We start from the raw sequence: 57,671 nt of genomic DNA, 5'->3' as shown, positions 1-57,671 counted from the left end.
CTCTTGACGGCGGCGCCGGCAATGACACTCTCAACGGCGGTGGCGGCGCTGATATCCTGATAGGCGGCAGTGGGGTAGATATTTTCCAATACATGGCGATCACCGACGGGGCGGCGGCGGGAGCGGCTACCGGCTATGACAGGATTACCGACTTTGTTTCCGGCGCCGACAAGTTCAGCTTGCTTGATACCATGGCCGCCGCCGTTAACGATATGGGGGCAACCAATACATCTCTCTCATGGGCTACCAATGCGACGGTTGATTTTAACGCCACTCACGAGGCCTTGTTCCTGACCAATGCGGCCGGGACCACCCTTGCCGATGCCGATCTGACGGTATCCGGCTTCGCTGCTCTGATTGCCAAGATCAATGCCTATATGTCCGTCGGTTCCGCTCCAACCAGCGGCGTCGACGCCCTGATCGCCGCCCAGGGCAGCAACAGTACGGCGGTTTACTACTACGCCGAAAACGGGGCTGCGGTTGACAATATCACGGCTGACGAGTTGATCCTGGTTTCCGTGGTCGAGAACCAACAACTCGTCACCACGGATTTCATTTCCATTGCTTAATCCTGATGTCCGGCTATGCCGAGGACGTCCTGAACGAGGAAATAGCCCGCGACCCCGGCATCCACTTCCTGCCCAAGCCGTTCAGCCTGAAAGACCTGGCCGGCAAGGTAAAGGAAGTGCTGGAGGGGTAGCTCAGTCGCCGCTTTTTTTCGTTTTTAACAGGTCGGACATGCGTTTTTTCAGGTCGCTGACCTTAAAGGCCGCAACCTGATAGGCCCAGGGACCGATCCTGGCGTTCAGGTCGTCCGCCCGCTTTGCCGACTCCGGTTTCCCGTCCGCCGATTTGACCGCCGGCTTGATCCAGTGCTTGCCGCCGAGTTCAAGAAGATCGATCGCCACCGTCAGGCCGTCAAAGGTGGTCAGTTCGGCTTTGACCGTAAATTCCTCGGCGAAGGTCATCGCATCCGCCTTGTTAACGTCATCCAGTTCCAGCTTGTCGAGAGCTGCCGCCATGGCGTCGGCCGCATACTCGCTTTTCAGCTTGGCGTCGGGCGGCAGATTTTCGACGGCGTAATGCGCGTCTTCGGGGGAGGATTTTGATACCGTCAGAATCGAGGCGTCCGGGTGGCGGATGACGACTTTGGCAATGTTCTTCGGCGGAATATCGATGATCGCCTTTTCCACCCAGTCCCTCGCCCTTACGCTCACATTCAGTTCACTGCCGGCCAGCCACGTCTGATCATCATCGGGCTTGCGGATATATGTGCCGCTCAACCCTTTAAGGGCGCCGGCGTTATTTCCGACAATCAGCGCCGCCATTACCTTGCCGCCCTTGTCCTTGATGGTGATGCCCGTGGAATTTGCGTTCTCATTAGCCGGGTCCAGCAAATTTAACTGAGCATGACGTTCCTTGTTGCCGGTCTTCGCCTCCGCCTGTTCGAGGCGCGCCAGATCAAGAAGGAATTTGCGAACCGCAACGCCCTGCACCGGAAAGCCGCCCTTTTCGACGACCCCCCATCGATCCGGATAACGTTCGATGGTCATCGCGCCGTTCGGATGCTTGATGGCGATTGTGTTGACGTCATTAATAGTATTCAAAAGCCGGGGAAACGCCTTCTGCCCGGTTCCCTCGACAGCCTGACGGCTGTCCCTGGCGCCGGTTGACAACGCCGCCGCGATTACCGCGATGACGGTGACGGCGGTCAAGGCGGTCAAGGCGCCTGACTTCATGATCCGCTTCCCGTCGTCATCGCCTTGACCGAACGCCGCGAACGCTTCAAAACCATCAGCACAACGAATACCCCGCCCAGCAACAGCGGTATCGCCGCGATGTTCAGGAACTTGAGCCACGCATCAAGATTGTCGATATCTTTGCGGAGCGCAAGCTGCACATTCCTGAGTTCCTTGCGGGTGGACACCAACTCGGCGCGCAGGGTAGCCAGGGACTCCTTGTCATCAGCGGAAAGAATGGCGTTGCCGCTCTCGTCGCTTTTCCCCTGAAGCTGGGCAAGCTTCGACTGCACGTCATTAAGCTTGCCCATCAGCACTTCCTCCTTGGCGCGGAAGTTTTGCTCGGCATCGCGGCGGATTTCATCGACCATGTGGAAAGGACGCGCTATGCGAATGCGCCCGCGCAAGCCGATCAGGGCGTCGCTGCCGCTCAGGTTGTCCAGCGCGTTGATGACGAAGTCGGCATTATTGGCGAACGGTATGTATACCTTCTGACCGAGAAATTCGCTTTCCTGGACCCAGAATCTTTCGTGGAGCATATCGGCGTCGGCGACGACGATGATGTTAACGGGCGCGACGGACTCGTTTAAGTGCTTGCCGCCGCCGTCGGCCTTAGTCGTCTGATCGCCGTTCCCGCCTGATTTTGGTTTCGGCGGCCCGTCAGGGAAAGCGCTCCTGGTCGCGCCCTTTATTCGGGCGGCGAGAGTCAAAGGCTTCCCTTCGGAGCGGAAGTTGCGGAACAAGGAAACCACGTCGGGAGAAACACGCACGGCCTCGGCGTTGATCTTCATTGAATTCACGCCGGTGGTAATGATCGGGGTAAACTCCGTCGTCGCCCCTTCCGCTTTCTCCAGGATGCCGGATGACGCCATATTAATGGATTTTATGTCACCGGTGGCTACGTCGTTTTCGGCAAAATTGGCGGAGGTAAGGCCCAGCCACGCCACATAGTCGGCAACAACTATCTTTCCGCCGGCGCCGCCGGCGTTGACCCGTCTGGCCGCATCCAGGTCTCCGGCTATCTTGTCTTTATTCATGACGACGCCCCAGGCCTTGATGAGGCGATCCAGATCGGACGGACCGGCGTTGACCGCCGCTTGAGCGCTGCTCAGGAAGTCAATCTCGGCGTTGGGATCAAGGAAAACCAGCGCCTTGCCGCCGCCGAGCACGAACTGGTCGATGGCGTAAAGCGTCTTTTCGGCCAATCCCCTGGGATGAACGACCATCAGGGCGCTGAGATTGCCCGGAATCGCCTCGGCGTCGGGGTCAATCGGGATTACATAAAAGAATTCCCTGATCTGGTTGGCGATGATCCACGCCCCCGAGCGTTGCCGGCCTTCTTCGTCCCTGGCGCCTTCAATCGGCAGCGAGCTGATAAGCCCGACTGATTTTTTATCCGGGCTGGCCAGGGAATAAATGATTTTGGTCAGGTCGTATTCAATGAACTGTTCGCGTTCTCTGTTGAAAAAAGCGATAACTTCCTTGCCGTCGGTGCTGTTGACGGCGGCCAAGCCGAAATAGCCGAGATCGCCGACGCTGTTCACCGGCATTCCCTTGAGGCCGAAGGCGACGGCTTGATCCTCGGCGTCGCTGAACGGCTCAGGGTTGGCCAACTCCAATTGCAGCTTGCCGCCGGAGATGCTCCGATATTGCTCCAGCAATTCGCGTATGCGCGAATGATAGGCGGCGTGGGCCGGACTACGCTCGCCCAGCACCTTGGAAAAATAGAGCCGCACCAAAATCGGCTCGTTCAGTTTGCCGAGGACATTCCGCGTGCCGTCCGAGATCGTGTAAAGCTTGTCCTCGGTGAGGTCCATGCGCAGGGAATTAAGGGTGATGTTGGCGAAAATATTCACCGCCAGAAACAGGACGGCGGCCATGCCCAGCCCGGCCATGGTGGTTTTTGAGCGATCCATCTTTCCCGGGAAATTCATGCGACCTTCCTGAGATCGACGACGACGACGTTGGCGAACAGCCAGAAGGCGATCATCGATCCGTAATAAATGACATCCCTGATGTCGATCACGCCGCCGGTTACCGACATAAAATGGGTGAGGAAACTGAGAGAGGCGATAACCTCGATAAACACCTCCGGCGTCCAGCCGCGAAAGAAGTTCAACACCAGTTCGATGCCGCTCATGGTGAACAAAAAGCACACCGTCGCGGCGACAATAAAGGCGATAACCTGATTTCTGGTCAACGCCGAGACGCAACTGCCGATAGCGAGAAAAGCGCCGGCCATGAAAAAGCTGCCGAGATAGCTTGCTACGATAACGCCGTTATCGGGATCGCCCAGCACGTTGACGGTGATCCATATGGGAGCGGTCAGCCCGAGCGCGATGCCGATGAATGCCCAGGCCGCCAGGAACTTGCCCGCGACCGCTTCGGTGGTGGTGATCGGCAAGGTCATGAGCAGCTCGATGGTTCCCGACTTGCGCTCCTCTGCCCACAGCCGCATGGCGACCGCCGGAACCAGAAGGAGATAAAGCCACGGGTGATAGGTGAAGAAAGATAACAAATCAGCCTGCCCGCGTTCAAAGAACCCGCCGATAAAGAAAGCGAACGCTCCGGTAAGAGCCAGAAAGATAACGATAAACACATAGGCCAGCGGAGTGGCGAAATAACCGGCGAACTCGCGCCTGGTGATAATAAGAACGTTACGCATCCCTGTCGCCTCCATCCCTTGCGCCTGCGGTAATCTCACGGAACACTTCGTCCAGCGATCCCCTTTCGATGGACATTTCCTGAAGCTCCAGCCCCTTGTCCCTGACCATGGCGCCTATTTCTACGGCGATGTTGCCGCCGTCCCTGGCGAAGATGCGCAGTCCGGCGGCGCCGTCAATATCATCCAGCGTTTCAACGCGCCCGGCGGCGGGCAGCTTGCCGATCTCGGCGCAAACTTTTTTGGCCTTGTCGGCGGCGACCCTGATGACGACGGCGTTATGGTTAGGCGCCTTGGCCAGCAACTCCTCGGGCGTGCCGTCGGCAAGCAGGCGGCCTTTGGCGATGATTACGGCGCGGGTGCATACGGCCTCGACTTCTTCCAGAATGTGCGTGGAGATGATGATTGCCTTGTCGGCGGCCATATTGCGGATCAAGGCGCGGACATGGTGCTTCTGATTGGGGTCCAGGCCGTCGGTCGGTTCGTCCATGATCAGCACTTCCGGGTCATGGAGAATCGCCTGGGCGAGGCCGACCCGGCGCTTGAAGCCCTTTGAAAGAGTGTCGATCTGCTGGTTAAGGACGTCTTGCAGCTCCACCTTGTCGACGGCCTCGGCGATGCGCCTGCGGCTTTCGGCGCCGCTGAAGCCACGGATTTCCGAGATGAAGGACAAGAATGCCGCCGGCGTCATGTCGCCGTAGGTGGGCGCGCCCTCGGGCAGATAGCCGATGCGCCGCTTTACCTCAAGCGGGTTCTCGATGACGTCAAAGCCGGCGACGACGGCGGTTCCCGATGTCGGCGGCAGGAAGCCTGTGATCATCTTCATGGTGGTGGACTTGCCGGCGCCGTTGGGGCCGAGAAAACCTAAAACCTCTCCCCGCGCTACCGACATGGAAACGTCATCGACGGCGAGAAGCGTCCCGAAGCGCTTGGTCAGGGACTTAAGGGCGATCATCTCCGCCATATATCACGGCTCCTAAAATCTTTTAACATCAGGCTCTCTAATAGTTATCAGGCCCCGGCATTGCGGCAAAAAAATGACATGCTGATTCGATTTACGGGGTGGGATATATTTTTGAGGGGGCGGGTTGTCAAGACACGGTCGCTTAAAAATACGCGGAGGTCAATAATAACCATGGGACACGATGATGAATAAAATTTTAGCGATTATGCTGGCAGGGGCGGCGTGTCTCGCCGGCTTGCCGGCCGGAGCCGCCGAAGTCGGGCGGTTTCAGGCGGTCGTCGCCGACAGCGTGGTCCTGATTGATACGCTTACCGGGCGTTCATGGATGCTGTCGAAAGAGGGCGGTTGGCACGTTATTCCCTTCGTTCATGACGCCGGGCAGGAGCCGGCCGTCGGCTCAAACACTCCGGAAGGCCCGGCGACGCCGATGGAGCGCTGGCGTAAGGATGCCGGCGCACGGCGTCTCGACCAAATGAAGCCCTCGATGGATCAAAACAAACCGCCCGCCGATAAAGACACGGTAAGAAAGGTTCTCGAAGGGCTTGGGAAAACCACGCCTTAACGCATTTCACGCGAAGACGCGAAGACAAAAGGAGGGGTAAGCCGCCATGCAGATTGAGAAAACAGATGGCGTCCGGCGGATCGTCAATGGTCATGATGACTTTGCGTCTTCGCGCCTTCGCGTGAACAAACAAGAATCATGGAATCCAATCAGGGGAACTACTTCGACTTTTTGATGTCGCGCAGGGCGACCGTGCGATTGAAGATGATGTTGTCCCCGGTGGAATCCTTGTCCGGGCAGAAATAGCCTTGGCGTTCAAACTGCACCGTTTCGCCATGAGGAGCATCAGCCAGGGCCGGCTCCAGTTTGCAGCCTTTGAGCACGGTCAGCGAGTTCGGGTTGATGTCGTCGAGGAAATCGCCGTTCCTGCCCGGATCAGGTTCGGTGAACAGATAGTCATAAAGACACACCTTGGCGGTCGCGGCATGGGCGGCGGACACCCAGTGGATGGTGGCCTTTACCTTGCGTCCGTCAGGAGCGTTGCCGCCCCTGGTATTCGGATCATAGACGCAGCGCAGTTCGACCACCTCCCCCGCCCCGTCCTTAACGGCCTCAACGCAGGTGAGGAAGTAGGCATAGCGCAAGCGCACCTCGCGGCCGGGAGCGAGACGGAAAAACTCCTTTGTCGGAGTCTCCATAAAATCGTCACGCTCGATATAAAGTTCGCGGGCAAAAGGCAACAAACGGCATCCGGCGGCTTCGTCTTCCGGGTTATTGACGGCAGGCAGGTCCTCAACGCGGCCTTCCGGGAAATTGGCAATGACCACCTTGAGAGGCCTGAGCACCGCCATGAAGCGCGGGGCCGTCTTGTTCAGCAGTTCGCGGACGCAATGCTCCAGCAGGGCCGCTTCGACCGTGCTGTTGGCCTTGGCGACGCCGATGCGGCCGGCGAAGTCGCGGATGGCGGCGGCGGGGAAGCCGCGCCGTCTGAGGCCGGAGATGGTCGGCAGACGGGGATCGTCCCAGCCTCCGACATGCCCGTCGGCGACCAGTTGAAGCAGCTTGCGCTTTGACAACACGGTATAGGTGATGTTGAGGCGCGCAAATTCGTACTGCCGGGGACGCGACGGCGTCGGCAAATTGTCGATAAACCAGTCGTAAAGAGGCCGATGGTCCTCGAACTCCATGGTGCAGATGGAATGAGTGACGCCTTCGATGGCGTCCGACTGGCCATGGGTGAAATCATAGGTGGGGTAGATGCGCCATTTGTCGCCGGTGCGAGGATGATCGGCATGGAGAATGCGGTAGATCACCGGGTCGCGCATATTGATGTTGCCCGAACTCATGTCGATTTTAGCGCGCAGCACCCGCTCGCCGTCCTTGAACTCGCCGGCGCGCATACGCCTGAACAGGTCCAGGTTTTCCTCTGCGGAGCGGTTGCGATGCGGGCTATCCTTTCCGGGCGCGGTCAGGGTGCCTCGATATCGGCGCATCTCATCGGGCGATAGATCGTCAACATAAGCCTTGCCCTTGCCGATCAGAAGAACGGCCCACTCATACAGCGTCTCGAAATAGTCGGAGGAAAAGTAAAGGTGCTCGCCCCAATCAAAGCCGAGCCAGCGCACATCCTCCTGAATGGATTCGATGTATTCCATCTCCTCCCTGAGCGGGTTGGTGTCGTCAAAGCGCAGGTGGCAGCGTCCGCCGAACTCCTCGGCGACGGAGAAATTAAGACAGATCGACTTGGCGTGGCCGATATGCAGATAACCGTTAGGCTCCGGCGGAAAGCGGGTGACCACAAAAGCCGTGCGCCCCGCCTCAATATCGCCGCGTATGATGTCGCGGATAAAGTCTCTGGCCGCTTCGCTCATCCCAAAGCCTGTATGTCATTGAAAAAATGGCTGGGGTGGTAGGAATCGAACCCACAACTTTCCGGATCAGAACCGGACGTTCTACCAATTGAACTACACCCCAGACTATTTTCTAACACAGCATTTTCGTCTTGGGTAGACGGTACGCGACAGGGCAATCAACTGAATGTCAAGAGTCGTTCACAACGGCCCGTCTTGTTCGTCATGCGCGGGCTTGACCCGCGCATCCACGTCTTTTCGTTCGTCGCCAAGGCAAAGAAGGCGTGGATGGCCGGGTCTTCGCCCGGCCATGACGGTAAAATAAGATCAAGTTCTTTCAGTAAATTGCCCTGCGGTATGCGGGGTGTTTATCGTCCCTAGAGAAGCTTGTTCAGCATATCCTTGGTGACCATGGTGACGCCGCCCTCGGTGATGTGAAAGCGCGAAGCGTCGAGTTTCTTGTCTACGCCGATTTTCATCCCTATCGGGATTTTACAGTCGCTGTCGATAAGGGCCTTTTTGATGATCGCGTTGCGACCGATATCGGCGCCGGGCAGGACAACCGTGTCCTCGACCAGACAATAGGAATTAACCCGGACATTGTTGAAGAGGACCGAGCGCCTGACCGTTCCGCCGGAAATGATGCACCCCGCCGACACCAGCGAGTCAACGGCCATGCCCCGGCGTTCTTCGTCGTCAAAGATGAATTTGGCCGAAGGCCGCTGTTCCTGGTAGGTCCAGATCGGCCAATCCGTGCCGTAAAGGTCCAGCGCCGGAGTTATGGTCGCCAAATCCATGTTGGCTTTCCAATAGGCGTCAATGGCGCCGACATCGCGCCAATAAGGCTCTTCACCGGCTTTGTTCATGACGCAACTGTCGGCGAAGCGGTGAGCATACAGCTTGCAGTCCGACACCAGATAGGGCAGCAAATCCTTGCCGAAGTCATGGGAAGACCCTTCAGCCTTGGCGTCGCGGTGCAAGTGGCTGAACAGAAAGCCGGCGTTGAAGATATATATGCCCATAGAGGCAAAGGCCCGATCCGGCCGGCCGGGAATACAGGGAGGATTGTCCGGCTTTTCCAGAAAATTAACGATGTTATCGTGATCGCCGACGCCGACTACGCCGAACCCCTTGGCGTCCTCGATGGGGACATCGACGCAGGCCACCGTCACCTCGGCGCCGCGCTTGATATGCTGGGCCAGCATCTTGGCGTAGTTCTGCTTGTAGACGTGGTCGCCGGCCAGCACCAGGATATACTCGGCGCCGTAGGACTTTATGGTTTCAATATTCTGGTAGACGGCGTCCGCCGTGCCTCTGTACCAGCTTTCGTCTTCGGTTTGTTGCTGGGCCGGCCATACCTCGATGAATTCCCGAAGCTCGGCCTTCAGGAAGCCCCAGCCGCGCTGGACATGCTGAATCAGAACATGCGCCTTGTACTGGGTAAGCACGGCTATCCGGCGAACGCCGGAATTGATGCAGTTGGACAGGGGGAAGTCGATGATCCGGTACTTGCCGGCAAACGGCAGCGCCGGCTTGGCGACGATGTCGGTAAGGCTCAACAGCCTGCTCCCCCTGCCGCCGGCCAGCACCAAGGCCAGGGTGCTCTTCAGTGCGGCGTTAACGTCGATTTCTTTTCTGTGAGGCATAGGCGGTTATCTCACATTTTTACGCAACAAGCCACACATATAGATTGCGCATATGGACTCTACAGGAAACCTGTTCCAATGGCGGCATGATTTGGATACTGTCGCCGTGCATTCAAATATTATCCGGGAAATGTAGGTTCGGAAATGACGGCTCAATGTTTCTCTCCCGTGAAAGCCTGCCGTATTTGCCGCAGCGGCGGACTGGTCGAGCTTTTCTCCCTCGGCAACCAGTCATTGTCCGGGCGGTTTCCCGGACCTGATGAACCCGACCCGCCTTCGGCTCCGCTGACAATTGTGAAGTGCGGAGAATGTGGACTTGTCCAGCTCAGGGACACGGTCGATTTCAGCCAGCTTTACACCTCCGGATACGGATACCGTTCCGGTACAAACATGAGCATGCGCAACCATTTAGCCGGAATTGCAAATTGGATTAAGCAACGTTGCGACCTGCAAAGCGGGGACATTGTCGTTGATATCGGAAGCAATGACGAAACACTCTTGAAGAATTTTGATAACGCCGGCTTACGGCGTTTCGGCATAGACCCCCTTATAGGAAAGTTTTCTGATTTATATTCATCGGATGTAAAAACTTATGAGGGGTTTTTCTCAAGATCAGCCTTCGAAAAATTGGCCCCATCGGGTAAAGCCAAGGTCATAACGTCCATATCAATGTTTTATGACCTTGAAAACCCGAAAGAATTTGTAACCGATATCTCTGATATATTGGATAAAAACGGGATATGGGTGCTTGAGCAAAGCTATCTTCCCGCCATGATGGAGAATAATTCTTTTGATACGATTTGCCATGAACACCTGGAATATTACTGCTTAAAGCAGATTGAATATTTAATGGAAAGGTGCGGGCTTCGGGTTTTTGACGCCGAACGAAACGATTGCAACGGCGGCAGCCTGAGAATCGCCGCATGTCACAAGAACGGCCCTTATTCCGACAATCTTGCCTCCCTCAATTCCCTGCGTGAATTTGAAGACGATCTCGGTCTTGATGACATAAAACTGTTTGATGATTTCTTCACGCGCATCTCGTTGATTCGAAATCGCCTTGTCGAACTTGTGAAAAGAGAAACCGCCGCCGGAAAAAAAATCTATCTTTACGGCGCCTCAACGAAAGGGAACATACTTCTTCAATACTGCGGCATAGACCATAACATGATCATTGCCGCTGCGGAAAGGAACCCGGAAAAATGGGGATGCCGAACTCCGGGAACCGCCATACCGATCATATCCGAAGAGGAGGCCAGACGCGCAAATCCTGACTATTTCCTTGTTCTGCCGTGGCATTTTCGTAGGGAATTCATCCACCGCGAATCTGAATTTCTTAAACAGGGCGGAAAGCTGATTTTTCCCCTGCCTGAGGTTGAAATCGTCGATAAGACCATCTTCTCCGCCGATGACGCATAAGAATGACACAGCCCTGATCGTCGGATGCAAAGGTCAGGACGGAACTTTGCTGAGTCGGCAATTATCGGAAATCAATGTCAAGGCGTACGGCATCAGCCGCTCCGGCCTCCATGGTCCCGACGGTAAATTGTGCGGCAAGGTTTCAATCGGCAACGCAACGGCGGTTAAAGAGACAATTTTAACAATACGCCCGGAGAAAATTTTCTATCTGGCGGCGTATCATCATTCCTCGCAAGAAGCTGCGGCATCCGACCCGATGATCATGCGGCGGAGTTTTTCCGTTCATGTCTTCGGCTTGCTGAACATCCTTCAGGCCATGCTTGTTCATGCCCCATCCGCACGATTGTTCTATGCCGCCTCCAGCCATATATTCGGCATTCCGCGAGAGACACCTCAAGACGAGACCACGCCCATGGAGCCGATCTCGCCCTACGGAATATCAAAGGCCGCCGGAGTAAATATCTGTCGAATGTACCGTCAACATAACAATCTTTATTGCAGCGTCGGGATTCTATACAATCACGAATCGCCGCACCGCTCCGCTCGTTTTGTTACCGTCAAGATTGTACGATCCGCTGTCGCCATTGAACGAGGCGCAAGGGACAGGCTTGTTCTTGGTAATTTGGACAGCAAGGTTAATTGGGGCTATGCGCCTGAATACACCGATGCAATGATGCGAATTCTTGAGCTGGACCATGCAGATGATTTTATAATCTCCAGCGGGCGGGTAAACACCATCAGGGACTTTGTCGAGGCCGTTTTCGATTATATCGGCCTGAACTGGCGCGATCATGTCATTCAAGATTCATCTCTGCTGGAAAAGGCGGAAATGGAAAGCTTTTTCGTCGGTGACAGCGCCCGGTTGCGGGAGGCGACGGCATGGCGACCGCATGCCGGCATCGGCCAGATAGCAAAGATCATGGTTGACGCCGAAAGGCAAAGGGTCTGAGCGGTATGTATGAATAATAATATGGGCCTGCTTATCATGATTCCGACCTATAACGAGGTCGAGAATGTGCCGTTGATCGTTTCCAAAATTAGAAGCACCGGCCTTGAAACGGAAATCCTGTTTGTTGATGACAATTCTCCTGACGGCACGGGAAAAATTCTGGATCAGTTCGTCAGGGATGATAACCGCATCCACGTTCTGCATCGGGCAGGCAAACTCGGCATCGGGTCCGCTCACATAGAAGGAATTAAATGGGCTTGTGAGCACGGCTTTAGAACTCTGGTCACCATGGACGCCGATCATACCCACGACCCGGAGGATATCCCCGATTTTCTGCGCCTCTCCCGACAAGACACCGTTGTTGTGGGATCAAGATTTATCAATCCCGACAGTCTGGACGGGTGGGTGTTAATGAGAAAATTATTGACTCATTTCGGCCATTTAATGACCAGGAATATTCTTGGCCTTCCCTATGATGCGACGGGAGCTTTTCGCGCATACCCTCTGAACCGGACTATCCTCGGCATTATTGAAATGGTGGAAAACCGGGGCTATGCGTTTTTCTACGAGAGCCTTTCACGGCTTCACGCCAACGGCATTCCCATCGCTGAAGTTCCTATCAAGCTTCCGCCCCGGACCTACGGGCATTCAAAAATGCGCTTCGCCGATATTGCGAACAGCGGTCTTTCCCTGATTTCCCTGGGTATGCGCCTGAAGTTTTCGCTACGGAAAATGATTTATGCGACCCCCTGCCCGAATTCGCCCGAGGCTGAAAAGGACGCGGCAAGAGATCATTGGGACGCCTATTGGAGCCGAGAAAATTACGAAGGAAAACGGTTGTATGATTTAATCGCCGGCCTGTATCGCCGCTTCCTCTTCCGCCCGGCGCTTAACCATTTCCTTAAAAGATATTTTGTCGACGGCTCCCGGCTTCTGCACGCCGGATGCGGAAGCGGCGAGGTTGACGTTGACGCGGCGAAGATATTTCATGTGGACGCGCTTGATTTCTCTCCGGTAGCGCTGAACGAATATGCCCGCCGGCATCCGATACGCCGGAACCTCATCCTGGGGAATATTTTTGAGATACCTTCCGAAAAGGCGGCTTATGACGGCATATTTAATCTTGGAGTGATGGAGCATTTCACCGAAAAGGAAATTCCATCAATACTTGATGAATTCAATCGTGTTATTAAACCCGGCGGACGTCTGGTTCTTTTCTGGCCCCCATCATGGGGGCTTACGGTAAATGCATTCAAGATGATACACTTTGTGCTGAGCCGGTTATTCGGAAATGATCGGCAATTGCATCCATCCGAGCACACCTACATAACATCGCGAAACCAGACCGAACAATGGCTTGCCGGATCGGGTTTTGAGTTAGTGGAGTTCTATTTCGGAGTTCGAGACTTTTTCTCTCATCAGGTCATCGTGGCCGAAAAGAGAAAAGAACAGATATGACCCTAAATAAACCCGTGGTCTCGAAAAGTAACATTAGCTGTAACCTGTGCGGCGGCGATGATCATGAATTATTGCACCATGATGAAATCGGCGACCGCCCGCCCACGGTAGATTATGATTTCAGCCCTGAAACCAGACTGACATACGCAATTGTAAAATGCCGGGGATGCGGTCTGGTCTTTACCAATCCCATGCCCGATCTGAGTTCCGCATACAAAGACACCGTTGATGAGACGTATCTGTCATCGGAAAGCCAGCGCCGCCTGACTTCCCGCAGAGTGTTGAAGCATATTCGAGAGATTGTCCCCGGCGGGCGTCTCCTGGATGTAGGGTGTTCGACAGGGATATTCCTTGATGAAGCAAAGGAATTCTATGAGGTGGAGGGCATAGAGCTTTCAAAATGGGCGGCGCTTATCGCCTCGCAACGCCATGCGATTCACCATGAACCGCTGAGCGACACCGGCTTCAATCAACATTTCGACGTCCTGACTATGCTCGGCGTCATTGAGCATCTGGACAATCCTCAAAAGGAAATTGATTGCGCCGCAAAGGCCCTTAAGCCCGGCGGAATCATCGTTGTCTATACCGGCGATATAGACGCATGGTTGCCGCGATTGCTTGGAAAACGCTGGTGGTGGTTTCAGGGGATGCACCTGCATTACTTCTCCCGGCGAACCTTGGGCGCTATGATGGAAAAAGCCGGATTCGAGGTTATCGACCACAGGACGCATGTGGTTCATTTCCAGCTTTTTTCTCTGGCGGTAAGCCTCAAGCGTTATTGGATCGGCAACCTTATATATCCGTTTCTTACCATGGCGCCGTTTCGTAATCTCATGTTGCCGTTAAAGCTGAACGGCGAGATGCTGTTGATCGCTCGTCGCCGATCATAGGGTCATCATGAGCATTGTTGAAAAATTATCTGAGGCCGGCGGCAAGAGACGGCATTTTTTGTCATTTATTATGCCGTTTCTGTCGGTACTCGCCGTTGAATATTTCATTACCGGACGCGGATATCTCATCGGAAAATTCGATGCCTTGGCATTTATGTTCTGCGCCGGAACCAAGGGAACGGCAATAACCACATACCACCATCCCGGATATCTGACGCAGGAGATCGGTTCGTTCCTGGTATTTCTTTCCGGCGCCGACGGAAGCGGAGAGGCCGTTGATCGTTTTTTTGTCCTCGGCATTTTATTTATTATCCTGATGGTGTTTTTGTGCGGATGGATAAGCGCCGCACTGGCCGAACGCGGGCGAATTCCATGGTTCGTGACGCTGTGCTTGAGCGTTATCATGGCGACAATGCCGGCCATGGCGGCGTTCTCGACTATTTTTAACAACTACATTATATATGGTTTATTATTAGTACCGCTCTCTATAGGTTTGTATGCTGTACTTGCAAAGAAAGAAAATGATCTTCTTGTAACTTTATCGACGTTTTTTCTTTTTGGCCTGGCAACGTCGTTATTATATATCTCCATTGTTTTTGCCATTCCTGTCGCGCTTGTTCTTGCCGCCGACTTTATTTTTACGCGACGAGATATTTTATCAAAGAGATTCGCCGGCGAATGCCCCCCGCCGACGGAACGGGCTTTGCTGATAGTTGCCGTTATCGCCGTTTTCCTTTTAACCTTTGAGTTTTCGATTACGGCATATGGATACTTTCAAAGCCTGGAGCCGGATTATCTGTTTGCAAATATGATCGCCTTCAAAGGGCTGATCTGGAAGTCCTGGGTCATCATACTTATTCCCGGAGCATTCACCGCCTGGGGAATGTTTTGGTCGGCTAAAATTTCAGAACCGTCGCGCCTGTTCGTAACCAGGGCGTTCGGGCCGTCCCTGCTGGGCTTCCTCGTCGGCGCGAATGTCTACAGCCATTCGTGGATTTCTACCGGCCTGATCGCGTACAAAAACCAGGGTGGACTAAAAAACGCCGGCTGGGAGACGTATTTGCAGGCGCTGCCCGTGAATGGGCTGACCCTGCAATTGGGTCTTTGCCTGATCGTTGCGCTGACGGTCGGCGTCCACGGGCTGATTCGCCGCAATGACAGGGCTTTTATATTTGCCGCTTTAGCCGTCATGGGAATTTCCATCAACATAATCATCGGCGCCCCGAAAGTCGCCGGTGAGGCTTTTTCTTCGATAAATACCTTTGGACTTAAAGAGCGGCTTTTCATCTCATCCATGGTCTGTCTGATGACCTTTCTTGTTTGGATGTCCAAAACCACCCGGCGTTGGTTGAATTTCACGCTCCTCATCGCAATAAGCGGGATCGGGATAGTTTCGTATTTTCTGGAGTACATCCAAGGCAATAAGGAATTTATCCGGGAGGCAACCGCCGTAAACCGCGAGGTGGAGGAAACCATCGCCACATATCTGGGGAACAATCCGGACGGGGCGGTCTTTTGCATCCGTGACGAGATTGCCGAGACTTGTTACCGGTCATATGCCTACAACCGCTGTTACCTGGGCGCCTCCGCCCAAGGCAGGAAAGAGGCCGACTGGTGGACCCATGGCGGAAAGGTCCGGTTTGCGGCGACGGTGGATGAGGCTTTCGAGGCTGTTCGGACGGGCGGCTACAAACAACAATGGCCGGACCATGGCCTTTTTATCGGCGCCGAACAGAAGCTTCATGAATATGCGCGCAAGAAAATCGTATCGAGAAACGGCATCGAAGCGTCTTTGGTCGCCTTGCCGAAGTAAAAAAGCGGTCAACTGACTGGGCGTAATCCGGCAACTATGATAGTTACCCTCCATGAGAATTTTATTCGCCGTTGCCGAAGCCTATCCGCTGGTCAAGACCGGCGGCTTGGCCGATGTCGCTTCCGGGTTGCCGGCGGCATTGGCCGCCCTCGGCAATGACGTGCGAATTATCCTGCCCGCCTACCCGGAAGCCCTGGCCAAGGCGGATGCGAAAGGCGCAAGCGCGCCGCTTGGAGACCCGCTGGGCGCCGGAGAGACCGGGTTGCTGCCCTGCCGCATGCCCGATAGCGGTGTGCCGGCGTTGCTGGTTGATTGTCCGGCCCTGTTTGACCGTCCGGGAAGCCTTTACCAGGATGCGAAAGGCCATGTCTGGCCCGACAACCATCTGCGCTTTGCCCTGCTGTCCAAGGCGGCGGCCATGGTCGCAAGCGGCGGCGCCGTAGACGGTTGGCGACCGGATGTGCTGCACGCCAATGATTGGCATACAGGCCTGATTCCGCTTTATCTGAAGCGGTGGGACGGGGCGCGCACCCCGTCCGTCTTTACTATCCACAATCTTCACTACCAGGGCCTTTTTGAGCGTGCGGTGCTGCAAAGCATCGGTCTGAGCAGCGACCTGTTTTCCATCGACGGCGTCGAGTATCACGGCAAGGTCTCGTTCATGAAGGCGGGGCTACAGTTTTCGGATCGCATCACCACGGTAAGCCCCGCTTATGCCCGCGAAATTCAAGGCGAAGAGATGGGAGAAGGCCTGCAAGGGCTGATTCGGGCCAAGTCTCATCTGCTGCGCGGCATTCTCAACGGCGTTGATTACGGATTATGGGATTCATCCGACGACAAGGCGCTTGCCGGCGGCTACTCGGCCGCCCGGCTTGGCGGCAAAGCCGAATGCAAGCGCGCGCTGCAACGCGAGATGGGACTGAACGAAGCGGGCGATACGCCGCTTCTCGGCGTCGTCGGACGCTTTACCAGACAAAAGGGCATGGACCTGCTGCTGAAAGCGTTGGACGGCATCTTCGGCCTCGGCGCCCAGGTGACGGTTCTCGGTTCGGGCGAAGCAAAACTGGAACACGCCATGACAAAGGCGGCGAACGCTTCCCAAGGACGCATGGCGGTCAAGATCGGTTACGACGAAGAGCTGGCGCATCGCATCATAGCCGGTTCCGATATGGTCGTTATGCCTTCGCGCTTTGAACCTTGCGGCCTTACCCAGTTATACGCCTTAAGATACGGCGCCCTGCCGATAGTCCGCCGAACCGGCGGTCTCGCCGACAGCGTGATTGATATTTCCCAAGGCAAGGAGGGGACCGGTTTCGTCTTCGACGGGGCGACGGCCGGGGAACTGCTCGGCGCGGTAAAACGCGGCGTTGACCTGTATCGCCGGCCCAAGGATTGGCGGGTCGTTCAAAAAACCGCGATGACGCAGGATTTCAGTTGGAAGAAAGTAGCGAATGAATATCTGTCGCTCTATAATGAACTTCTGCCATAGGAGTTTGGAACCCGGATGCCCAAAAAACAATTGAACGAAGCGGCCTATATGGAAAGCGATCTGGTCGATCTCGATGACGAGGCGTCGATTCGGGCCGGTCTGCTCAATTTTATGATCCAGCATGTGGGCAAGGACCCGGCGTTCGCCACTTCCCGCGACTGGTTCTATGCCATAGCCTATCTGGTTCGCGGCATCCTGTCCGAGCGTTACATCAGGACGGGACGGACTCTGTATGACAAGGACGTCAAGCGGGTCTACTACCTTTCCATGGAATACCTGATCGGACGGAGCCTGACCAAGCAACTCCTCGATCTCGGCCTCTATAATAAAGTCACCAAAATTATCGGCGAGTTCGGGTGTAACTACGGCGAAATCCAGGACAGCGAATGCGACGCGGCGCTGGGCAACGGCGGGTTGGGCAGGCTGGCCGCCTGTTTCATGGATTCGCTGGCCACTCATAGCTATCCGGGACTCGGCTACGGCATCCGTTACGAATACGGCATCTTTACCCAGCGCATCGAAAACGGCCAGCAGGTGGAACACCCGGAGAACTGGCTGCGCTACGGGAATCCCTGGGAGTTCGAGCGTTCCAGCATCATCTATCCGGTGCGTTTCAACGGCGCCATCGTTTGTTTCAAGAACGCCGCCGGCGACAAAGTATGCCAGTGGGTGGATACGAACGAAGTGATGGCCATGGCCTTTGACGTGCCGTTCTCCGGCTTTGACTCGGAAATGGTGACCAACCTGCGCCTGTGGTCGGCCCGCTCTTCCCGTGATTTTAACCTCAACTATTTCAACGAGGGCGACTACATCAAGGCGGTCGAAGACAAAACGGCGTCGGAAAACCTGTCCAAGGTTCTCTATCCCAACGACAAGACGGCAACCGGGCAGGAACTGCGACTCAAGCAGGAGTATTTTTTCGTCAGCGCCTCCATCCAGGACATCCTTTCCCGTTTCCAGAGGAGCAAGGATTCTCTTGACGATTTACCCAACAAGGTAGCCTTGCAGCTCAACGACACCCATCCGGCGATGGCGGTTCCCGAACTCCTGCGGTTGCTCATCGACGTCTACGGCTATGATTTCGACAAGGCATGGGATATTGTCACGCGCACCTTCTCCTACACCAACCACACCCTGTTGCCGGAGGCTCTGGAAACCTGGCCTATCGACATGATAAGACGGGTGCTGCCCCGCCATCTGGAGCTGATCTTCCAGATCAACGATCACTTTCTTAGGCAGGTCCGTTACATTTTCCCCGGCGACGGCGCCGTGCTTCGCCGCATGTCGCTGGTCGATGAGGAGCGCCACTGTATCCGCATGGCTCATCTGGCCATTGTCGCCAGCCACAAGGTGAACGGCGTCGCCGAACTGCATACCAAGCTGTTGCGCTCTACGCTGTTCGCCGACTTCGACAAGATATACCCGGACAAGTTCACCAACATGACCAACGGCATCACGCCGAGACGCTGGCTGTTGCAGGCGAACCCGGAACTGGCGGCGCTGATAAGCGAGCATGTGGGCAACGGCTGGACCAAGGACCTGTCCCTGCTGAAGGGGCTGGAGCCGTTAAGCGAAGACGCCGCTTTCCGCGACAAGTTCATCGCCATCAAAAGACGCAATAAAGAACGGCTGGCCCGACTCATTGCCGCGAGACGTCACATAAATGTGGACCCATCCTCCATGTTTGATGTCCAGGTCAAGCGCATCCATGAGTACAAGCGCCAGCTTCTCAATATCCTTCACGTCATCACCCGTTACAACCGCCTTCGCGATAACCAGGACGGTGATGCGGTGAAACGGACGGTAATCATCGGGGGCAAGGCGGCGCCCGGCTACACCATGGCCAAATTGATCATAAGGCTGGTCAACGACGTCGCCGAAATCGTCAATAACGATCCGGCGGTAAATGGCCGCCTCAAGATGGTGTTCATCCCCAACTACGACGTCACCACCGCCGAGGACGTGATCCCCGGCAGCGACCTGTCTGAACAAATATCCACCGCCGGCACCGAGGCTTCCGGCACCGGCAACATGAAATTCGCCCTGAACGGAGCGCTGACCATCGGCACGCTTGACGGCGCCAATATCGAGATTTTAGAAGAGGTGGGAGAAGACAACATCTTCATCTTCGGCCTGGACACCGGCGAAGCCCACAACCTGCGCGCCGCCGGCTACGACCCATGGCGGTACTACAACGACAATGTCGAACTCAAACGCGCCATCGACATGATCGGCGAAGGCTTTTTCTCTTCACATGACCATAGCCGCTACCAGCCTATCGTCGATACCCTGCTCAGGGGCGGCGACCACTACCTGCTGCTGGCCGACTACGCCGCTTATGTAAAATGCCAGGAGCGCGTTGACGAGGCCTTCCGCGACCCGCAGGAATGGGGGCGCAAAGCCATTATGAACGTCGCCAACATGGGTAAATTCTCCTCCGACCGGACTATCCACGCCTATGCCAAGGAAATCTGGGGGATCAAGCCGCTGGAGTTTTAGGGGGCAATGCCAAGCGCCCTCTTGGCGTTACTCCGTTTCCAGATCATCAGCGTCCACCCCAAGCGCTTGCGCAAAGATCGCCCGAGTCTTCCTGGAGAGATGGCGAGCGCCACGTTCGATCTGGCTGACGTACCCGGAGGAAACTTTGGTTCTTAAAGCCAGTTCTTCCTGGGTCATGGCGCGCCATTCCCGATAGACCTTAACCGGGTTTTCTCCGTCAATCAGGCGCTTTACCACGTCATGCGGGGTGCGTTCGCCTCCATCGTTTTGCGCTTGGGCCAAATCAAAAAGGGCTTCATCGGAAAGAGTGGATTCCGGGAAGCGGGCCAAGTATTCGGCAATAGGCAGCACAACGAAAGCCGGGCCATTGTCGCCATAGATGATTTGAGGCTTTGCCATCTTTACAGTCTCCTTATACCAGCGGCTTTAAAGAGTGACTCATCGTCAGTAGGTAGAGAAAAGTTCCTCCCCCTTGCTTCAAGGGGGAGGTCAGGAGGGGGTAGTGAGCAACCTCCCTCTGCCCCTCCTTGGTAAGGAGGGGGAAAAAATTTCTCTCCTACCGTTCCTTCTTCACCGCCCCGATAACTTCGTTAACGAAGGGATTATCGGCGAGAGTTTCCAGGCCGGTCGCGTTCTTGCGCCGCCAGTTGGGATATTCGGCGACGGTGCCGGGCAGGTTGATCTGATCGGTCTCCTCCAGCAGATCATCCAGATTTATTTTCAGCAACAAGGAAGGACTCCTCGCCAGGAAACGCTCCATGGCGACGATAAGTTGACGGGCGGCATCCTGCTCAGAGATATCCTCGCCGGGAAAGTCGGAAGGCAGCAGGTCGTGGTCATTAAGCGCCGCCGCCAGCAGGATTCGATCCTTGGCGCGGGCTTCAAAATCGCCTTCCTGTGATTCTTGCGAACTATAAAGATTCAGTCGCCGCTTCTGTTCCAGGTCGCGGCCCAGCCAATAGCCTTTGATGGTCGGCAAATCATGAGTGGCGGAAGTGGTAACCGATAAAGCGGGGTAAACTTCGGAACGCTTGAACAAACCGTCAGGATAACGCTCGAAGCGCAGAACCCGGTACGACAACGCGCCTTCCTTGGCCATGCGCTCACGAAAGCCGTCAGGCACCGTTCCCAGGTCCTCGCCTATGACCAGGCATTTGTTACGCACGCTTTCCAGAGCCAGAATAGCGAGCAGGTCGTCAAAGGGGTAACGCACATAGGCGCCGCTGTCGGCCTTCTCGCCCGGCGGAATCCAGTAGAGACGCATCAGCCCCATGACATGATCGACGCGCAGCGCCCCGGCGTGGCGCATGTTGGCGCGCAGTATTTGAATGAACGGTTCGTAAGCCTCCTCCCGTAAGTTATGAGGATGGAACGGCGGCATTCCCCAGTCCTGCCCTTGGGCGTTGAAAGCGTCGGGCGGCGCTCCGAAGCGGGCGCCGTGGACTATGGAGCCGGAGTCGCTCCAGGCGTCGGCGCCGTTTTGATCGGTGCCGATGGCAAGGTCCGCGTACAGCCCCACCTCCATGCCTTCCCCGGCGCACGCCGCCGCCGCCAACTGCTCATCGGCCAGCCATTGCAGGTAGGCGTGAAATTCGAGGCGATGGGCATTGGCTACGGCAAAAGCCTGAGCGCCGTCGGCGTCGGGACTGCTGTAGGCATGAGGCCACTCGCTCCATGGCCGCCCATGAAAATGTTCATGCAGAGCCTGAAACAAAACGAAGTGATGGAGCGCCGTTCCGCCTTCATTAACGAAATCGTCGAAGGCGGAGCGCACCGGCGGATTACGCTCGGCAAATAATTCATACATGCGTTCCAGCATCATCAGCTTGCCGGCGCTGACGGCGGAATAGTCCACATAATCTGCGGCTCTGACCTTGCCCAGATGCTCGGCGAATCCGGGCGTTGCGACCAGCGCCCGCACCTCGGGACAGTCCTGGAATTCCGACGCGGCGATAGCGTCGATATAAAGAGGATTAAGAAAGCGGCGGCTGGACGGCGAGTAAGGACTGGCATGGTCCGGATGCATGGAAAACAAGGCGTGCAGCGGATTGACGCCTACCGACGTTCCGCCGAGCACGGCGGTGATCCTGCTCAATTCAGCCAAGTCCGTAAAGTCGCCGATGCCCCAGTTACTTTCCGAGCGCAGCGAATATAGATGACAGGCGATGCCCCACAGCCGTCGGCCCTCTTCCAGCCACGACGGCGCATAAGCCTTGGGCGGAGCGATAATCAGGACGGTTTCGGCTTTTGAATCGCCGGCGCTGATAAACAGGCGGTGATACCCTTGTCCAAGGTCCGCCGGCAAAGGAAGGCTGAACCGCGCCATCGTTCCGCCGTTCACATCGCGCATATCCGAAGGCGTTTGATCGACGGGATGGAACCTGCCCTCGACAACGCTTCCGTCCTCCGCCGCCACCCGCCAGCGCACTTCCCCTTGCCATAAATCCTGAGGCAAGGTCAGCGGCGCCGCAAATACGGAACCGCTCCGCATTATTACGACCGGCTCCAGCAGACGCCGCCAGGGGCGCTCGTTAAATTCCCTGAGACTTTCATCGACGGCCTCGGGGGAGCCAACGGAAAATCCCATCGCCGACAGGATGGACATCTTGGCGTGATCGTTAATTTGATGAAAGACGCCGAAAATATCCCAATAGGATTCCTCGATGCCGGCAAGCGTTGCCAAGCGGTCCAGATTCCTCATCCGCCGACTTTCTCGCCGAGGCTGTTAAAGTTAAGTATTTGCTGGCCGTTCGCTCCGTCGGCCGCCAAATGGCCTGTTACCTGAATCAACAAGACCAGAGAACGGCTTTGCAGAGGAAATGCCTGCCGGGCGTGAAAGATCGGTCCTTCGGCTTCGATCTTCGGGTTGGCGGTATTAATAAGAACCTTCCATTCCTGACCGAGTTCGGGCGGCGGCAACTTAAAGCCGATATGTTCCTTGTCGGCGTTAAGCAGAACGATGAAGCGGTCGTCCACCTGCTTCTCGCCGCCGCGTGAAAAATGCTCGCCGGTGTCGCCGCCCAGATGAAAGCCGAAACAGCGGGCAAAGGACAGCCGCCATTCATCATGGGTAAGTTCGCGTCCGTCCGGGGACAACCAGGTGATGTCCTTAACTGCGGAATCCCCGATATACCCGCCGTGGAAGAACAGCGGACGACGAAATACCGGGTGCTTCCGGCGAAGGTGAATCAGCGCCTTGACGAATTCAAAAAATTCCCGGTCCTCGCCGTGCAAAGGCTCCCAATTGATCGAGGTTATTTCGTTATCCTGGCAATAAGCATTGTTGTTGCCTTGCTGAGAATGGCCCAGTTCGTCGCCGGCCAGCAACATGGGGATGCCTTGTGACAGCAACAGCGTCGCCATGAAATTGCGCTTCTGCCTGAAGCGCAGGGCGCGGACGGCCTCGTCGTCGGTGGGGCCTTCGACGCCGCAGTTCCAACTGATGTTGTCGTCGGTTCCGTCGCGGTTGTCTTCAAGATTGGCCTGATTATGTTTTCTCTCGTAGGTGACCAAATCCTCCAGGGTAAAACCGTCGTGAGCGGTGACGAAGTTAAGCGAGGAACGGGGACGGCGCCCCTTGTGCTCGAACCTGTTGCTGGAGCCGGTGAGGCTGAAAGCCAGATCGCCGATGATGCCGCCATCGCCCTTCCAGAAACCGCGCACGGTATTGCGGTACTTGTCGTTCCATTCCGACCAGCCGGGAGGAAAGCTTCCCAGCTTGTAGCCGCCCAGACCCAAATCCCAAGGCTCGGCGATAAGCTTGGCGCCGTACAGCGCCGTCGCATGCCGCACCGCGTTGAGGAAGGGGGCATTGGGGTTGAAGCCTCTGTCGTCACGCCCCAGCGTCGAGGCAAGGTCAAAGCGAAAGCCGTCTACATGCATCTCCTTGACCCAGTAGGTCAACGAATCCATGACCATTTGCAGGACGCGGGGATGGATAAGATTCAGCGTGTTGCCGCAGCCTGTCTGGTCGATATAGTGGCGCTCATCGCCGGGCATCAGGCAATAATAGGACTTGTTGTCGATGCCGCGCATGCTCAGCGTCGGCCCGGTGTGACCGCCCTCGCCCGAATGGTTGAACACCACGTCGAGGATGACTTCGATGCCGGCGTCATGGAAGTTGCGGACCATGGTGCGAAATTCGTTGGGATGGCCGCCGGCCAGGAAACGGGGGTCAGGCGTGAAGAAGGCGAAGGGGTTATAGCCCCAATGGTTTTTAAGGCCCAAGGCTTCCATATTGCGTTCATCGGCGCACGGGAAAATGGGCAGCAACTCGACGGCATTAACCCCCAGGTCCTTGATATGTTCGATGACATCGGAGACAGTCACCCCGGCGAAGGTGCCGCGCATGGCGTCCAGCACATCAGGGTGGCGGGCGGTCATGGAGGCGACCTGCATTTCATAGATGATGGTCTCATGCCATGGCAAATCCAGCGGCTGATCGATTCCCCAATTGTAAGCGGTGTCGATGATCATGCACTTCGGCACATAGCGGGCATTGTCCCGCCTGTCGAATGACAGGTCTCCCTTGGGGCTGTCCATGGTGTAACCGAAATTGGCCGCGTGCCAGGTCAGCTTGCCGTAAAGTCCCTTGGCGTAGGGATCGACCAGCAGCTTGTGATGATTGAAGCGGTGCCCGCGATGAGGGTCGTAAGGTCCGTACACCCTGTAGCCGTACAACTTCCCCGGATTGATGTTGGGCAAATAGCCGTGCCAAACCTGGTCGGTGTACTCAGGAAGCGGGATGCGCTCCAGCTCCTTTTTACCCTGGGGGTCAAACAGGCACAGCTCCACCTTTTCGGCATTCTCCGAAAACAGGGCGAAGTTGACTCCCTTGCCGTCCCATGTGGCGCCCAGCGGCCATGATTTTCCGGGCCACATCAGCGGTTTTGATTTGAAGGTCATTCACTACCCCTGTCTACGGGGCGGATCATCAGGGTGGCCAACGGCGGCAGGGTCAGAGACAGGGAATAGGGGTATCCGTGCATAGGCTCCTCGTCCGCCTTGACGGCGGACGAATTGCCGACATTTGAGCCGCCATAATAAGACGAGTCGGTATTCAGGCATTCTTCATAGGACCCGGCGTAAGGAACGCCGATGCGATAGCCTTCGCGCACTACCGGCGTAAAATTACTGACGACGACCATGATGTCATCGGGATCATCGCCCCGGCGCAGGAAAGACAAGACGCTTTGCGCATGGTCGTGGCAATCGATCCAGGAGAAGCCATGATGATCGAAGTCACGTTCATGCAGCGCCGGCGCTCCTCTGTAAAGGCGATTGAGGTCGCGCACTAAATCCTGAACTCCTTTATTGAGCGGGTCCTCCAACAGATGCCAGTCCAGGCTTGCGGCGTGGTTCCACTCGTTCTCCTGGCCGAACTCGGCCCCCATGAACAGCAGTTTCTTGCCGGGGTGAGCGTACATGAAGGCGTAGTAGGCGCGCAGGTTGGCGTAGCGTTGCCATTTGTCGCCCGGCATCCGCCCGAGGATCGATCCCTTGCCGTGAACCACCTCGTCATGGGACAGCGGCAGAATGAAGTTTTCGTGGAAAGCGTAAAGAAGGCCGAAAGTGATTTCGTTCTGGTGATGCTGGCGATGAATCGGGTCTTTGGCGATGTAGCCCAGGGTGTCGTGCATCCAGCCCATATTCCATTTGAAGCCGAAACCCAGACCGCCGAGATAGGTAGGCCGCGAGACCATCGGCCACGCCGTTGATTCCTCGGCGACGGTAAAGGCGCCGGGGTGACGCGCATAGACCAGCTCGTTCACGCGCTTGATGAAAGAGACGGCCTCCAGGTTTTCATTGCCGCCGTAGACGTTGGGAATCCACCCTCCTTTATTGCGGCTGTAATCCAGGTAAAGCATAGAGGCGACGGCGTCCATTCTAAGGCCGTCAATGTGATAATGTTCCAGCCAGAACAGGGCGTTGGACAGAAGGAAATTAGCGACTTCGGTGCGTCCGTAATTATATATCAACGTACCCCAGTCCATATGCCGCCCCTGGCGCGGGTCCGAATGTTCATAAAGGTGGGTGCCGTCAAACAGGCCGAGACCGTGCGCGTCCTCGGGGAAATGGCCCGACACCCAGTCGAGGATAACGCCGATGCCGGCCTGGTGGCAGGCGTCGATCAGGGCGCGGAATTCATCCGGCGATCCGAAGCGGCCGGTCGGCGCGAACAGGCCGATGGGCTGATAGCCCCATGAGCCGTCGAAGGGAAACTCGCTGATCGGCATCATCTCGATATGGGTAAAGCCCATGTCTTTCACATAGGAAACCAGTTGATCGGCCATCTCCCGGTAAGTGAGGAAGCGACAGCCCTCATCAGGCGCCCGCCGCCATGAACCGAGATGGACCTCATAGATGCTCATCGGGGCGCCGTGGGCGTTGGCCCGGTGACGGGAAGCCATCCACGAAGCGTCCTTCCACTTATATGAGCCTAGGCCCTCGACGACACAGGCGGTTTTGGGCGGGACCTCGCAACGGAAAGCGTAAGGGTCGCTCTTCAACGGCAGCAAATGTCCGCCGCCGTCCGTGATCTCGAATTTGTAAAGAGCGCCTTTGGTTATGCCGGGAATAAAGATTTCCCACACGCCGCAGCTTGGGTGCCGGCGCATGGGATGGCGCCGCCCGTCCCAGTTATTAAAGTCGCCGACGACGCTGGCTCGTCCGGCGCCGGGCGCCCAAACGCTGAAGCATACTCCATCGACGCCTTCCAGGGTTATGCGATGCGCTCCCAGCTTGCGGTAGCTTTCGAGATGACTGCCCTCGGCGATCAGGTGGGCGTCCAGTTCGCCGAACGCCGGGGGGAAGCGGAAGGGATCATCTATTTCCCGCCCGCCGTCGCCGTAATCAACCCGCAACCGGTAGGCAAAGCGCTCGTTTCGCCCGCTAAGACGGGATATGAAAAAACCTTCCTTATGAGCGCGGCGCATCCTGGACAAAGCCTTGCCGGTGGCCGCGTCGATGACATCAACCGTATCGGCGCCGGGGAGAAAGACGCGCACCGCCAGCCCATCCCCATCCTCGACGTGCATGCCGAGGAAAGAGAAAGGGTCGGAATGGCCGGCGCCGACAATGGCGCTGACGGCGTCGTGATTCTTGCTGATCATCGCTTAAAACACCCCTGATGCCTGGAAATAAGGTATTGGAATCAGATTACCAGTCCGGGGGAAACGAGTACACAAAATTGCCCCGGCGCCGATTACACGCCGGGGCCTGCAAAAAACAGCAAAATCCTCCCCCTTGCTTCAAGGGGGAGTTAGAGGGGGTCGTTGCAGCAACCTCCCCCTGCCCCCTCCTTGGTAAGGAGGGGAAAGCGCGGGAGCTGTCAACGGTCAATATCAATGACCGTCGGTATTACCCCTTCCTGGTGCGGGACGTTTTCTTGGCGGAATTGGCGATAGCCTTTTTGCTGATATCAGCCGCCGAGGAGAAACTGCTCCCGGTCAGCACTTCCTGCTCCGCCCTGAGCCAATAGTCCAAATCCCGTCCCTCGGGACCGCCCTCTGCTTCCCAAAGGAAAAAAGCGCGCTCCTGTATATACTTGGCCTGCTGCTCGTTCATAGTCGTAACCCTTTCATTTATGATTAAATCCCCCTCAACTAAAGCATAAATATCTATGCCGTGTCCCCCGCAATGGTGCATTGTACATCAATCGCAGCAAAAACGCACTCGGAAAAAATCTACGCCCGGGGCAATCAACTGAATGTCTCCATAATAGCCAAAGAGTCGCCATTCTTGTTCGTCATGCGCGGGCTTGACCCGCGCATCCACGTCTTTTTGTTCGTCGCCATGGTAAAGAAGACGTGGATGGCCGGGACAAGCCCGGCCATGACGGTGAAATAGAACCGGGTTGTTTCATTCGATTGTCCTGCAACAACACCCGATCTGGCGCAGATCAGCACTTAGGCAAATTACGCTTCAAAAGGCTCCCCCATCGCTCCGTCCATCCATCGATATGCGAAACGCCGGGAACCGGAACAATGGCGATGCAATCCTTTCGGCGCGCATGCGCCTTGTAGCTTTCGGCGATATAGGATGGCGTGATATTGTCCTCCCCTCCGATAAAATGAATCTGGGGAACGGCGGAGAGCTTGTCCGCCACATCGGCGGCATTGAGCGAACCGATCAAGGGACTGACCTCGGCCCTCTGATTCATTACCACATGGTCCAGATTACCGGCCACGGTGCGTAGGCTCGCCACGTCCGTTCGCCGCGCCGCCGTCAATGCCGCAACGGCCCCGCCGCCCGAGAAGCCGAACAAGTCGATGAGGCCGCCCCCTCCCCTCTCCTTCAGCTTTCCGATCACTTCATCGACGCTTTCCACGACCTCGGAAGCAAAACGCCGCTCGGTCCAGTAATCCTCCTCGCAGCGCCGACTCCCGCCGCTTCGCACATACTGGCAGGGTCTGGCCACATAGACCACGTTCGGGCTTGGGTCCGCCGCCGCCAGACGAAGCGCCGTCGGGTCGGTGGGCGTCGGGTCGGGGGACGGCTGAGACCGGTTGATCCAGGCAAAGCCGTCTCCCTCCACATAAACGTGAATCGGCGCTCCCGGTTTCCCAAGTCGCATGAAGGTCTGAAGCACAAAGGCGCCGCCGTTCACCTGCAACGCCGTCATTCCCGCCCGCGTCGCGATCTCCCCGGCCACCTCCGGTCGATCAACGGAGAAGCACCCGGCAACCAGCAGTCCCGCAGCGGCAACAACCGCCGTATTTTGCTTCACGCGCATTACCCGCTCCGCATAGGCTTTACAATAAAAGAAATGGCCCTGACTCGCGGCAGGGCCATTCTTGTTTTCCCAAAGCAGCCGTCGCCTAGAAGTTCCACCGGCCTTCAAGCCGCCCGCTGTGACCGACGAAATCTTCTTTGGCCTCGGCGTCATAGTCGGCGCGTATGGAAATTACGCCGCTGGGAGCGGTGTAGGTAAGTCCGGCCCCTCCCGTTCCCGAAAAGTCGGCATTATCCGCCCCGGTGGTGGCGAAGGCCGCGCCGCCTCCGGTGAATGTGGACGACGACTGCCCGGATTCCCCGAAGGTGTCATACATCATTCCGGCCCGCAACTCCGGCTTGAAACTGCCGATGCCGGTCGAGAAAGTGGCGTTATAGCGCAGCCCCGCCATCGCGAGGCCGATGTTGGTGTCGTCGGGGTTCACTCTGAGATTCAACGCGCCCGCCCCGGTCTCCGTATAGGATTCGCCGTTCAGACGGGTGTACTGATAGCCGATGTTGGGCGTAAACACATGCCCGCTCGCGATGGTGATGGGTATGCCGGCGCCGATGCGGCCCATGTACTGATCGGCCTGATAGTCGCCTTGAGCGGTGCGCCTTAACCCGCCGAAGGTAACGCTGCGTTCGGTATTCACCTCATTGTAGGCGTAACCGGCCATGCCTTCAAAATAAAAGCGCGAAGCGGTATAATCGCCGTAAACCATGCCCTGGTAACTGTCGATGTCGGACTGGTTATTCGCCACGCCGTCGCCATCGACCCATGACCGTCCATAACTGACGCCGACGCCGATGCGGGAGTTATCGCCGACCTTGGCGTCAAAGCCGCCGGCAAGGCCGCCGGTGATGGAATTATAGCCCTCGAAGCCGTCGCGCTTGTCCTGGTCGCCGACGTTGGCGAACGGACGCATCCAGACTCCCTTGTTCAGGCCGGAATTGCCGGTGGCGAAGCCGGTGCGCTCGCGTCCGGCGTATTCGCCGCCTTCGCGAATGGAGGCAAGACGCATATTGACGGTGTTGAACGCCGTACTGCCGGTCTGCGCCATGGCCGCAGTCCCGGCCCCGACCTTTATCGGTTCGGACTGTTCGGCGGCCTTCTTGGCCTCCGCGCCGCCGGCCGTCAGGGCAGTATTATAAGCGGCGGTAACCGTCGCATCATTCGCCGTAGCATCGACGCCGGCGCCGAGGGCATTGCCCGCCGAAGCGGTCGTTCCGAGACTCGCCGCAATCGCCGAAGAAGCTTTCCTGGTGGCGGTGATGGTAAGGTCGGTAGCGCCCCCGCCCCCGGTCACCGCGTAACTCGTCAGGGCGTTGCCGGTCACCGTGTATTGGGTGCTGGCGGCATTGGTGCCGGTGGTGACATCAACCAGCGTCAACGTGCCTGAGGTAAATAACGTATGTGGAGTAACCGTGACGGCGTTGGCGGCGGTTACGTTGGTGTCCGTCGCATTGATCACCACGCCGCCGGCATAGACCGAGACCTGACCGAGAACGATGGCGGAGGTCGCGGAGGCGCCGAGGGCGAGAGCGCCGCCGCCGGAAGTCGCCGTCAACGTGCCGCCCAGATCAAGCGTGCCGCTGTTGGCGATAATGCCTTCGTAGGTTCGCGCCGCCGTGGTCTTCAGGGTGGACGAGGCGGCGACCGTGGTGGTGGCGGCCGCGAAGTTGCCGCCCATGGTCACGGTGCCGGCGTTGACGTTGAAGGCCAAAAATTCGTTCCCGCCGATCACGCCGATGTTCCCCGTGACCGTGTTGGTCCCGGCGAAGTTCAGGGTGCCGATATTGGCCGTGCCCGTGGTGACGGCCGCAGTCACATTCTTGCCCGCCGCGATATTGACAACGCCGTTGGTGACCAAGGCAAGCGTGGTGCCCGATATATCGCCGCCGACGGCGAATACCGACGTCGCATTGCCGCCGGTGAAGGTCGTGGTGGTGGCGTATATGTCGCCGCCGAAAGTGTTGGTGATTCCGTTGCCGGCCGTGCTGTTAACCGCCTTCAACAACGCGCCGGAGGCGCCGACGTTGCCGCTGACCAGCGTCGTGGCGGCAGTCGTGGTGGCGAAGGTCAATGTGCCGGTATTGGTGGTTCCGGTGGTCACTGCGCCGACGATCTTCTTGTCCGCCGCAACCGTGGACGTATTATCGGCGGCGAAGTTCACGGCGGTCGCGTAGACGTCGCCGTTGACCGCCACCGCGCCGTTGCCGACGGTAACCAGCTTCAGCACCGCGCCATTGGCGCCGACTTGACTCGATATGGCGCCGGCGCCGTCCATGGTGAGGGTGCCGGTGTTGGTGGTGCCGGTGGTGATCGCGCCTTCCACCGTATTGCCGGTAGCGATCTTCAGGTTGCCGTCGCCGGTGAAGTTGATCGAGGTGGCGGCCACATTGGCGGTGGTGGTCACTACGCCGCCGCCGGCAAGGGTGATCAGCTTCAACTCGTTGCCGCCGGCGATGACGCCGATGGCGCCGGTGATGGTGTGGGTGCCGGCGAGGGTCAACGTGCCGTTGTTGGCGGTGGTGGCGGTGATGGCGGCGGTGATGTTCTTGCCGGTGGCGAGCGTCACCGTGCCGTCGGCGTCGAAGTCGAGCGTAGTGCCGGTAAGGTCGCCCTGGAGGGCGATGGTGCCGGCGGCGCCGCCCGTCACATTGGTGGTGACGGCGAAGATGTTGCCGGTGAAGGTCGCCGTCGTGCCGGTCGCGCCGGCGTTGAGAATACCGAGCCGGTTGCCGGTGGCGCCGATGGTGCCGGTCGCCGTCGATGCGCCGGCGAACGTCAGGGCGCCTACGCCGTTAGCGGTGGTGGCGGACACGACTATGCCGCCTTCGCCGACGGTCACGCCGGCGCCGATCGTGAAAATTTCATCCGTGCCGGCGGCGGGAGCGGTAAACTTGGCGGAGTTCCCCACCGTCAACGCGGTGGACGAACTGTCGTCTACTGCGTCATCCTGCTCGGCGGCGACAACCGGCGAAGAGGCAAGCATGGCAATGCCGGCGACAAGGGCCAATGCCGAAATCGGCATGCGGAGAAATTTTCCGAACGCCCCCCCCCCTTGCCGGTATCCGACAACGAAACTACCGAATCGCTTTTCATCCAACGCTTCCCTTCGTCTTTGAACTTCCGGCATTAAAATAATGATTCACAGAAAACCCCGATATTACCAATAACGAACGCCGCATAATTTTGCAACCGGCATTTTCTGAAAGGCGCCATGTATGTTGCCGATTTGCCACGCGCCTGCCGCTAACCACTTTCCCATCCTTAACCAAGGAGGAGGCAGGAGAGGAATAATTGTCTCTACTTCAGGCCGGCGATTCCCTCGGCCAGCCCCGCCAGCGGAAGCGTCACCCCCACGGCGTTGCCGCCCACAGGCGCGAACCCGATCCGGGCAGTCTTGGCCTGCTTTAACGCCGCAACGGTATTGTCATCCAGCAAGAAGGCGGCCCGGCAACCGGCCTGGAGGCAGGTATCCATCTTGCCCTTGAGCTGCGGCCCGTTCTCGATATCCACCCCGACCTCCTGCTGGATGGCGACGCCGAAAGGCAGAAACAGGATCAGCAACGGCTTTCTTTCCTTATCCTGACCGGCCATGCTGATATTGGCGGTGAGCAGACGCCCCTGCCTGGCCTGCTCCCCCTCCCCCACCTGGGAAGCAAGGGTCTGGTTCAAAAAACATTCCTGGGTCGGGACGGCGGCTTTTTTGTCCTTGGCCTTGGGGTCGGGGGCGGCGGCGGGGACGTTCTCGCAGATCAATGTCCAATCCCCGAACTTCTTGTTGGACGCCGGTTGTTGGGCGGACGGCGCGGCCCCCGCCTTCGGAGATTCTTTTTTGACCTGCGCCATCGCCGGTGCGTGATGCAACACAGTAACCATGAGCAGCATCGCCGTTGTGAGAACGCAGAAAGCAACTTTCTCGATTTTCATTTTTCTGTCCCTTTCATTCGGTCAAAGCATCTCGGCCATTTTCAGGAATTCCCGAATTTTGCCCGCGCTTTTTACGCCACGGGAGACCTCAACGCCGGATGAGACATCGACCGCCGTGGCGTCACAGGCGAGAACCGCTTTCTGAAGGTTGCCGACATTCAACCCGCCGGCCAGTATCCACGGCTTTTTCCACACATAGCCATGAATCAGTTGCCAGTCAAAGGCCAGGGCATTGCCGCCGGGCGTGGTTGAATGTTCCGGCGCCAGGGCGTCAAACAACAAAATATCGGCGACGGCCTCATAGGACTTCGCCGCCTCCACATCATCAGGGCAGGAAATGGCGATGGCCTTGATCACCGGCAGGCCGAATTTCTTCTTGACCTCAGCCACTCTTTCGGGAATCTCGCGTCCGTGAAGTTGCAACAAGTCGATAAACCCGCCTTTGACGATAGACCGCAACGTCTTATCGTCCGGGTTTACCACTAGACCGACCCTTTTGACATGCTTGGGCACGGCGGCGGCCAGTTCCTTGGCCTGTTCCAATGTCACAGCACGAAGCGACGGCGGATAGAAAACGAAGCCGACGTACTTGGCCCCGCCCTCGACGGCGGCGGCCACGGTTTCCGGCGTACTCAGCCCGCAAATTTTAACGTCGATAGCCATTAGGCAGAAGCCAATTCGGCGGCGATTTTTTCAGCCGCCTTTACAGGATCGACCGCCCCGGTTATCGGCCTCCCCACCACCAGATAATCGGCGCCGGCGTTTACCGCCTCAGCCGGCGTCATTATCCGCTTCTGATCGTCAGCGGACGCCCAAACCGGGCGGACGCCGGGGACCACCAGTTTGAAATCGGGGCCAAGGCGTTGCCTGAGCATTCCGGCCTCGAAAGCCGAGCACACTACCCCGTCCATGCCGCAGTCTTCGGCCAGCGACGCCAACCGCGCCGCCTGTTCGGATACGGCGCCGGCAACGCCCGTCGCCTTGAGGTCGTCGGCATCCAGCGATGTCAGCACGGTCACGGCCAGCATCAGGGGGCGGTCGTCTCCGGCCTCGGCGGCGGCATCGACCGCAGCCCTCATCATCGCCGCGCCGCCGGAGGCATGCACATTGAGCATAAAAGGTTTCAGCGCCAGCGCCGCCCGCACCGCGCCGGCTACCGTATTGGGGATGTCGTGAAACTTGAGATCGAGAAACACCGGGAGGCCGGCGGCGGAAACCCGTTCCACTCCCTGGGGACCGTTGGCGGTGAAGAACTCCTTGCCCAGCTTGACGCCGCCGACGACGCCCTTAAGACGACCGGCAAGCGCTGCGGCGCGCCCAACGTCCACGGTGTCGAGGGCGACAAAAACACGTCCGCCGGAACTGGTGACGGTCATGGGACCGCTAAGCCGCTTCGGCCTTGATGGGAGCGGAAAGAGCTTGATGATGAAAAACGTGGGTCTCGGCCTCAAGCCTCGCCAACTTGTCGCGAAGCTCCGCCGCCTCGCGTTCCGCCGCCTCGGCCCGATAAGACAGGGAGCGCGCCCGCGAGCGCACGGCGGCGCCGGAAATCCAGGCAATGAAGCCGCTCGCCAGAAAGCCGGCGACGGCGCCGCCCAGCACGGCGACGAACAGGGGCATCTCCACGACGAACGGAAGCGGCCACAACTCCAACGTCACGGTCGAGCGATTGGATACGGAAAAGGCGATGACGATAATCGCCAGCGGCGCCGTGACGATCCAGGAAAGCAGTCTTGTCATTGTTCCTTCCGGTGTTGACGGCAGGTTCAGGAGCCGGCGTTCAGCCTCTCGCGGAGCTTCTTCCCGGTTTTGAAGTAAGGAATGTTCTTGGCGATGACGCTCACCATAGCGCCGGTCCTGGGATTGCGTCCCGTGCGGGACCCGCGCTCCTTGACCAGGAACGCTCCAAAGCCGCGAAGTTCAACACGATTGCCGTCGGCAAGAGCGGTGATAATCTCCTCGAAAACAGTGGTGACTATGCGCTCTACATCCCGCCGATAGAGGTGAGGATTGGCCTCGGCGAGACGCACAATCAATTCCGACTTGGTCATGTCCGCATTCCGTCCGTTGAAATATTAGATCAACTGTCAGGGTGCCAAATAGATATCGGGCCGTCAAGGCCAAGTCGTTCAGAAAAAAGTATTTTTCCTATATTCGCGCCGAGAAGATCGCGCCAGACCTGCCCTTTGCGCACGATGTCTACATTCCTGAGCGGCAGGGAATCGGAGATTTTATGAGTTTCATTCAGCCAGCGTCGCGCTTCAAACTCACCGCCGATGGCGTCGATAAGGCCGTTTTCCTTTGCCTGACGACCGGTGAAAACACGCCCGTCGGCCATCTTCATCACTTGGTCATGGTTCATTTTGCGGCGGTCAACAACCATATCAACGAACATATTGAAAAGGTCCATGACCACGTTTCTGGCGGCTTCGCGGGCCTCTTCGCTGAAAGGCTCCAGAGGATTGGGTTGAGCCTTTAACGGGTGGCTCTTGACGTTTTCAGGCTTGATGCCGAGCTTGTCCAAAAGTCCGGTCATGTCCGCCGACTGCATGAGGACGCCGATAGAGCCGGTGACGGTCCCTTCCCGCGCAATGATGTGATCGGCGGCCAGCGCCGTCATGTAACCGGCGGAGGTGGCGGTGCTTCCCATCAGGGCGACCACAGGCTTCCTGCCGGCGATTTTCCGGATATTGTGAAAGAGGTCCTCGCCGCCGACAACGGTGCCGCCGGGACTGTTGATGTAGACAACCAGGGCCTTGGCATTGCCGTCATCGGCAAGTTTATCAAGCGCCCTGTCCCGGTCATAGTCTTCGAGAATAATGCCGCTGACATCAAGGCGGGCGACATGATCGTCGCCGCCTATTTTGCCGCCGATATCGCCGATATCGCCGATGCGTCCCGCCGCGACGACCGCCGCAATGACCGCCGCGACCACGGCGGATAACCGCCAGAAAGTCAACTTGCGCTTGAGACGGCGCCTGTCGACAATGTTATCGGCATCCAACAGCATATTTCCTCAGTATATAAAGATCAGGCCCCCCAGGGCAACCGACTGAATATCTCCTTAGTAAGGGAGGGTCCGTTCACAACGGACTTTCCTATCTGTCATGCGCGGGCTTGACCCGCGTATCCACGTCTACTCTATCCTGAAAACAAGACGTGGATGGCCGTGACAAGCACGGCCATGACGGCAAAATAGGATCAAGCCCCTTCATTAGATTACCCTGTCAGGCCTCCTCACCGGCTTCGGCGGCGGCTTTTTTCGTCGATGCCTTCTTGGCGGCGGTTTTTTTCGCCGCCGGCTTCTTGGCCGGTTTAGCATCGTCCTTATCGGCGGCTTTCTTTTCCTTAAGGGCGGCGCCCAGGATATCGCCCAGGCTGGCGCCGGAATCCGACGACCCGTAGTCGGCCATCGCCTTCTTTTCCTCTTCGGTCTCACGGGCCTTAATGGACAGGGTCAGGCGGCGGGTATTGTGATCCACCTGAGTTATCTTGGCGTCGATCTTTTCGCCGGCGGCGAAACGTTCCGGCCTTTGCTCGCTGCGCTCACGCGCCAGATCGCCCTTGCGTATAAATCCGGCAACCGAGTCATTGACCAGCACCTCGATGCCGCCGTCAGTGACGGCGGTGACGGTGCAGGTGACGACGGCGCCCTTCTTGAGATTGACGCCGTCATTCGCAAAGGGATCATCGGCAAGCTGTTTGATGCCGAGGCTGATCCGTTCTTTGGCGACGTCAATATCAAGCACCTTGGCCTTGACCATGTCGCCCTTCTTGTAATCGGCCAGGGCTTCCTCGCCGGGCTTGGACCATGACAGGTCGGAAAGATGAGCCATGCCGTCGATATCGCCGGTAAGCCCGATGAACAGGCCGAATTCGGTGATGTTCTTGACCTCGCCTTCGACTTCGGAGCCGACGACGCAGGATTGGGCGTACGCCTCCCAGGGATTAGAGGAGCACTGTTTCAGGCCGAGGCTGATGCGTCGCTTCTCCGGATCGGTGTCGAGCACCATGACCTCGACTTCCTGACTGGTCGAAACGATTTTACCGGGGTGAATGTTTTTCTTGGTCCAGCTCATTTCCGAGACATGCACCAGCCCCTCAACGCCCGGCTCCAACTCGACGAAGGCGCCGTAATCGGTGATGTTGGTGACTCGCCCGGTAAACTTGGAAGACGCCGGGTACTTGGTCTTGATTCCCTCCCAGGGGTCGACTTCGAGCTGTTTCATGCCCAGTGAAATGCGCTGAGTCTCGGCATTGAAGCGGATCACCTGCACCTTGACGGTCTCGCCGATCTGCAACGCTTCAGAGGGGTGATTGATGCGACGCCACGCCATGTCGGTTACATGCAGCAAGCCGTCAACGCCGCCGAGATCGATAAAGGCGCCGTAGTCGGTGATGTTCTTGACCACGCCTTCCAGGACTTGGCCTTCCTTGAGGTTGGCGATCAATTCGGAGCGTTCCTCGGCGCGGGTTTCTTCCAGCACGGCGCGCCTGGAAACAACGATGTTGTTGCGGGCGCGATCCATCTTGAGAATCTGGAACGGCTGGGGCGTCCCCATCAAAGGTCCGATGTCGCGCACCGGCCGGATATCCACCTGACTGCCGGGCAGGAAGGCGACGGCGCCGGCGAGATCGACGATAAAACCGCCCTTGACCCGGCCGAAAATGACGCCGTTGACGCGCACGGCTCCGGTGAAAGCTTTTTCCATCTCCGTCCACGCTTCCTCGCGGCGCGCCTTCTCGCGGCTGAGGCGGACCATGCCGTCCTTGTCTTCATAACGCTCGACAAAAACATCGATTGTATCGCCGGGTTCGATCACGGTTTCTTTTCCGGGGGTGGCGAATTCCTTCAGGGATATGCGCCCTTCGGACTTCAAGCCGACATCAATCAACACCGCGTCGCCGTCGATCTTGATCACGCGGCCGGTGACAACGCGGCCCTCAAAGCCCTTGGCGCCCATTGATTCTTCGAGGAGTTCGGCAAAATTCTCGCCGGTCGGGGGAACGTTGGTATCGGCGGCATCGGTAGCATGTGTCATGTTTGCAGGAGCCATCTCTTCAGGTTTCCTTATTTCTATCAAAATATACAGGCCGACCGGTTGATTCCGGCGGTCTTGGCTTAGGTTTCAATCCGCCCCGGACGGCGCGTGGCCGTTACCCGGACAGGTTCAGCGATTCGACGTACTCAAGAGCCGCAGCATACGCCGCGTCGGCGTCAAGTTTGCTGGTATCAAGCACGAAAGCATCCTCGGCCGGCTCCAGCGGAGAGGCCGCACGCCCCGAATCCTGAGCATCCCTCTCCTTCATATCGTGCAGAACGCGGGCATATATAGCTTCTAGTCCGCGTCCTAGCAACTCTTTAAGACGACGTTCTGCGCGCACCTCAACGGAAGCGGTGACGAACAGTTTGACTTCGGCGCTTGGACAAACGGTAGTGCCGATGTCGCGTCCGTCAAGCACCGCGCCTTTTGCGCCGCCCGGCGGACGTTCGGCAAAGGAACGCTGAAAGTCCAAAAGAGCCGCCCTGACTTCGGGGATGGTGGCGACGGCGGAAGCGGCGACGGCGGCGACGTCGCTTCTTAAATCGGGGCTGTTCAGATCGGCGGGCGCCAACGCCCTGGCGGCTTCCTCCGCTGTTTTTACGCAGCGGGGGTCGCCGCCGGCGCGCACCACCTTGAGGCCGCAGGCGCGGTACAACAGGCCGGTCTCAAGTTGAGCCAGTCCGAAATGCTCGGCCAAACGCTTGGCCAGTGTCCCTTTGCCGGCCGCCGCCGGCCCGTCGATAGCGATGATCATGATTATCCTACCTGATGTCCGCGCCGAGGCCGTTCATTATATCGGCGAATCCCGGAAAGCTGGTTTCTATCGCCGAAGCGTCATCAACGGCGACAGGCCTTTCACTTACCATGCCCAGCACCAGAAAAGCCATGGCGATGCGATGGTCCAGGTTGGCCGCAATCATGGCCCCGCCTTGCGGGGGCTTTCCTGAGCCTTGAACCGCCAGCCAATCTTCGCCGGTTTTCACTTCTACGCCGCAAGCGCCGAGGCCTTGCGCCATGGCTTCGATCCGGTCGCTTTCCTTTACCCGAAGCTCGCCGATGCCGAGCATGCGCGTTTCGCCTTCAGCGCAGGCCGCTATCGCCGCCAAAATCGGATATTCGTCGATCATCCAGGGAGCGCGATGCGCCGGGACCACGACGCCGTTCAACTGCCTGCTGTATCTTGCCTCAATATCCGCCACGTCTTCGCCGGCTTGTTTTCTAAAGTTGGCGACTACGATATCCGCCCCCATTTCAAGCAGGGTATCAACCAGCGCCTTGCGCCGGGGGTTGAAGCCGACGTTGCGAATGATGATTTTAGAACCCTCGACCAATATCGCCGCCGCCAAAGGAAAAGCCGCCGACGAAATATCGCCGGGAACCGTCACTTCACGGCCTGTCAGTTCTGATTCGCCTTTAACCGTAACGGCGCGTGCGCCGCCGGGCAGGTCTTGAACCGTAACCTCGGCGCCGAAGTGATGAAGCATTAACTCCGTATGGTCGCGGGTGGGACGCCGTTCAATCACCGTCGTTTGCCCCGGAGTGTTAAGTCCGGCCAGCAATATCGCCGACTTCACCTGGGCGGACGCCACCGGCAGTTCGTACTCGATGGGAAGCGGGCTGTCACAGCCCTTGACGGTCAGCGGCAACCGTCCGCCGGGGCCGGCCTCGAAGGCGGCGCCCATAAGCCTGAGCGGCGCCATCACCCTCTCCATGGGGCGCTTGCTCAACGAGGCGTCGCCGTGAAGAGAGGCGGCAAAAGGGTGGGCCGCCAGAATTCCCATCAACAGTCTGGCCGAGGTGCCGGAGTTGCCCATATCCAGCGCCGACGCCGGCGCCGTCAGTCCGCCGACGCCGCGCCCGAGTATGCGCCACGAGCCGTCCGCCTCGCGATTGACGGCGGCGCCGAGGGAACTCACGGCCCGGGCGGTGCGCAACACGTCTTCGCTTTCAAGCAGCCCCTTAACGATGGTTTCTCCGATCGCCATTGAGCCGATCATCAGGGCGCGGTGCGATATTGACTTGTCGCCGGGAACAATTATGTTCCCGGTCAACGCTCGACAGCGGTGAGAAACCAACGGCGTCATTTCTTGTCCCTTTTGTTTTGACCGGGAGTCTCTACCACGAATATCCGGCGCGGCGGTAGGGTTGACTTGATCAATATAATGAAGGTTTTTTCGCCTCCCCGTTTATTTGCTTTTGACAGAACCCTTCAGCGTTGCTATTGGCAACGTAATCGCTAAAACAGAAACAACAACAGTCGGAGTTTTTCGGGTGGTAAAACCGGAGTGGGGAAAAAAACGGGTTTGCGCGCACTGCGCCACGCGCTTCTATGATTTGAAACGTAATCCTGCCGAGTGTCCGAAATGCGGCACGCCGGCAAAAGAAGAAAAAACACCAAAGCCACGGCGAATCGCCCGCCCCGCAGAAACCGTCATTCCACCGGAATTGGCGGCGATTCCCATCAAAAAGATATTTGACGACGTCGATGATGTCTTGGACATAAGCGTTGACCCGGAAGATGAAGATTCACCCGAGCTGGAAGCCGTGGAAGGCGGTGAGGAGGACGACGGCGTGATCGAGGACGCTTCCGATATCGGCAATCACGACGACGATATGTCCGAAGTCAAAGAACACGTTGACGAAGGCACTGTGGACGAAAGCCGATAACCATCACACTGTTTTCCGCTTGCCTTTAGGGTCAGTTCGTCAGTATTCCTTCCGCCGGCGCCGAAAGCATCGGCGGTCGGAACATTCGGAAATGGGGCCGTAGCTCAGTTGGGAGAGCGCTTGAATGGCATTCAAGAGGTCAGGGGTTCGATTCCCCTCGGCTCCACCATCACAAAAAAAGACAAGTTGGAACGGTAGAGCGCCTTCTATATGCTCTCGTTGCAAATGAGCGATCTCACTGTTTTCCCCCATATCCTGGCCGGTTTGAACATGACCACGGCGATCCTGTTGGCGACCGGCTATGTGTTCATTCGCCGAGGCGACAGGCTTTCCCACAAAAAATGCATGCTGGCCGCAATCAGCGTCGCCGTGGTTTTCATGGCCGTCTATATCTACTACCACGCCAATGCCGGGTTGGCGAAGTTCGGCGGCGAAGGAGCAATCCGCACCGTTTATTTCTCCATCCTCGTCGCCCATGTATCCATCGCCGTCGCCATTCCGGTTCTGGCCCCGTGGACGGCCTTCAGGGCGCTCAAAGGCCGGTTTGACAAGCACCGCAAAATGGCCCGCTGGACCTTGCCGTTGTGGCTTTATGTTTCGGCTTCCGGCGTTATCGTTTATGTAATGTCGGTTCACCTGTTTCCCGCTCCGGGCATAGCGATGTGATGACAAATAACTCTGATTTTTATTCCGGGTTCGCCGATGTCGCCGCCGGCGATGCCGCCGGGAGCCAACTCAGAGGGTGGGCGGCGCTGGCGACAGCCTCCCTGGCGACAGCAGGCATCTTCGCGCTGCTGCTGGCGCTGTCGAGGATTCCCGGCGTTGAAGGCGTGTTTCCGTGGCCGCTGGACTTCTTCCACAAGGGGCTGGTGATCCATGTGGTGTTTTCATTCGTGGTGTGGTTCCTGTCGGTCTTCGGCGGACTGCTTCATCTGGCCGCTCTCAAGATATCCGGCGGCGCCCCGCGATCGGATAATCTCGGTAAGGCGGCGGTCGCCGGAACCGCGCTGTCATGCGTCCTGTTGTTCGTTCCCGCTTTCCTTGATCGCGGCGAGGCTTCGCTCAATAACTATGTGCCTGTGATCATTAATCCCCTCTACTACGCCGGCGTTGCGGCGCTGGCGATAAGCATCGGGCTGGCGGCGCTGCGGCTGCTGGTCAACCTTGCCGGACGGGCCGGTCCCCTGGAGCCGGTTTGTTTCGGCATCGTTTGCGCCGCCGTGATTTATCTTGCGGCATTGGCCTGCGGAGCTTTTGCTCTGGGGAGTCTGTGGGGGACCGAAGCCTCTCACGCCTTTAACGAGGACCTGTTCTGGGGCGGCGGCCATCTGTTGCAGTTCGTCAATGTGTCGTTGTTGCTGACAGCGTGGTACATGCTCGGACGCCTGAGCATCGGCAATGTTATCGGCGACGGAGCGTACCGGGCGTCGTTGATGTTGCTGGCGCCGGCGGCGCCGGCGGCGATAATGCTCTATTTTATCTTTGAGGCCTTCTCGGCGGAGCAGACGATAGCCTTCACCAATCTTCAGTACGCGCTGGCACCGCCGACGCTGCTGGCCGCCGTCGCCGGGCTTTTCGGGACGCTCGGCATACGCAGGAAAGGCCGGGCGTTCCCATGGAAAGAGCCGGCCTTTCTGGCGCTGGTTCTGTCGCCCCTGGTATTCGGCGCCGGCGGCATGCTCGGCCTGTTCGTTGACGGCGCCGACACCCGCACTCCGGCCCACTACCACGGCGTCATCGCCGGCATTAATCTGGCCTTCATGGGGCTGTTTTACGCCTTGTTCCTGCCCCTGCTGGGGCGAACGGTGAAGCGGGGCAAGGCGCTGTCGGCCCAATTCTATCTGTTCGGCGGCGGACAGTTTTTCGCCTGTATCGGCTTGTTCCTGGCCGGAGGCTACGGCGCGCCGCGCAAGACCGCCGGCGCCGCGCAGGGACTTGAAGCCTTCTGGGCCGTCGTCGGCATGTATATGAACGGCGTCGGAGCGTTGGTCGCGGTGATCGGCGGCGTCATGTTTATCTGGACGGTGGCAGCCGCCCTTCTACGAAAACCCGCGCCATAAAAGTTTCGGCATGATATGTGTAAAATCGACGAGGCAAATGGGGGGATGAAATGCGGCAAGACGAAGAACAACCGGTAACCGCCGGGGACGTCGTCTTATTGAAGTCTCCCGAGGATGTGGCCGCCTTCGCCCGCGTCAGGGACTACGCCGTCCTGCTCAAGCCCAGAGTAATGTCGCTGGTGGTGTTCAGCGGAGTCGCCGGCCTGTACATGGCGCCGGGCAAACTGGATTTATGGACCGCGCTCAATGCGATCCTCTACATCGCCATCGGCGCCGGTGGTTCCGGGGCCGTTAACATGTGGTATGACCGCGACATTGATCTGGAAATGTCGCGCACCAAGAACCGCCCTGTTCCCGCCGGGCGCATGGCGCCGAGTCATGCGCTGTGGGTGGGGACGGTTTTGTCGGTGCTGTCGGTGGCGGCGATGACGATGCTGGTAAACAAGGCGGCGGCGGCGCTGCTGGCGTTGACCATCGTCTATTACGTCTTCATCTACACCATGTGGCTGAAACGGCGCACCCCCCAGAACATCGTTATCGGCGGCGCTTCCGGAGCCTTTCCGCCGATGATCGGCTGGGCGGCGGTGACCGGAAGCGTAGACATCGGCTCAATAGCCTTGTTCGCCATTATATTCATTTGGACGCCGCCCCATTTTTGGGCGCTGGCGCTGTACCGGTGCAGCGACTACGCCAAGGCCGGAGTGCCGATGCTGCCGGTAGTGTCCGGGGTGCGGGCCACCAAAAAGCAAATCCTGGCTTATAGCGTGTTGCTGGTTCCGGTGACGCTGATGCCCGTGTATCTAGGCATGGCGGGAATTTTTTATGGCGCGGCGGCGCTGGCGCTCGACGGATGGCTGCTGCGTCACGCGCTGCGCGTCTGGGGCGATGAGTCCGAAATCCAGGAAGCGACCGCCAAGCCGATGTTCCTGTATTCCATCCTTTACCTGTTTCTGATCTTTGTTTTCATGATGGCCGACAAGGCGTTTTTCCAATCAATATGAACTCTAATTCCCACTACCGACAGCTTGTCGCCCGTTTCCAACGCCTGATGACGCTCGGCGACGCAGAGGCGATGCTGCAATGGGACTGGGCGGCGATGATGCCGAGCGGCTCGGCGGAAGCCAGAAGCGAACAACTTGCGGTGATGAAGGCCATCGGTCACGGCCTCCTGGTCTCCCCGGAGATTGAGGAACTGCTGGAGGCCGCAGAGAGCGACGGCGGACTCGACATTCGGCAGACTGCCAACCTGCGTAGAATGAAGCACATGTGGCTTCATGAGTCTGCTCTGACCGAGGATATGGTGACGGCGCTGTCAAAGGCGTCCTCGAAATGCGAGACGGCATGGCGCACGGCCCGGCCCGAAAGCAATTTCGCCGCCGTCAGGCCCGGCCTGGAAGCCCTGCTGGATCTGGTGCGCGAGGCCGCCGCCGCCAAGGCCGAAAGACTCGGTCTCAGTCCTTATGACGCGCTGCTCGACAAATACGATCCGTCGGCCGGATCGGATGATATCGACGCCGAGTTTTCCGATCTGGAGGCCTTCCTGCCCGATTTTCTGAAAGAAGTTCTTCTGCGGCAGGCGCAGAGGCCCGCCGCGATTGTTCCTCGGGGGCCGTTCCCGGTGAACCGGCAGCGGCGCTTGAGCATGCGCCTGATGACGGCGCTGGGGTTCGACTTCACCCATGGTCGCCTGGATGTCAGCCTGCATCCCTTTTGCGGCGGCTCCCCCGATGACGTGCGCATCACCACCCGTTACGACAAGAATGATTTTACCTCTTCAATCATGGGCGTTCTGCACGAGACCGGCCATGCCCTTTACGAGATGGGCCTGCCGAAAGAATGGCGCGGTCAGCCGGCGGGACGGGCGTCGGGCATGTCCATTCATGAGAGCCAGTCGCTGTTGATCGAGATGCAGGTTTGCCGCAGCCGCGACTTCCTGTCCTTCGCCGCGCCGTTGTTCGCCGAGGCATTCGACGGCGAAGGCCCGGCCTGGGAAGCGGATAACCTGTTCAATCTCTATACCAAAGTCGAGCCGGGGTTCATCCGCGTCGTTGCCGACGAAGTCACCTATCCGTCCCACGTCATTCTTCGCTATCGACTCGAAAAGGCGATGATCGCCGGCGATCTCCGGGTCGCCGATCTGCCGGCGGCATGGAACGACGGCATGAAGCGTATGTTGGGTTTGACCCCGCCCAACGACCGGGAAGGCTGTCTTCAGGATATCCACTGGTTCGGCGGCGACTGGGGCTATTTCCCCACTTACACCCTGGGGGCGATGGCGGCGGCGCAACTCTTTGAAGCGGCCAGGAATTCAAACGAGGGAATCGTCGAAGGCATTCGCCGGGGCGACTTTGTCCCCCTGCTGGCGTGGCTGCGCGAAAACGTCCACGGCAAAGGCTCGCTGCTTACGTCCCATGACCTGATGACCGAGGCGACAGGCCGACCGCTCAACCCGGACGCCTTCAAGAGGCACTTGCGGCAGCGATACTTGGCGTGAGACAAAACAACTTACATGAAAAAAATGCCCGTGAAATACGTCTCTACCCGCAGCAAGGCGCCGGCCCTTCCCTTTGACGACGTGTTGCTGGCCGGTCTGGCCCGTGACGGCGGTCTTTATGTCCCCGATGCCTGGCCTCAATTTTCCGCCGACGACATCCGCGCCCTTAAAGGTTTGCCCTACGCCGAGCAGGCGACGCGGGTGATGGAGCCGTTCCTCGGCGGCTGCATCGACAGCGATGATTTCGCCGCCATGACCGCCGACGCTTACCGGGGCTTTTCCCATCCCGATGTGGCTCCCCTCAAACAACTGGATGAAACCGGCGACTTGTGGCTGATGGAATTGTTCCATGGACCGACGTTGGCCTTCAAGGATTACGCCCTGCAATTGGTCGGACGCCTGTTCGATCATGTGCTGAAAAATCGCGGCGAGCGTCTGACCATTATCGGCGCCACCTCGGGCGACACCGGCTCGGCGGCCATTGAGGCCTGCCGGGACCGTGACGCCCTTGAGGTCTTCATCCTTCATCCCAGGGGCCGGGTGTCCGAGGTGCAGCGTCGCCAGATGACCACGGTGGCCTCTCCCAACATTCACAACATCGCCGTCGAAGGCTCCTTCGATAACTGTCAGAACATGGTGAAAGCCATGTTCAACGATCAGGCCTTCCGCGACCGCTGCCGCCTCGGCGCCGTCAATTCGATCAACTGGGCGAGAATCATGGCCCAGATATCCTATTACTTCATTGCCGGGGTAAAGCTGGGCGCTCCCGACAGGCCGGTTTCCTTTGCTGTTCCCACCGGCAATTTCGGCAATGTCTTCGCCGGGTACGCCGCAAGCAGGATGGGGCTTTCGGTGAAGCGTCTTGTGATCGGCTCCAACCGTAACGATATCCTGTACAGGTTTCTGAAAACCGGCATCATGGAAACCGGCGCCGTGCATTCGACCATCAGTCCCAGCATGGATATCCAGATATCCAGCAATTTCGAGCGCCTGCTGTTCGACCTGTTGGGGCGGGACGGAAGCCGGGTAACGGAAGTCATGGATAAATTCAGCAAAACCGGCTCTTTCGGATTGGAGCGGGCGACCCTCGATGAAGCCCTTTCGCTGTTTGACGGCGAGCGTTTCGATGACGAGGAGACCAAGGCGATGATTAGAACTATTTACCGGGAAACCGGGGAATTGCTTGATCCTCACACGGCGGTCGGCGTCGCCGCCGGTCGCGCCGCCATAGGCAAAGGCGCCGGGGGGCCGATGATTGCTCTGGCCACCGCCCATCCCGCCAAATTTCCCGACGCCGTGGAGGAAGCCACGAGGGTCCGCCCCAAGCTGCCGCCTCATCTGGCCGACCTGCTGGAACGCACGGAGCGCCTGCATACTTTACCCAACGACCTGAACGCGGTGCGGGACTATATCTCGGACAGCCTGCGATGACCGTCCGCGTTTCAACCCTTGCCAACGGCCTCCGCGTAGTCAGCGATCCCATGGACTCCGTCGAGACAACGTCTGTCGGCATCTGGATCGAAGGCGGCTCCCGCTACGAGACCCTTGAAAACAACGGCGTTTCCCATCTGCTTGAACATATGGCCTTCAAGGGCACCAAAAGGCGCAACGCCAGGGAAATCGCCGAGGAAATCGAGTCCGTCGGCGGCCATATCAATGCCTACACCTCACGCGAGAACACTTCTTTTTACGCAAAAGTCCTCAAGGAAGATATGGCGTTGGCGGTCGATATCATCGCCGACATCATCCGGAATCCTCTCATGGACGAGGAAGAACTGACCAATGAGCGCGCCGTTATCATCCAGGAAATCAATCAGGCCGACGACACCCCTGATGACATCATCTTTGACCACTTTCAGAAGACCGCCTTTCCTGACCAGCCCGTAGGCCGGCCGGTCCTGGGGTCGTTGGAAGTGGTGAGCAACATACCGCGCCAAGACATCATCGACTATTTGAACGTCCACTACACGGCGCCGGGGATGGTCCTGGCGGCCTCGGGACGGGTCGATCATGATCGGCTGGTTGAACTGGCGGAAACCCACTTGTCGGAACTGCCGGACGGCGTCCCCTGCCCTCCCGGCAAACTCAGCTACGCAGGCGGCGACTACCGCGAGGAGCGTGATCTGGAACAGGCGCATGTGGTTATCGGCTTTAACGGCGTGGGGTTCAAAGACCCCGACTTCTACCCTGCTTCGGTGCTGTCAACGCTGTTCGGCGGCGGCATGTCGTCGCGTCTGTTCCAGGAAATCCGCGAGAAGCGCGGTCTGGTCTACAGCATCTACTCATTCCTGTCGTGCTATGCCGACGGCGGCGTCCTCGGCGTCTACGCCGGCGCCGGCGAGAAAGAGATGATCCGGGTAGTCCCCCTGATCTGCGAGGAAGCCCGGAAAATCTGTTGCGACGTCACCGACAAGGAAGTGGTCCGCGCCCGCGCCCAGATCAAGTCCGGCATCCTTATGTCCCTGGAAAGCACATCATCGCGCTGCGAACAGCTTGCCCGTCAGATGATGGTTTTCAAACGACCTCTTGCCATTGATGAAATTATCGCCGGCGTCGAAGCGGTGCAGGCGTCCGACATCAAACGGGTGGCGGAACGCCTGATCTCGTCCACGCCGACGCTCACCGCGCTCGGCCGGATCGCGCACATCGAAAGCTACGCCGGCGTAGCGGAGCGATTAAAGTAGGGAATTATGGGGAGGTCTTGATGGACAAAAAAGAAGACGAAGCGCCCAAGGGCGGCAAGAAGAAAATGATCATCATCATCGTCGCCGCCCTGATCGTTCTGGCAGCCGGCGGCGGCGGGGCTTATTTCTTTATGTTCGCCGGCCACGGCGATGAAAAAGATCAGGGATCGACGCTGGCGGTCATTGATTTGCCGGAACCGCCTGTTCTCCACGAAATGGGACAAATAATCGTCGATCTGAAGACCGACAAGTGTACTTCGCCGTTCATCAAGCTGAAACCGATGATCGAGATATCAGCTTCCTACATACCGCAGTTCAAGGAGAAAGAGGCGAAAATCATCGACGCCCTTCAGGTCTTCCTGCGTTCATTGACGCGCTCCGAAGTGGTCGGCAAGGAAGGAGTCGACAGGCTGCGCGGCGGATTTGCCGAAGTCATCGACCGCGAGCTGGCCCCGGCCAAGATACGAGCCGTCATGTTCAAGGAATTTATTTTACAATAGGGCCGACTCCGCCCTTGATGCGGGAGGCCAGGGAGGCGGCCATGAAGGGGTCCAGATCGCCGTCGAGCACTCCTTGCGTATTGGAAGTCTCGACATTGGTGCGCAAATCCTTGACCATCTGGTAGGGTTGCAGGACGTAGGAGCGTATCTGATGGCCCCAGCCGATATCGGTCTTGGCGTCATGCTGGGCCTGGGCCTCGTCCTCGCGTATCTTCAACTCGCGTTCATAGAGGCGCGCCCTCAGCATGGCCATGGCGGCGGCCCGGTTCTTGTGCTGGGAGCGGTCGGTCTGGCACTGGACGACGATGCCGGTGGGCAGGTGGGTCATGCGCACGGCGCTGTCGGTCTTGTTGACATGCTGGCCGCCGGCGCCGGATGACCGGTAGGTATCGATCCGCAAATCTTTGTCGTTCACCTCGATCTCGATATTGTCGTCGATCACCGGATAGACCCATATCGAGGAGAAGCTGGTATGGCGCCGGGCGCTTGAATCATAGGGCGATATCCGCACCAGCCGATGGACGCCGCTTTCGGTCTTGAGCCAACCGTAGGCGTTGTTTCCCTTGATCTTGAGGGTGGTCGATTTGATGCCGGCGCTCTCGCCGGCGCTTTCCTCGATCCACTCCACCTTGTAGCCGCGCCGCTCGGCCCAGCGCACATACATGCGCTGCAACATCTCGGCCCAGTCCTGGGCCTCGGTGCCGCCGGCGCCGGCATGGACCTCCAGATAACAGTCGTTGGCGTCGGCCTCTCCCGACAACAAGGATTCCAGCTCCGCCTCGGCGGCGGCGGCATGCGCCGCCGTCAGCGCCGTCTCGGCCTCGGCGATTACGCCGGCGTCGCCTTCCGCTTCGCCCATCTCCAGCAGTTCGATATTATCGGCGAGTTCGCGCTCAAGGGAGCGGATGGAGCTGATGCCGCTGATGAGCATGGTGCGTTCGCGCATAATCTCCTGCGCTTTGGCCGGACTGTTCCACAAGTCGGGATTTTCGGCCTCGGCGTTTAATTCATCCAGGCGCCGCACCGCGTTGTCGTAGTCAAAGATGCCTCCTCAACAGTTCCAGCGACTGTTTGATGTCTTGAACCAATGATTCTATCTCGGCGCGCATGGGCGGAAGACTCCCTGAAAGTAAGCAACAATGATCTTTTATCCGGGATGCGGGACCGGGGCAATGATCATAATACCAATGGCCGTAAAGAATGACTCTGAAAAATTCTCCCCCTTTTTAAGGGGGAGTTAGAGGGGGTATGAAGAGGGAATTATCAGCCTGTGTGTTTTGACACAGAGGCACAGAGGCACAAAGAAGATCAAGTAAAGTTTATTCTTGCTTTCTCTTTTTCTCTCTACCCTCCTCTGTGTCTCTGAGCCTCTGTATTTCATAAAACAGTGCTTATTCCGATCAACGCGCCGGGTGTTAGGGGATATCGGCAGCAACCTCCCCCCCCCCCCTAATCAACCGCATGTTCCGCGTTCAGTAACAAATCGCCGAACAATTTTACCAGATTCTGGTCCAATCCATCCTTCATTTCCGACATGATCTCCAGGGCTTTTTCCGGAGGAAACGGCGGCTTGTAGGCGCGGCGGTCGTTAAGCGCTCCGTAGATATCGACGATGGAGGCCATACGCGCCAGATCGTTCAATTCCTTGCCCTTCAGGCCATAGGGATAGCCGCTGCCGTCCAGTTTTTCATGGTGTTGAAGGGCGATGATGGTGATCCCCTTGCCGATGTCGGGCGACCTGTCAAAGACGGCCTTGGAATGGAGAACATGATCCCGCATCAACGGCCACTCCTCGGCGGTCAGCTTGGCCGGTTTGTTGAGAATCTCAATCGGCACCAGGGACTTGCCGATGTCGTGGGCCAGCCCTCCGACGGCCAATGTCTTGAGGTCGTCTCCCCGGATGCCCATGGCGTGGCCGAGCATGGAAAGGTGGATGGAAACGCGCATGCTGTGGACATAGGTGTAATCGTCATGATCGCGCAAACCGTTCAGGATGCCGCCGAACCGGTTGGAGCTGACGGCCTCGATCAACGGCCCGCTGCTTTCCTCGATTTGCGAAAGGGGCAAGGGCTGGCCGTTGCGGACGACGTGAAAACTGTTCCTGAAGACGCTGACGGTTTCCCGGAGAACGGCGGCTTGAATCGGCGGAAGACTGTCCCAGCCTTTCTCAACCGAGCTGTTGGCCATGCGCGAAACGGTTTCAAGAAATATGCTCTTGCGCAGCGGCCATGTGTGGAAAGCGTCAGGCTTCGCCTGTTTTGCTTCCTCGTGATCTTCCGGGCGCTGGGAATGGGTGACGATAAGGGCCGGGATATGATTTAATTTTTCAGTTTCATGTATTTTCTTGAGAAAAGCGACTCCTCCCACAGGCTGCAATTTTGTGTCGATGATGATGGCGGACGGGGGACTTGACAGCATCCTCTCCAACGCTCCGTCGGCGGTATCGAAGGCCGAAACCAGATAAAACGGAGAGAGCGCCCCGAAAGCGTCATTCCTGAAGATGTCGTTGCCGCTGAAAACGGAAACCTTGATAACCCGGCCTGAGGCCGGGTCGGTTTGCGGCGTACTGTTTTGCATAATGAACCCCGGACGTCGGAGGACTATAGCACGATACATTCAACATAGTATTATTATAATATGCTCCGGCCGGTGACCGCTCCAAGCCAACTTGCATGGCGTAAAATGGTATGCTAGACAACAGTCGCCTTTCGGGCGGGGGCGTTCAGTTTCTTCGGAAGCTTGTCGGTTCCTGTAGTTTTTTTGGAAATCGGAGTTTTTTCAGGTGTCATCCGGGATTTCAGGCGCGACCGGACTCGCTGGCCGCTATGTCACGGCTCTGTTCGAGTTGGCGCAAGAGCACAAGCAACTCGACCGGATAGCCGAAGACCTTAAAAATCTGGGAAAGATGATTCGCGAAAGCGATGACCTTTACCGCGTAATCCGTTCACCGATGTTGACTAGAACCGAGCAGGGGAAAGCCATGGAAGGCCTCCTGAAAAAGGCCGGCATGTGCGATCTGACCGAACGCTTCGTCGGCGCGGTTGTTCATAATCGTCGCCTGTTCGCCTTGCCGTCGATGATTCACGTTTTCATGAATATGCTGGCGAAACATCGCGGCGAGACCACCGTCGAGGTGACCTCAGCCGTCAAATTGAGCGCCGAACAATTAAACGATATAACCGCTTCCCTGCAAAAAGCGGTGGGCGGCAAGGTAGTCGTTGAAGCCGACGTCGATTCCGGTCTGCTCGGCGGCTTGATCGTCAAGGTCGGCTCGCGCATGGTCGATAGTTCGCTCAACACCAAACTGCAACAGTTACGGCTTGCTATGATAGGGGTTAGGTAATGGAAATACGGGCCGCCGAAATCTCCGCAATTCTAAAAGAACAGATCGAAAATTTTGGAACCGAGACCGATGTCGCCGAGGTAGGCAAGGTATTGTCGGTCGGCGACGGCATCGCCCGCGCCTTCGGGCTGGATAATATCCAGGCCGGCGAAATGGTTGTGTTTCCCGGCGGCATCAAAGGAATGGCGCTGAACCTGGAAGCCGACAACGTCGGCATCGTCATCTTCGGCAATGACCGCACCATCAAGGAAGGCGATACCGTCAAACGCACCGGCGACATCGTTGACGTGCCGATAGGCAAAGAGCTGCTGGGCCGCGTCGTTGACGGCCTGGGCGAGCCGATTGACGGCAAAGGTCCGATCAAGGCCGCAGCGCGGGCGCGCGTCGAGATCAAGGCGCCGGGCATCATTCAGCGCAAGTCGGTGCATGAGCCTGTGCAGACCGGCATCAAGGCCATCGACAGCCTGATCCCCATCGGACGCGGTCAACGCGAGTTGATCATCGGCGACCGCCAGACCGGCAAGACGGCAGTCATCATCGACACCATCATCAATCAGAAAAAAATCAACGAGACCGGCGACGAATCCCAGAAATTATATTGCATCTACGTCGCCATCGGACAAAAACGCTCGACGGTGGCGCAACTGGTCAAGACCCTGGAAGATAACGGCGCGATGGAGTATTCAATCGTCGTCGCCTCCACCGCTTCCGAGCCGGCGCCGTTGCAGTTCCTGGCGCCGTACACCGGCTGCACCATGGGCGAGTACTTCCGCGACAACGGCATGCACGCGGTGATCTTCTACGACGATCTTTCCAAACATGCCGTAGCCTATCGCCAAATGTCGTTGTTGCTGCGCCGCCCGCCCGGACGCGAAGCCTATCCCGGCGATGTCTTCTACCTGCATTCACGCCTCCTTGAACGCGCCGCCAAAATGAGCGATGCCGCCGGCGCCGGCTCGCTGACGGCGCTGCCCGTCATTGAGACCCAGGCCGGGGACGTTTCGGCTTATATCCCGACCAACGTCATCTCGATCACCGACGGCCAGATATTCCTGGAGACCGAGTTGTTCTACAAGGGCATCCGCCCGGCGGTGAACGTCGGCCTGTCGGTGAGCCGCGTCGGCTCCGCCGCCCAGGTCAAGGCGATGAAGCAGGTGGCCGGCAAGATCAAGCTGGAACTGGCTCAGTACCGCGAGATGGCGGCTTTTGCCCAGTTTTCATCGGACCTCGATCAGTCAACGCAGAAACTGCTTGCCCGTGGCGAGCGGCTGACCGAACTCCTCAAGCAACCGCAGTATTCTCCGCTGTCCATAGAGGAACAGGTAGTCAGCATTTTCTCCGGCGTCAGAGGGTATCTCGACGGCATCGCCATCAAGGACGTAACCCGTTTTGAAGACGCCCTGCTTGATGAAGTGCGTGTCAACGGCGCCGACATCCTTGCCTCCATCCGCACGGAGAAGGCGTTGTCGAAAGAGACCGAAGCCAAGCTCGCCAAGTTGATTGAAAACTTCCTCAAGACGTTCAGCTAAAGTCAGGGGCCGACCGGAATAACGCCTAATGCCGAATCTCAAAAATCTCAAGATACGGATTAAAAGCGTCAAATCGACGCAGAAAATTACGGCGGCCATGAAGATGGTGGCCGCCGCCAAGCTGCGCCGCGCCCACGAGAACGCCGAGGCGTCGCGCCCCTATGCCTCGCGCATGGAACGCATGATCGGCTCGCTGGCGAAAGCGTCAGCCGGCAACGAAGGGGCGCCGCCGATGTTGGCCGGAACCGGCTATGATCAAACCCATTTGATTGTGCCGTTCACCGCTGATCGCGGCCTTTGCGGCAGTTTCAACGGCTCGATCATCCGCGAAACGCGGAAAATGGCCAACGAACTCAGGGGGCAGGGCAAAACGGTCAAGCTGTTTTGCGTCGGCCGCAAAGGGCGCGAGGCGCTGAAACGCGAGTTCGGGGACAACATCATCGAACATGTCCAGGGCATCGGTCGCCGATCAGTGACCTATGGAGAGGCCGCCGAATTAGGCGAAAAGATCGCCATCTTGTTCGAGTCCTGCCAGTTTGATGTATGCACTTTTATCTTCAATCGTTTTAAGTCGGCGATGACCCAGGTGCTTACCCGCCAGCAGATTATTCCGTTTATCGCTTCCCCCGGCCAGGATGACGAGGAAGATGACGACGACAGATTCAGGGCGTCCTTTATCTTCGAGCCTGAGGAAGCTGACATTTTGGCCGAGTTGCTGCCGCGCAACATCGGCGTCCAGATGTTCCAGGCGCTGGTGGAGAGCGCCGCCTCGGAACACGGCGCCAGGATGACCGCTATGGACAGCGCGACACGCAACGCCGGCGAAATGATCGACAGCCTGACGCTTATCTACAACCGGACCCGTCAGGCATTTATTACCAAGGAGTTGATCGAGATCATCTCCGGCGCGGAAGCACTTTGAATTAATTATGTTTTTAACGCTGAAAGGCGACAGGAGCGTCAGCGATGACTAAAAAGAACACAGGCATAGTTACCCAGGTCATGGGCGCCGTCGTCGACGTCGCCTTCCATGATGACCTGCCGGAAATCCTCAATGCGCTGCATTGCAAAAACCAGGGCAAACTTTTGGTCCTGGAGGTGGCGCAGCACCTCGGCGAGAAGTCGGTCAGGACCATCGCCATGGACTCGACCGAGGGACTTCAGCGCGGCGAAGAAGTCACCGACACCGGCGGACCGATCACCGTGCCGGTCGGCCCCGAGACCTTGGGGCGCATCATGAATGTTATCGGCGACCCCATTGATGAACGCGGCCCGATCAAGACCAAGACAAGAGCGCCGATTCACGCCGAGGCTCCTAATTTTGTCGATCAATCCACCGAATCGGAAATTCTGGTCACCGGCATCAAGGTCGTCGATCTGGTCTCTCCTTACGCCAAGGGCGGCAAGATCGGACTGTTCGGCGGCGCCGGCGTCGGCAAAACCGTCATCATCATGGAACTGATCAATAATATCGCCAAGGCTCACGGCGGTTACTCGGTGTTCGCCGGCGTCGGCGAACGCACCCGCGAGGGCAACGATCTCTACCACGAGATGATCGAGTCCGGCGTTATCGACCTGAAAGGCGACAAATCCAAGGCGGCGCTGGTCTACGGCCAGATGAACGAGCCGCCGGGAGCGCGCGCCCGCGTCGGCCTGACCGGCCTCACCCTGGCTGAATACTTCCGCGACCAGGAAGGACAGGACGTGCTGCTGTTCATCGACAACATATTCCGCTTCACCCAGGCCGGCTCCGAGGTTTCGGCGCTGTTGGGCCGCATCCCCTCGGCGGTAGGCTACCAGCCGACGCTGGCCACCGACATGGGCAATCTTCAGGAACGCATCACCTCGACCAAGAAAGGGTCGATCACCTCGGTGCAGGCTATCTATGTGCCTGCCGACGATCTTACCGACCCGGCGCCCGCCACATCGTTCGCCCACCTGGACGCCACTACCGTGCTGTCGCGCCAGATCGCCGAGTTGGGCATCTATCCGGCCGTCGATCCCCTTGATTCGACCTCGCGCATGCTGGACCCCAGAGTCATCGGCGAAGAGCATTACAATGTGGCGACAAAAGTCCAGATGATCCTGCAAACGTACAAATCCCTACAGGACATCATCGCCATTCTCGGCATGGACGAACTTTCCGAAGACGACAAGCTGACCGTCTCCCGCGCCCGCAAGATTCAGCGCTTCATGTCCCAGCCCTTCTTCGTCGCCGAAGTGTTCACCGGCAGTCCGGGCGTGCTGGTGTCTCTCGAAGACAATATCAAGGGCTTCAAGAGCATCATCGACGGCGAATACGATCACCTGCCCGAGGCCGCTTTCTACATGGTGGGCACCATCAGCGATGTCGTGGAAAAGGCCAAGAAAATGGCGGCGGAGGCGGCGTAAATGGGCGAAACGGTGGAATTCGAACTGGTGACGCCGGAAAGGCTCATGCTTGCCGAGGATGTCGATATGGTCGTCATCCCCGGCAGCGAGGGCGACTTCGGCGTCCTGCCCGAACATTCGCCGATGATTTCCACCGTCCGCCCCGGCGTCGTCAATATTTACAGGAAAGGCGCAATAATCCGGCGCGTCTTCGTCTCCGGCGGCTTCACCGAGGTCGGCCCGGAGCGTTGCACCCTGCTTGCCGAAAAGGCGATGGATATCGGCGACATTAACCGCGACAGCGTCAATGCCGATCTGGCGGACGCCCAGGCTCGCCTGCGATCCGCCCAGCCGGGAGGCGCTACGGCCAAATCCATAGAAAGAAAAATCCGCATCGCCGAAGCCATGCTGGCGGCGGCGGCAAGCGTAAACAAGACCGGGCATTAGGGGTAATTGCAATTATCGGCCTATGTGTTTTGACCACAGAGGCGCAGAGGCGCAGAGAAGATCAAGCGAAGTTTTCTTCCTGCTTTTTCTTTTTCTCTACCCTCCTCTGTGTCTCTGAGCCTCTGTGGTCCATAAAACAGTGCTTATTTCAGTCAACGCGCCGGGTGTTAACAGGCTGATTTTATTTCACGCACTTTGAGGATGAGGGTCACTACCGATTTTTAAGGCTCTTGACCCCGACGAGAGATTGACCCGACGGGAGATAACCCGTGGGTTGCCGTGGGTTATCCGCGCCGGCCTTGCGTCGCAGGTCATGGAAACCCTTACTATCGGGCCGTTCCTCGTCGCCTATGCTTTGACCCTTGACGCCGGCAATGTCGTCATCGGGTTTTTGGCCGCCATTCCGTTCCTGACCCAGTTTTTACAGCTACCCGCCGTGATCCTTATCGAGAAGGTTCGCAAGAGACGGCTGATTTCTTTTGTTTTTGCCGCGTTAAGCCGGCCGATGGTGCTGGTAATGGCGCTTGCCGCGTTCATGCCGGAACCGTTCTGGGCGCTGACGTTTCTGATCATCGGGCTGACATTCCGCTATAGCCTGGGCGCCGTGGTCGCCTGCGGATGGAACTCGTGGATGCGCGACATCATTCCCGAAAAACGCATGGGCCGCTTTTTCGCCCAACGGCAAAAGCTGATGACCATATTGGGGGTGGTTATCAGCTTACTGGGCGCATTGCTGATCGATAATTGGGGCGAATGGCAGCCGGAAGGACGCCTGATCGCCTATCCCGTCCTTCTGGTGATTGCTTTTTTCGCAGGCGTCTACAGCACCTACTGCCTGCGGAAAATTCCCGAACCGCCGATGTCGGAGGCGGCGGCCATTAACCTTTATGATCGCCTGACCCTGCCGTTCAGAGACCGCAACTTCCGGCGGCTGATCATGTTTCTGGCGCCGTGGAACTTCGCGGTCAATCTGGCGGCGCCGTTCTTCACCGTCTACTTGTTCGAGCGTCTTGACTTAAGCCTTACGACCGTCACCCTGCTGATGATAATCAGTCAGACCGCCAATGTGCTGATGATTCGGCGTTGGGGGGTGATTGCCGACCTGTTTTCCAACAAATCCGTACTCCGGGTGTGCGCGCCGCTGTTTATCATTTGTATCTTCGCCTGGACGTTTACGGCGTTTCCCGAGAAGCACGCTTTGACCATCCCGTTACTGGTCGTCGTTCACATCTTCACCGGCATCGCCACGGCGGGAGTGACGCTGTCCACCTCCACCATTTCGCTGAAGCTGGCGCCGGCGGGCGAGGCCGCGTCCTATATGGCGGTGACGAGCCTTATCAATTCGTCGGCGGCCGGCATCGCGCCCATTATCGGCGGCCTGACCATCGACTTCTTCAACAATCAGGCGCTTTTCATGCTTCTCCAATGGTCGGGCGGAGAGGCGGGACCGGTCGCCGAAATCCTGAACCTCAGGCAATGGGATTTCTTTTTCATGTTTGCGACGTTGATCGGCGTCTATTCAATCCGCCGCCTTGCCTTGGTTGAAGAGGCCGGCGAGGTCGAGAAACGCATCGTCATCGACGAGCTTATTATTTCGATGCGCCAGAGCGTGAAAAACCTTTCCAGCATCGCCGGATTAAGGATGTTGACGGAATTTCCTCTAATCATGTTAAGGCGTCGGCGGCGCAGGCGCCTGAAATAATCCGGTGTTTTGATTCATTCGGGCGCATCATGATTGATTAAACCTTATCCTAAATTTTTTAATGTCATGCGCGGACTTGGTCCGGATAAACTGGAAACATTCTAATATACCAAATTTTAATCTACATGTGATGCAGGTCACTTTACTTTTGATGATTCCATCGTACAATAACCCTACAATTAATGTGTCTAAACGCAAGCGTGTGAAAGGCAGGTCGCCGTGACTTCATTCGAGTTCAGAGATGCTTCGGTCATGACCGGCGGCGCAGTCGTCGTGCGTTTCCTTTTTGTCCCCCCCC

General features: G+C 57.8%; 45 protein-coding genes, 2 tRNA genes and 3 pseudogenes (1 of these 50 only partly in view). 25 read left to right on the top strand and 25 right to left on the bottom strand.

Annotated features, from left to right (window positions below; genetic code table 11):
• Positions 1 to 569: pseudogene (locus tag A3H92_05540) on the top strand (hypothetical protein) (it extends 738 nt beyond the left edge of the window).
• A gap of 132 nt (positions 570 to 701) precedes the next feature.
• Here the strand turns inward: A3H92_05540 and A3H92_05535 are convergent.
• From A3H92_05535 to A3H92_05520, 4 genes are read right to left on the bottom strand one after another with little or no spacing between them, the layout of a single operon-like run.
• Positions 702 to 1,739 (bottom strand): hypothetical protein, encoded by a 1,038-nt coding sequence (locus A3H92_05535; protein ID OHC73814.1) that lies wholly within the window; start codon positions 1,737 to 1,739, stop codon positions 702 to 704.
• Positions 1,736 to 3,655 (bottom strand): hypothetical protein, encoded by a 1,920-nt coding sequence (locus A3H92_05530; protein ID OHC73822.1) that lies wholly within the window; start codon positions 3,653 to 3,655, stop codon positions 1,736 to 1,738. Before A3H92_05530 ends, A3H92_05535 begins: the two co-directional genes overlap by 4 nt.
• Before the next feature lie 14 nt (positions 3,656 to 3,669).
• Positions 3,670 to 4,404 carry an ABC transporter permease gene (locus tag A3H92_05525; protein ID OHC73813.1) on the bottom strand — a complete coding sequence of 245 codons (735 nt, stop codon included), beginning with the start codon at positions 4,402 to 4,404 and terminating at the stop codon, positions 3,670 to 3,672.
• Positions 4,397 to 5,356 (bottom strand): ABC transporter ATP-binding protein, encoded by a 960-nt coding sequence (locus tag A3H92_05520; GenBank protein ID OHC73821.1) that lies wholly within the window; start codon positions 5,354 to 5,356, stop codon positions 4,397 to 4,399. The genes A3H92_05525 and A3H92_05520 overlap by 8 nt, the downstream gene beginning before the upstream one ends.
• A 190-nt stretch (positions 5,357 to 5,546) precedes the next feature.
• Between A3H92_05520 and A3H92_05515 the strand changes: the two genes are divergently transcribed.
• Positions 5,547 to 5,927, top strand: a complete 381-nt coding sequence (locus A3H92_05515) for a hypothetical protein (protein OHC73812.1) — start codon at positions 5,547 to 5,549, stop codon at positions 5,925 to 5,927.
• Between the two features lie 158 nt (positions 5,928 to 6,085).
• On the opposite strand, the gene A3H92_05510 is transcribed toward A3H92_05515, so the two are convergent.
• The 3 genes from A3H92_05510 to A3H92_05500 form a co-directional block, all read right to left on the bottom strand.
• Positions 6,086 to 7,738 (bottom strand): glutamine--tRNA ligase, encoded by a 1,653-nt coding sequence (locus tag A3H92_05510; protein OHC73811.1) that lies wholly within the window; start codon positions 7,736 to 7,738, stop codon positions 6,086 to 6,088.
• Between the two features lie 27 nt (positions 7,739 to 7,765).
• Positions 7,766 to 7,841 (bottom strand) — tRNA-Gln (locus tag A3H92_05505).
• A 253-nt stretch (positions 7,842 to 8,094) separates the two neighbouring features.
• Complete coding sequence (locus A3H92_05500) at positions 8,095 to 9,363, bottom strand: glucose-1-phosphate adenylyltransferase (protein ID OHC73810.1); 1,269 nt, start codon at positions 9,361 to 9,363, stop codon at positions 8,095 to 8,097.
• A 144-nt stretch (positions 9,364 to 9,507) separates the two neighbouring features.
• On the opposite strand from A3H92_05500, the gene A3H92_05495 reads away from it, so the two are divergent.
• The 7 genes from A3H92_05495 to A3H92_05465 all read left to right on the top strand — a co-directional run bounded on the left by A3H92_05495 (position 9,508) and on the right by A3H92_05465 (position 19,880).
• The gene (locus A3H92_05495; protein OHC73809.1) at positions 9,508 to 10,782 is read left to right on the top strand and encodes a hypothetical protein; all 1,275 of its coding nucleotides are present in this window, start codon (positions 9,508 to 9,510) and stop codon (positions 10,780 to 10,782) included.
• Positions 10,772 to 11,731, top strand: a complete 960-nt coding sequence (locus A3H92_05490; GenBank protein ID OHC73808.1) for a hypothetical protein — start codon at positions 10,772 to 10,774, stop codon at positions 11,729 to 11,731. Before A3H92_05495 ends, A3H92_05490 begins: the two co-directional genes overlap by 11 nt.
• A gap of 9 nt (positions 11,732 to 11,740) precedes the next feature.
• Positions 11,741 to 13,189 (top strand): hypothetical protein, encoded by a 1,449-nt coding sequence (locus A3H92_05485; protein ID OHC73807.1) that lies wholly within the window; start codon positions 11,741 to 11,743, stop codon positions 13,187 to 13,189.
• Between the two features lie 71 nt (positions 13,190 to 13,260).
• Entirely contained in the window at positions 13,261 to 14,079 is an 819-nt protein-coding gene (locus tag A3H92_05480; GenBank protein OHC73806.1) for a hypothetical protein, read from the top strand.
• Positions 14,080 to 14,086: 7 nt separating this feature from the next.
• A complete protein-coding gene (locus A3H92_05475) occupies positions 14,087 to 15,892 on the top strand; it encodes a hypothetical protein (protein ID OHC73805.1) in 1,806 nt (601 codons plus the stop codon).
• Between the two features lie 52 nt (positions 15,893 to 15,944).
• A complete protein-coding gene (locus A3H92_05470; protein OHC73804.1) occupies positions 15,945 to 17,381 on the top strand; it encodes a starch synthase in 1,437 nt (478 codons plus the stop codon).
• A 48-nt stretch (positions 17,382 to 17,429) separates the two neighbouring features.
• A complete protein-coding gene (locus tag A3H92_05465) occupies positions 17,430 to 19,880 on the top strand; it encodes a glycogen phosphorylase (protein ID OHC73820.1) in 2,451 nt (816 codons plus the stop codon).
• 27 nt (positions 19,881 to 19,907) lie between these two features.
• Here A3H92_05465 and A3H92_05460 read toward each other — a convergent pair whose 3' ends face one another.
• The 5 genes from A3H92_05460 to A3H92_05440 all read right to left on the bottom strand — a co-directional run bounded on the left by A3H92_05460 (position 19,908) and on the right by A3H92_05440 (position 27,446).
• On the bottom strand, positions 19,908 to 20,279 hold the full coding sequence (locus A3H92_05460) for a hypothetical protein (GenBank protein ID OHC73803.1): 372 nt from the start codon (positions 20,277 to 20,279) through the stop codon (positions 19,908 to 19,910).
• Positions 20,280 to 20,436: 157 nt separating this feature from the next.
• Positions 20,437 to 22,581: a 4-alpha-glucanotransferase gene (locus A3H92_05455; GenBank protein OHC73802.1), complete on the bottom strand. Its 2,145-nt coding sequence runs from the start codon at positions 22,579 to 22,581 to the stop codon at positions 20,437 to 20,439.
• The gene (locus tag A3H92_05450; GenBank protein OHC73801.1) at positions 22,578 to 24,785 is read right to left on the bottom strand and encodes a glycogen debranching enzyme GlgX; all 2,208 of its coding nucleotides are present in this window, start codon (positions 24,783 to 24,785) and stop codon (positions 22,578 to 22,580) included. The genes A3H92_05455 and A3H92_05450 overlap by 4 nt, the downstream gene beginning before the upstream one ends.
• The gene (locus tag A3H92_05445) at positions 24,782 to 26,992 is read right to left on the bottom strand and encodes a 1,4-alpha-glucan branching enzyme (GenBank protein ID OHC73800.1); all 2,211 of its coding nucleotides are present in this window, start codon (positions 26,990 to 26,992) and stop codon (positions 24,782 to 24,784) included. Before A3H92_05445 ends, A3H92_05450 begins: the two co-directional genes overlap by 4 nt.
• A 247-nt stretch (positions 26,993 to 27,239) precedes the next feature.
• A complete protein-coding gene (locus tag A3H92_05440) occupies positions 27,240 to 27,446 on the bottom strand; it encodes a hypothetical protein (protein OHC73799.1) in 207 nt (68 codons plus the stop codon).
• Positions 27,447 to 27,518: 72 nt separating this feature from the next.
• On the opposite strand from A3H92_05440, the gene A3H92_05435 reads away from it, so the two are divergent.
• The gene (locus A3H92_05435) at positions 27,519 to 27,728 is read left to right on the top strand and encodes a hypothetical protein (protein OHC73798.1); all 210 of its coding nucleotides are present in this window, start codon (positions 27,519 to 27,521) and stop codon (positions 27,726 to 27,728) included.
• A gap of 52 nt (positions 27,729 to 27,780) precedes the next feature.
• On the opposite strand, the gene A3H92_05430 is transcribed toward A3H92_05435, so the two are convergent.
• The 11 genes and pseudogenes from A3H92_05430 to A3H92_05380 all read right to left on the bottom strand — a co-directional run bounded on the left by A3H92_05430 (position 27,781) and on the right by A3H92_05380 (position 39,661).
• Entirely contained in the window at positions 27,781 to 28,614 is an 834-nt protein-coding gene (locus A3H92_05430; protein ID OHC73797.1) for a hypothetical protein, read from the bottom strand.
• An 85-nt stretch (positions 28,615 to 28,699) separates the two neighbouring features.
• Positions 28,700 to 31,630 (bottom strand): hypothetical protein, encoded by a 2,931-nt coding sequence (locus tag A3H92_05425; GenBank protein ID OHC73796.1) that lies wholly within the window; start codon positions 31,628 to 31,630, stop codon positions 28,700 to 28,702.
• Between the two features lie 275 nt (positions 31,631 to 31,905).
• Positions 31,906 to 32,451, bottom strand: coding sequence for a hypothetical protein (locus tag A3H92_05420; GenBank protein ID OHC73795.1), 546 nt, complete (start codon positions 32,449 to 32,451; stop codon positions 31,906 to 31,908).
• Positions 32,452 to 32,553: 102 nt separating this feature from the next.
• Positions 32,554 to 33,195, bottom strand: a complete 642-nt coding sequence (locus tag A3H92_05415) for an N-(5'-phosphoribosyl)anthranilate isomerase (protein ID OHC73794.1) — start codon at positions 33,193 to 33,195, stop codon at positions 32,554 to 32,556.
• A complete protein-coding gene (locus A3H92_05410) occupies positions 33,195 to 33,908 on the bottom strand; it encodes an orotidine 5'-phosphate decarboxylase (GenBank protein OHC73793.1) in 714 nt (237 codons plus the stop codon). The genes A3H92_05415 and A3H92_05410 overlap by 1 nt, the downstream gene beginning before the upstream one ends.
• A 7-nt stretch (positions 33,909 to 33,915) precedes the next feature.
• Positions 33,916 to 34,272, bottom strand: coding sequence for a hypothetical protein (locus tag A3H92_05405; GenBank protein ID OHC73792.1), 357 nt, complete (start codon positions 34,270 to 34,272; stop codon positions 33,916 to 33,918).
• Positions 34,273 to 34,298: 26 nt separating this feature from the next.
• Positions 34,299 to 34,583, bottom strand: a complete 285-nt coding sequence (locus tag A3H92_05400; protein ID OHC73791.1) for an integration host factor subunit beta — start codon at positions 34,581 to 34,583, stop codon at positions 34,299 to 34,301.
• A 29-nt stretch (positions 34,584 to 34,612) separates the two neighbouring features.
• Positions 34,613 to 35,542, bottom strand: a complete 930-nt coding sequence (locus A3H92_05395) for a hypothetical protein (protein OHC73790.1) — start codon at positions 35,540 to 35,542, stop codon at positions 34,613 to 34,615.
• Positions 35,543 to 35,855: 313 nt separating this feature from the next.
• Positions 35,856 to 37,574 (bottom strand): annotated as a pseudogene (locus tag A3H92_05390) (30S ribosomal protein S1).
• 115 nt (positions 37,575 to 37,689) lie between these two features.
• The gene (locus A3H92_05385) at positions 37,690 to 38,331 is read right to left on the bottom strand and encodes a cytidylate kinase (protein OHC73789.1); all 642 of its coding nucleotides are present in this window, start codon (positions 38,329 to 38,331) and stop codon (positions 37,690 to 37,692) included.
• Between the two features lie 7 nt (positions 38,332 to 38,338).
• A complete protein-coding gene (locus tag A3H92_05380) occupies positions 38,339 to 39,661 on the bottom strand; it encodes a 3-phosphoshikimate 1-carboxyvinyltransferase (GenBank protein OHC73788.1) in 1,323 nt (440 codons plus the stop codon).
• A 187-nt stretch (positions 39,662 to 39,848) separates the two neighbouring features.
• Here A3H92_05380 and A3H92_05375 point away from each other — a divergent pair, with 187 nt between their 5' ends.
• The 9 genes from A3H92_05375 (at position 39,849) to A3H92_05335 (ending at position 47,982) form a co-directional block, all read left to right on the top strand.
• A complete protein-coding gene (locus tag A3H92_05375; protein OHC73787.1) occupies positions 39,849 to 40,244 on the top strand; it encodes a TIGR02300 family protein in 396 nt (131 codons plus the stop codon).
• A 93-nt stretch (positions 40,245 to 40,337) separates the two neighbouring features.
• Positions 40,338 to 40,413, top strand: a tRNA-Ala gene (locus A3H92_05370).
• A 56-nt stretch (positions 40,414 to 40,469) separates the two neighbouring features.
• Positions 40,470 to 40,910, top strand: a complete 441-nt coding sequence (locus A3H92_05365) for a hypothetical protein (GenBank protein OHC73786.1) — start codon at positions 40,470 to 40,472, stop codon at positions 40,908 to 40,910.
• On the top strand, positions 40,910 to 42,304 hold the full coding sequence (locus A3H92_05360) for a hypothetical protein (GenBank protein ID OHC73785.1): 1,395 nt from the start codon (positions 40,910 to 40,912) through the stop codon (positions 42,302 to 42,304). Before A3H92_05365 ends, A3H92_05360 begins: the two co-directional genes overlap by 1 nt.
• 98 nt (positions 42,305 to 42,402) lie before the next feature.
• Positions 42,403 to 43,305, top strand: a complete 903-nt coding sequence (locus A3H92_05355) for a protoheme IX farnesyltransferase (protein ID OHC73819.1) — start codon at positions 42,403 to 42,405, stop codon at positions 43,303 to 43,305.
• Entirely contained in the window at positions 43,302 to 44,798 is a 1,497-nt protein-coding gene (locus A3H92_05350; protein ID OHC73784.1) for a peptidase M32, read from the top strand. The genes A3H92_05355 and A3H92_05350 overlap by 4 nt, the downstream gene beginning before the upstream one ends.
• Before the next feature lie 30 nt (positions 44,799 to 44,828).
• Entirely contained in the window at positions 44,829 to 46,229 is a 1,401-nt protein-coding gene (locus A3H92_05345) for a threonine synthase (protein ID OHC73818.1), read from the top strand.
• A complete protein-coding gene (locus A3H92_05340) occupies positions 46,226 to 47,482 on the top strand; it encodes a peptidase M16 (GenBank protein ID OHC73783.1) in 1,257 nt (418 codons plus the stop codon). Before A3H92_05345 ends, A3H92_05340 begins: the two co-directional genes overlap by 4 nt.
• 20 nt (positions 47,483 to 47,502) lie before the next feature.
• Entirely contained in the window at positions 47,503 to 47,982 is a 480-nt protein-coding gene (locus A3H92_05335) for a hypothetical protein (protein OHC73782.1), read from the top strand.
• On the opposite strand, the pseudogene A3H92_05330 reads toward A3H92_05335, so the two are convergent.
• Together A3H92_05330 and A3H92_05325 are read right to left on the bottom strand one after the other, a co-directional pair.
• Positions 47,969 to 49,091 (bottom strand): annotated as a pseudogene (locus tag A3H92_05330) (peptide chain release factor 2). The gene A3H92_05335 and the pseudogene A3H92_05330 sit on opposite strands and share 14 nt — an antisense overlap.
• Positions 49,092 to 49,431: 340 nt before the next feature.
• On the bottom strand, positions 49,432 to 50,559 hold the full coding sequence (locus A3H92_05325) for a hypothetical protein (GenBank protein OHC73781.1): 1,128 nt from the start codon (positions 50,557 to 50,559) through the stop codon (positions 49,432 to 49,434).
• 205 nt (positions 50,560 to 50,764) lie between these two features.
• Here A3H92_05325 and A3H92_05320 point away from each other — a divergent pair, with 205 nt between their 5' ends.
• The 6 genes from A3H92_05320 to A3H92_05295 all read left to right on the top strand — a co-directional run bounded on the left by A3H92_05320 (position 50,765) and on the right by A3H92_05295 (position 57,373).
• Positions 50,765 to 51,325 (top strand): ATP synthase F1 subunit delta, encoded by a 561-nt coding sequence (locus tag A3H92_05320; GenBank protein ID OHC73780.1) that lies wholly within the window; start codon positions 50,765 to 50,767, stop codon positions 51,323 to 51,325.
• A complete protein-coding gene (locus A3H92_05315) occupies positions 51,325 to 52,854 on the top strand; it encodes a F0F1 ATP synthase subunit alpha (GenBank protein ID OHC73779.1) in 1,530 nt (509 codons plus the stop codon). Before A3H92_05320 ends, A3H92_05315 begins: the two co-directional genes overlap by 1 nt.
• Before the next feature lie 28 nt (positions 52,855 to 52,882).
• Positions 52,883 to 53,776 (top strand): F0F1 ATP synthase subunit gamma, encoded by an 894-nt coding sequence (locus A3H92_05310; protein OHC73778.1) that lies wholly within the window; start codon positions 52,883 to 52,885, stop codon positions 53,774 to 53,776.
• Between the two features lie 44 nt (positions 53,777 to 53,820).
• A complete protein-coding gene (locus A3H92_05305) occupies positions 53,821 to 55,245 on the top strand; it encodes a F0F1 ATP synthase subunit beta (protein ID OHC73777.1) in 1,425 nt (474 codons plus the stop codon).
• Complete coding sequence (locus tag A3H92_05300; protein OHC73776.1) at positions 55,246 to 55,671, top strand: ATP synthase F1 subunit epsilon; 426 nt, start codon at positions 55,246 to 55,248, stop codon at positions 55,669 to 55,671. It begins immediately after the preceding gene.
• Between the two features lie 217 nt (positions 55,672 to 55,888).
• The gene (locus A3H92_05295) at positions 55,889 to 57,373 is read left to right on the top strand and encodes a hypothetical protein (protein ID OHC73775.1); all 1,485 of its coding nucleotides are present in this window, start codon (positions 55,889 to 55,891) and stop codon (positions 57,371 to 57,373) included.
• The last annotated feature ends 298 nt before the right edge of the window (positions 57,374 to 57,671 follow it).

Source organism: Rhodospirillales bacterium RIFCSPLOWO2_02_FULL_58_16 (assembly GCA_001830425.1).
Lineage (GTDB): Bacteria > Pseudomonadota > Alphaproteobacteria > Rhodospirillales > 2-02-FULL-58-16 > 2-02-FULL-58-16.
Note: the sequence above shows the minus strand (reverse complement) of the source record. Positions and strands in the feature narration are given on the sequence as shown.

Excerpts from the sequence above, each read along its gene's own strand:
- A3H92_05535 (OHC73814.1), bottom strand. The coding sequence starts at position 1,739 with ATGAAGTCAGGCGCCTTGACCGCCTTGACCGCCGTCACCGTCATCGCG.
- A3H92_05530 (OHC73822.1), bottom strand. The coding sequence starts at position 3,655 with ATGGATCGCTCAAAAACCACCATGGCCGGGCTGGGCATGGCCGCCGTC.
- A3H92_05525 (OHC73813.1), bottom strand. The coding sequence starts at position 4,404 with ATGCGTAACGTTCTTATTATCACCAGGCGCGAGTTCGCCGGTTATTTC.
- A3H92_05520 (OHC73821.1), bottom strand. The coding sequence starts at position 5,356 with ATGATCGCCCTTAAGTCCCTGACCAAGCGCTTCGGGACGCTTCTCGCC.
- A3H92_05515 (OHC73812.1), top strand. The coding sequence starts at position 5,547 with ATGATGAATAAAATTTTAGCGATTATGCTGGCAGGGGCGGCGTGTCTC.
- A3H92_05510 (OHC73811.1), bottom strand. The coding sequence starts at position 7,738 with ATGAGCGAAGCGGCCAGAGACTTTATCCGCGACATCATACGCGGCGAT.
- A3H92_05500 (OHC73810.1), bottom strand. The coding sequence starts at position 9,363 with ATGCCTCACAGAAAAGAAATCGACGTTAACGCCGCACTGAAGAGCACC.
- A3H92_05495 (OHC73809.1), top strand. The coding sequence starts at position 9,508 with ATGACGGCTCAATGTTTCTCTCCCGTGAAAGCCTGCCGTATTTGCCGC.
- A3H92_05490 (OHC73808.1), top strand. The coding sequence starts at position 10,772 with ATGACGCATAAGAATGACACAGCCCTGATCGTCGGATGCAAAGGTCAG.
- A3H92_05485 (OHC73807.1), top strand. The coding sequence starts at position 11,741 with ATGAATAATAATATGGGCCTGCTTATCATGATTCCGACCTATAACGAG.
- A3H92_05475 (OHC73805.1), top strand. The coding sequence starts at position 14,087 with ATGAGCATTGTTGAAAAATTATCTGAGGCCGGCGGCAAGAGACGGCAT.
- A3H92_05470 (OHC73804.1), top strand. The coding sequence starts at position 15,945 with ATGAGAATTTTATTCGCCGTTGCCGAAGCCTATCCGCTGGTCAAGACC.
- A3H92_05465 (OHC73820.1), top strand. The coding sequence starts at position 17,430 with ATGGAAAGCGATCTGGTCGATCTCGATGACGAGGCGTCGATTCGGGCC.
- A3H92_05460 (OHC73803.1), bottom strand. The coding sequence starts at position 20,279 with ATGGCAAAGCCTCAAATCATCTATGGCGACAATGGCCCGGCTTTCGTT.
- A3H92_05455 (OHC73802.1), bottom strand. The coding sequence starts at position 22,581 with ATGAGGAATCTGGACCGCTTGGCAACGCTTGCCGGCATCGAGGAATCC.
- A3H92_05450 (OHC73801.1), bottom strand. The coding sequence starts at position 24,785 with ATGACCTTCAAATCAAAACCGCTGATGTGGCCCGGAAAATCATGGCCG.
- A3H92_05445 (OHC73800.1), bottom strand. The coding sequence starts at position 26,992 with ATGATCAGCAAGAATCACGACGCCGTCAGCGCCATTGTCGGCGCCGGC.
- A3H92_05440 (OHC73799.1), bottom strand. The coding sequence starts at position 27,446 with ATGAACGAGCAGCAGGCCAAGTATATACAGGAGCGCGCTTTTTTCCTT.
- A3H92_05435 (OHC73798.1), top strand. The coding sequence starts at position 27,519 with ATGGTGCATTGTACATCAATCGCAGCAAAAACGCACTCGGAAAAAATC.
- A3H92_05430 (OHC73797.1), bottom strand. The coding sequence starts at position 28,614 with ATGCGCGTGAAGCAAAATACGGCGGTTGTTGCCGCTGCGGGACTGCTG.
- A3H92_05425 (OHC73796.1), bottom strand. The coding sequence starts at position 31,630 with ATGCCGATTTCGGCATTGGCCCTTGTCGCCGGCATTGCCATGCTTGCC.
- A3H92_05420 (OHC73795.1), bottom strand. The coding sequence starts at position 32,451 with ATGGCGCAGGTCAAAAAAGAATCTCCGAAGGCGGGGGCCGCGCCGTCC.
- A3H92_05415 (OHC73794.1), bottom strand. The coding sequence starts at position 33,195 with ATGGCTATCGACGTTAAAATTTGCGGGCTGAGTACGCCGGAAACCGTG.
- A3H92_05410 (OHC73793.1), bottom strand. The coding sequence starts at position 33,908 with ATGACCGTCACCAGTTCCGGCGGACGTGTTTTTGTCGCCCTCGACACC.
- A3H92_05405 (OHC73792.1), bottom strand. The coding sequence starts at position 34,272 with ATGACAAGACTGCTTTCCTGGATCGTCACGGCGCCGCTGGCGATTATC.
- A3H92_05400 (OHC73791.1), bottom strand. The coding sequence starts at position 34,583 with ATGACCAAGTCGGAATTGATTGTGCGTCTCGCCGAGGCCAATCCTCAC.
- A3H92_05395 (OHC73790.1), bottom strand. The coding sequence starts at position 35,542 with ATGCTGTTGGATGCCGATAACATTGTCGACAGGCGCCGTCTCAAGCGC.
- A3H92_05385 (OHC73789.1), bottom strand. The coding sequence starts at position 38,331 with ATGATCATCGCTATCGACGGGCCGGCGGCGGCCGGCAAAGGGACACTG.
- A3H92_05380 (OHC73788.1), bottom strand. The coding sequence starts at position 39,661 with ATGACGCCGTTGGTTTCTCACCGCTGTCGAGCGTTGACCGGGAACATA.
- A3H92_05365 (OHC73786.1), top strand. The coding sequence starts at position 40,470 with ATGAGCGATCTCACTGTTTTCCCCCATATCCTGGCCGGTTTGAACATG.
- A3H92_05360 (OHC73785.1), top strand. The coding sequence starts at position 40,910 with ATGACAAATAACTCTGATTTTTATTCCGGGTTCGCCGATGTCGCCGCC.
- A3H92_05350 (OHC73784.1), top strand. The coding sequence starts at position 43,302 with ATGAACTCTAATTCCCACTACCGACAGCTTGTCGCCCGTTTCCAACGC.
- A3H92_05340 (OHC73783.1), top strand. The coding sequence starts at position 46,226 with ATGACCGTCCGCGTTTCAACCCTTGCCAACGGCCTCCGCGTAGTCAGC.
- A3H92_05335 (OHC73782.1), top strand. The coding sequence starts at position 47,503 with ATGGACAAAAAAGAAGACGAAGCGCCCAAGGGCGGCAAGAAGAAAATG.
- A3H92_05325 (OHC73781.1), bottom strand. The coding sequence starts at position 50,559 with ATGCAAAACAGTACGCCGCAAACCGACCCGGCCTCAGGCCGGGTTATC.
- A3H92_05315 (OHC73779.1), top strand. The coding sequence starts at position 51,325 with ATGGAAATACGGGCCGCCGAAATCTCCGCAATTCTAAAAGAACAGATC.
- A3H92_05310 (OHC73778.1), top strand. The coding sequence starts at position 52,883 with ATGCCGAATCTCAAAAATCTCAAGATACGGATTAAAAGCGTCAAATCG.
- A3H92_05305 (OHC73777.1), top strand. The coding sequence starts at position 53,821 with ATGACTAAAAAGAACACAGGCATAGTTACCCAGGTCATGGGCGCCGTC.
- A3H92_05300 (OHC73776.1), top strand. The coding sequence starts at position 55,246 with ATGGGCGAAACGGTGGAATTCGAACTGGTGACGCCGGAAAGGCTCATG.